The organism is Martinezella sp. CNPSo 3795 (assembly GCF_057784475.1).
The window spans coordinates 1-57,238 of sequence record NZ_JBXSOQ010000006.1; the positions used below are offsets into that span (position 1 = coordinate 1).

Consider the following 57,238-nt stretch of genomic DNA (forward strand, 5'->3'; position numbering starts at 1 on the left):
GTCCGTATTCCAGCCCCCCATCAGGAAGGCTTCCACGCCACCGAATTTGGCGTCGAGACGAGCCTTGATGGCACCCTCCTCGACGATGGAGTCATAGCCGCCGACAACCTTGATGCCCCAGTTGCCCGCCTTATAGCCGAGGCCGGCAACGACGTCGGGAGCATAGTGGTTGGATTTGTCATCCGTCCACCAGCCGGCACCGTAGGAGGCCTCACCGTCGGAGGTGGAATTGGAGTCTTCCAGCGAGATCATAGCCGAGAAGCCATTGTCCGGCTCGTATTTATAGGTCAGCTGATTAAGTTCATACGGGCCGTCATAGATCACGTCGTCGTTGATGACATCGCCAGCATAGCCGGCGTAAAGATTGAATTGCGAATCGAGCTTACCCACCGTGAAGCCGGCGAGGCTGATATTGGCAAACAGCAGCTTCGAGGATGTCGCGCCCCCATCGTTCCACTCCCAGCGGAAGATGGTGTTGGTCTTCAACGGCCCGTATTCGGTGTCGGTCGCCGTATCGACGTTGAGCTCCACACGCTCATGCCAGAGCGTGCCGACCTTGCTGCGCGGATTATAGGCGTCATACCACTCACCCTCCGTGCGAACCTTTCCGCCGATTTTCAGGCAGGTTTCAGTGCCGGGAATATAGAAATAGCCTGTGCCATATCCATCGCAGATGCGGACATATTCAAGCGGTTCGGGTTCCGCAGCGACAATGGCGTCGGCGGCATGGGCGGCGCTCGCCGCGGCGATGGCGGCGGCGGAGCCAAGAAGAAGGCTCTTGATGTTCATGGTGTCTCCATTCGACTATCCGTCAGAGATGGAGTCTCCCGGCAGACAACAGCGTGCCCCTCCATAGCCTGACTGTTCCCCTCAAACAGGGCGAAGCAATAAGCTTCGCCGTCAAACTGAACCCGTGAGCTTGCCCCAGCAAGTTAATAAGGCTGCCGAACTAATTCCCACAACGCAGAAGAGTGGCGGACGTGACAAAAATGTCACACACCTGTCGCAATGACAAAACGAACGCACCACACGCAGCCGACACATGCATCGGACAAGAGAATGCATACACCTGCAACACAATATGCTTTAAACGCAATCCCCAACACGTGCGACCCGGGGCGCGGGCAGTCTTATCGCACCTGATCGAGGAGACGCTTGCATTCCAGAAGATCGTAAAGCGTCTCCTGAAGCAAAGCGCGATCTTCCTTGCCGACGCTCGATTTGCCAATGGAGACGTCAGGCACGCCATCGTCACCGCTGACGAAATTGAAGAAACGGCGGCTGATCGGCGCCTTGGCGCGGCCGACGATCAGGTCTTCGTCGGAATTGGCGGAGGCGACGCGGGGCTCCATGGCGGCAGGCTCCTGGGCCGCCGCAAGCGCCTCCACACTGGCCAGATCACCATGCCCAACAGCGATGACGAACTTGTTGCCGTTGGTCTTCAGAAGCTTCTGAACACCCTTAATCGTATAGCCGTGATCGTAGAGGAGATGGCGGATACCATTCAGCAGGTCGACGTCCTCGGGGCGATAGTAGCGCCGGCCGCCACCCCGCTTCATCGGCTTTATCTGCGGAAACCGGGTCTCCCAGAACCGTAGGACATGCTGCGGCAGATCAAGGTCTTCCGCGACTTCGCTGATCGTGCGAAATGCATCCGGGCTCTTGTCCATCATCATACTCCCACACTGCACATGCAGCACCGTTTGGCCGGATCACGCAAAAGCGGATGTCGGCATTCGTATCGTTCCATGATACGACTCACCATATTTCAACGGTTTGGCGGTGGAAATTCAAGTCACATCTTCAGCCGCTGCACAGGCTGGCGACAAATCAACACAGAAGATGCATTAGAGCGACCGCACGACAAGGCATGCGGCCGAGCGAAAACAGAAATCATAAGGATGGATCAGGAGGCAGGATTTACCGGCTTGGCCTTCGCCTTGCGGCTCGCATGTGCTTTCAGAATACGGGTCTTGAGGACGTTCGACGCCTTGAAGGTCATGACACGCCGCGGAGAGATCGGCACTTCCTCGCCGGTTTTCGGATTGCGGCCAATGCGCTCATTCTTGTCACGCACCTGGAATGTCGCAAACGAGGAGAGCTTTACCGTTTCCCCGCGCACGATGGCGTTGCAAATTTCATCGATCACAGTCTCGACGAGCTCCGCCGACTCCGTTCTGGAGAGACCGACTTTCCGGAATACCGACTCCGCCAGGTCTGCGCGCGTCACTGTCTTGCCCGTCATAGCTCCCCGCCCATATTGCTGCGTAATCTTCTTCAAGTTTTGCGAGACTATTGCCGTTGCGCCGAACGGTCAAGCTCTTGTTCGGAACGGCTTTTAGAGATGTGACACTACCAGCGCAGCAGGACCGCGCCCCAGGTGAAGCCGCCACCCATAGCCTCCAGCATCACCAGGTCGCCCTTCTTGATTCGTCCATCACCGGCCGCAACGGCGAGCGCAAGCGGAATTGATGCAGCCGATGTGTTACCATGAAGGTCCACGGTGACCACAACCTTCTCGGGAGCAATTCCGAGCTTCTTGGCGGAGCCATCGATGATGCGGCGGTTGGCCTGATGCGGTACGAGCCAGTCGAGATCGTCGGGCGTGGTGCCCGTCGCATCGAATGCCGCCTGGATGACGTCGGTAATCATGCCGACGGCGTGCTTGAACACTTCGCGGCCCGCCATATGCAGGACACCAACCGTTCCCGTCGTGGACGGGCCGCCGTCGACATAAAGCTTTTCCTTATGGGAACCGTCGGAGCGCAGGCTTGCCGTCAGCACGCCGCGATCGCTATTGGCACCACTTCCCTCGCCAGCTTCCAGGATCAGCGCGCCGGCACCATCGCCGAAGAGAACGCATGTCGTGCGGTCGGTCCAATTGAGGATGCGGGAAAATGTCTCGGCGCCGATGACGAGTACGCGCTTGGCAAGGCCGCCGCGAATATAGGCGTCAGCCGTGGTCACCGCATAGACGAAGCCGGTGCAGACGGCCTGGACATCGAAGGCGAAGCCATGATGCATGCCGAGCCGGTTCTGGATATTCACCGCCGTTGCGGGAAAAGTATTGTCCGGCGTCGAGGTGGCAACGATGATGAGATCGAGATCATCCGGCGTCAAACCGGCATTGGCGAGAGCGGCGCGTGCCGCCTGCTCGCCCAGGGACGCCGTGGTTTCGCCTTCACTGGCGATGTAGCGCTGACGAATGCCCGAGCGTTGGACGATCCAGTCGTCGCTCGTGTCGACGATCTGCTCCATCTCGGCATTGGTCATGACGCGTTTGGGGAGCGCCGCCCCAAAACCGCGGACTATTGAACGGATCATTCTGCGTATACCCCGTCTCTCATGCCGCTTCCGGCCCGATAGGGGGCAGCCGTTTGGCATGATATCTCTTCAAATCGTTTTCGATTTTCTGCGTGAGCCCATTCTTGGCCATATCGTAGCCGACATCGATGGCAGCTGCGAAGGCTTCGACATTCGCACCGCCATGGCTCTTAATGACGATGCCGTTCAGGCCAAGGAAGACGCCGCCATTGACTTTGCTGGGATCGAGCTTTTCGCGCAGCAGGTCGAAGGCGCCCTTGGCAAAGACATAACCGATGCGTGCAAGCAGCGTGCGCGACATGGCGGCGCGCAGATAGGCGCCGATCTGCTTTGCCGTGCCTTCGGCCGCCTTCAGCGCGATATTGCCGGAGAAGCCTTCCGTGACGACGACGTCGACCGTGCCCTTGCCGATATCATCGCCCTCGACGAAACCGGAATATTCAAGCGATTCGAGATTGGCTTCGCGAATGAGGCGGCCGGCGTCCTTGACTTCCTCCTGCCCCTTGATTTCCTCGACGCCGACGTTCAGCAAGCCGACGGTGGGGCGCTCGATCTCGAAGAGCGCGCGTGCCATGGCGCCGCCCATCAGGGCAAAGTCGAGCAATTGCTGGGCATCGGCGCCGATCGTGGCGCCGACATCAAGCACGATGCTTTCGCCACGCAGCGTCGGCCAGATCGCCGCGATTGCCGGGCGTTCGATATTGGCCATGGTGCGGAGGCAAAATTTCGCCATCGCCATCAGCGCGCCGGTGTTACCCGCGGACACGACGACATCGGCGTCGCCGGCCTTTACCGCCTCGATCGAGCGCCACATGCTGGAGACGTAGCGGCCGCGGCGAAGCGCCTGGCTCGGCTTTTCATCCATGCTGATGGCAACCTCGCATTCGTGAAAGACCGATTTTTCGCGAAGCTTGGGATATTTGGCGAGGACCGCCTCGCAGCGTTCCTTCTGTCCGTACATGACGAATGTGATATCGGGATGCCTATCCAGCGCCTTGGCCGCGCCGGGAACAACAACCTCAGGGCCGAAGTCGCCACCCATTAGGTCAAGAGAAATTCTGATCACGCGTCCCTAGTCCTTTTTCTTCGCCGCGACGGGCGAATTTGGCGTCAAAATACCGTTTTCTCCCCCGGTTACAACTGAATTGTGCTCGAACGGCACCGGGGCCTATTCCTTTTTCCAGTCTTTCAGAACAGCGAAGGGCGACGGTTTTCTGTCATCTTCGCCCGTGTCTTCAATATGCGCTTCGAATTCGACGCCAGGCTTGCGCGGATAGGGATCAATGGCGAGAGCGGCAAATTCCGCAACGACCGCGCCGGCATCAATCGTGTCACCGGTAAAGGTCTCCGGAAGATCCGGACCATCGGGATCAAGTATCATTTCTCCGGCATCCACAGAGGGCGCACGCGCCAGTTTGGAATCCTCGGGCACGAAGATGTGCTCGAAGTCCTCGTCGATATCAGATTCGACCGGCTCGAGTGTGACAACGCAAGCCTGAACGATCTTTGCCTTCACATTGCCCTTGATGCGCACGCCGTCGCGCTTCCAGCGAGAAATCTTGAGGTCGGCTTCTAGCTTGCCGACCGAGAGAACATCCCAGAGAGCAGCGAGCCCGGCCAGTTCGCGATCGTCAGCCTCGAGGTGCACATCCACCGGATTGGCGGAGATATGCCCCACCTTCACCGGATAGGAGAACGGCGTTTCATCGGAGTCGTGTCTTTTCATTTTTATCTCCTAACCGGCCCGTTGGCCGACTTTATCTGGCACTGGCAGCGTCGCCGAGCCCGTAGCGATCTGATTTTCGGTTATGGTCGCCAAGTGCGCTTCTGCGATCATCATCCAATCGGCCAGCGAACGCATGGATGCCGCACTTTCATTCGCCTTGGGATAGATGTTGCGCTGTAGCGCCGCGGCAAGCGCGGTGCGATCATCGCTATCCATGGCACCCGCATAGCTTTCGAGCCGTCCATAAAACATGCCGGCCAGCTTCTTCATGCGCTTCGGCACGCTGTTGTCGCCTATACCGAGCTCGCGGATCGAATAATCGATATCCTCGAAGAAGGCATCCACGATTTCCTGCGCCAGCTCCTGGCCGCTTGTTGCCGAAGACCGCGTGCGGCGAAAGAACAGGATCATCATGACAGACAGCAATTCGAAGCGCCCCATCACCGTATCAGGCACCTCGTAGTCGGTATAGAAAACCGGCTGCCGCGCCATGGATGTCAGGATCTCATACTGCCTGACCACGATGATCTGATTGTGATTTCTTTTACGGAAGAGCCCAAAAATCATGAAAATTCCCGGAATTGGCTCCCTCAGAGCGCGCCGTTTTTGCTTGGCCTTGTTGCATCCACGCAAAAGCTGGTTTACCGAAGCAAGCGCGAATTGCAATGCCGTTTGTGCCCGCTTCGAGGCTCCAGCCCTTACCGTCGTCACGTTGTGCATGATCGGTGACGAAGAGTGCCGAACAACATGATTGTGCCTTTTGCCATCGCGGAAAGGCCACAATGATGTGCACAGCAAGGTCATATCGGCCGTCCGGCCATCGGATTGATTCATTAGGGGAGATGAGATGTCGTTGACCAGACGGTATTTCAAGTCTGACATTACTTTCAGCAGCGCTGCCGCCATCGCCCTGGTGATTGCGACCATGGGCCTTTCGGGATGCAAGACCAGCGAGGTCATGAACAACGGCTACATCTTCGACCCGCAGTCGCTGGCGCTCGCGCCGGTCGGTTCGAGCCGCGAACAGGTTCTATTGTCGCTCGGCACGCCTTCCACCACCGCAACCTTCGATGGCGAGGTCTTCTACTACATCTCCCAGAAGCGTACGCGCGCCGTCGCCTTCATGAAGCCGAAGCTGGTCGACCAGAACATTCTGGCGATCTATTTCGACAAGGACGGCGTGGTGAAGCAGGAAGCCAACTACACGCTGAAGGACGGCAAGGTCTTCGACATGATCAGCCGCACGACCCCGACCGGTGGTCGCGACATCACCTTCCTGCAGCAGATCCTCCAGGGCAGCGGCAGCGGCGTCAACGGCGCAAGGAACTTCCTCAACAACCTCAACCCGGGCCAATAAGACCGGGACGGTATCTCAACGAAAAACCCGCGGGGCACTGCGCCCCGCGGGTTTTCTTTTTGCGTTCGGTCTGCTTCGCTTACCCGGCGAGAATCGCAAGTAACAGCAGGGCGACGATATTGGTGATCTTGATCGCCGGATTGACGGCTGGACCCGCCGTATCCTTGTAGGGATCGCCGACGGTGTCGCCCGTCACCGATGCCTTGTGAGCTTCCGAGCCCTTCATGTGGCGCGTGCCGTCCTTGTCGACGAAACCGTCCTCGAAGCTCTTCTTGGCGTTATCCCAGGCGCCGCCGCCCGACGTCATCGAGATGGCGACGAAGAGGCCGTTGATGATCACGCCGAGCAGCGAGGCGCCGAGAGCGGCAAAGGCAGAGGCCTTGGAGCCGGACAGCAGCAGGACGCCGAAATAGACGACGACCGGCGCCAAAACCGGCAGCAGCGACGGGATGATCATTTCCCGAATGGCAGCCTTGGTCAACAAATCGACGGCGCGGCCATAGTCGGGACGCTCGGTGCCCTGCATGATGCCGGGCTTTTCACGAAACTGCCGGCGCACCTCTTCCACGATCGAACCGGCAGCACGACCGACGGCCGTCATGGCGATACCGCCGAAGAGATAGGGGATCAGACCGCCGAACAGCAGGCCGGCAACGACGTAGGGGTTTGAAAGCTCGAACGAAATCGTGCCTACATTGGCGAAATACGGGAACTTGTCGCCGTGCGCCGCGAAATATTGCAGGTCGTTCGAATAGGCGGCAAACAGCACGAGCGCACCGAGACCGGCCGAACCGATGGCATAACCCTTGGTGACGGCCTTGGTCGTGTTGCCAACCGCGTCCAGCGCATCGGTGGATTTGCGCACTTCCGGCGGAAGATGCGACATTTCCGCGATGCCGCCGGCATTGTCCGTCACCGGACCGAAGGCATCGAGCGCGACAATCATGCCGGCAAGGCCGAGCATGGCGGTAACAGCAATACCCGTGCCGAACAGGCCGCCGAGCTGGTAGGTGGCGATGATGCCGCCGACGATGACGATCGCCGGCAATGCCGTCGATTCCAGCGAGACGGCAAGGCCCTGAATGACGTTGGTGCCGTGACCGGTAACCGACGCCTGGGCGATGGAATTGACCGGCCGCTTGTTGGTGCCGGTGTAGTATTCGGTGATAACAACGATCAGCGCCGTGACGATGAGACCGACGATACCGCAGGTGAAGAGCTTCGTGCCGGTGATGTCGAAGCCGCCAACGGTGCCGATCGAACCCCAGCCTATGGTGAGCGAGGTGGCTGCGGCCAGACCGACGATCGACAGCACGCCGGTCGCGATGAGGCCCTTATAAAGAGCGCCCATGATCGAGCCATTGACACCGAGCTTGACGAAGAAGGTGCCGATGATCGAGGTGATGATGCAGGCGCCGCAAATCGCCAGCGGGTAGATCATGGCAGAACCGAGGATCGGGGAGCCGGCGAAGAAAATGGCGGCGAGAACCATGGTCGCAACGACGGACACCGCATAGGTCTCGAACAGGTCGGCTGCCATGCCGGCGCAATCGCCGACATTGTCGCCGACATTGTCGGCGATCGTGGCGGGATTGCGCGGATCGTCTTCCGGGATGCCGGCCTCGACCTTGCCGACGAGGTCGCCGCCGACATCGGCCCCCTTGGTGAAGATACCGCCGCCGAGACGGGCGAAGATCGAAATCAGCGAGGCGCCAAAACCAAGGGCGACGAGCGCATCGATCACGTCACGCGAACCCGCTTCGTGACCGAGGATGCCGGTAAGCACATAGAAGTAGATGGAGACGCCGAGCAGGGCGAGACCTGCAACCAGCATGCCGGTGATGGCACCGGACTTGAAGGCAATGTCGAGGCCTGCAGACAGGCTCTGCGACGAGGCTTGCGCGGTCCGAACATTGGCGCGCACGGAGACATGCATGCCGATGAAACCTGCGGCGCCTGAGAGGATTGCGCCGATCAGGAAGCCGAACGCGGCTTCGGCCGACAAGAGGAGCCAGGCCGCGATGAAAACAATGATCCCGACGATGGCGATGGTTCTATATTGGCGCGCCAGATAGGCTTGCGCTCCTTCACGAATATACCCGGCAATCTCCTGCATGCGGGCATTGCCCTGATCGGCAGCGAGCACCGACCGGGTTGCCCATACGGCATAGATGACCGAGAGCAGTCCGCATGCGATCACTCCTAAAAGAATCGACATTTCGCTTTTTCCCTCCAAAAAAGCCGGCGGTTTACTCCTCCCCCGGCCGCCTGCGACAACGATCGGTCCCCTCCTCCAGGAGATCGGCTGATGTGCAGTTGCGAGATTGATGGCGGGAAAACGTCGCGTCAAGACCGTCCGCAGGTAAAACACCCGCAGGAGGTTCAAAAGAATATTCGGAGATGAAATCAGGCGCGAACGAAGAAAACGAAAATGCGTTACATCGCGATCTGAACGTCCGGCGAAGCCTATTTCTTCGCTTCGCCGCGAACCTGCTTGGCGATTCGGTCGAGCACGGCATTCACGAGCTTCGGCTCGTCCTCCTCGAAGAAGGCATGCGCAATCTCGACATACTCGGTGACGATGACTGGGACCGGCACGTCCTTACGGTCGATAAGCTCGAAAGTGCCGGCGCGCAGGATAGCACGCACGGTGCTGTCGAGACGCGACAGCGCCCAGTCATCCTGAAGCGCGGAACCGATCAGCGGATCGAGCCGGGTCTGCTCACGCACGACGCCCGACACGATGGAGCGGAACCAGGATGCGTCGGCCTTCAGATAGGTCTCGCCATCCAGCTCCTGCCCGAGACGGTGGGCCTCATATTCAGCCACCACCTCCAGAACGCCGGTTCCGCCGATATCCATCTGATAGAGCGCCTGAACCGCCGCAAGACGTGCGGCACCCCGCTGGTTAGCGGGCTTGGCCGGTCGCTCGTTATCCTGATTGCTCATCTATTATGCACCCAACTTCTCTTTCAGCGCGATCATGGTCAGCGCCGCACGGGCGGCAAAACCGCCCTTGTCCTTGTCCGAACGGCGCGCACGCGCCCATGCCTGCTCATCGTTCTCGACGGTGAGGATACCATTGCCGATCGCAAGAGATTCGCTGACGGCCAGATCCATCAGTGCCCGCGAGGATTCATTGGCGACGATATCGAAATGATAGGTCTCGCCACGGATGACCATGCCGAGAGCGACGTAGCCGTCATAAACAACATTACCATTGTCGCCGCCATCGAGCGCCATGGCAATCGCTGCCGGGATCTCCAGTGCACCGGGCACGGTCACGATATCGTAAGTCGCGCCAGCCTCGTCGAGAGCGGCCTTAGCGCCGTCGAGCAGGGCATCGGCCATATCGTCATAGAAGCGAGCTTCGACGATAAGGATATGAGCGTTGGAAGAGCTGGTCATACATCACCTGCAATCTGAGAGGGCGCGGCACCTTGTTAGGCCCGGGTCAAATCACGGCGAGCCTCGCTTGGCAAGTGTTTTTCAATGGCGTGGGCCGATTCCGACCCTATTTGGAAATGATCGGCGCACCGCGGAAATTGTGGCTTTCGCACACGCAACCGCTTCGGTAATAATTTGCAGCCTGCGAGGGGGAGGTTCATGACAGAGAAATCCACACCCGCCATCAATGTCGGCGAGCTTGAACTGGAACATTGGCAGCAAGGCAGCTTCTTTGCCGGCAGCGACACGTCCTTCGGGGCGAAGCTCGGGCTGAAGCAGCTCGGCATCAGCTACAACGAGGTGCCCCCGGGCAAATCCGGCTGTCCATTTCACAATCATCATGTCGAGGAGGAGATGTTCGTCATTCTCGACGGCGAAGGCGAATACCGCTTCGGCGACCAGCGTATCACGGTCAGCAAGGGCGATGTTCTTGGAGCTCCGGCCGGCGGCCCGGAAACGGCACACCAGCTGATCAACATCGGCCCCAGCGTGCTCACCTATCTCGCCATTTCAACGAAGGCGCGGACCGAGATCGTGGAATATCCCGATTCCGGCAAGTTCCTGGCCAAGACCTATAGCGGCGGCAAGACGGCGTTCCGCGCCATCGGCCGCGCCGCTGCCACCAACCTCGACTACTGGGACGGCGAGCCCGGCGCCTCGGACGACTGACCATCACCAAAAACATTTTCGGCAAAGACCTGACCCGATGACCCACATTCCAACATTGACGACTGACCGGCTTCTGCTGCGCGGCCATACGCTTGATGATTTCGAAGAATTCCTCGAGCTCTGGAAGCACAAGGAGATTGTCCGCTTCATCGGCGGCGAGATGCCGACACGCGAGCAGGTTTGGGCCCGACTGTTACGCTATGCCGGCCTATGGCATCATCTCGGCTTCGGTTTCTTTGCCGTCGAGGAACGCCAAAGCGGCCGGTTGATCGGCGAAGTGGGCTTCCTCGACCTGCATCGCGACATGACGCCGATGACGGAAGGCACGCTGGAAGCCGGCTGGGGCATTACGCCGCCAATGCAGGGCAAGGGCTATGCTACGGAAGCCATGAATGCGGCGATTGCCTGGGCGGACAGACTGTTCGCAGGCCGTCGCATGACCTGCATCGTGGATTTCGAGAACCTGCCGTCGATACGGGTTGCCGAAAAAATCGGCTTCCGCCGTATCGGCGAACTCGTGCTCAAGGACAGGTCCAACGTCCTATTCGAACGTTAGGCGTTGCGGGGAGAACTATCATGCCGGCTCCGCAGGACAGGTTTTCCGTCAGACCTTACGAACCGGATGACGCCGAAGCCACGATCGATATTTTCCTGAAAGCCATTCGCGAGGTGGCGTCCAAGGACTACAACCCGGCCCAGATCGCTGCCTGGGCGAAGGTCGATGATGCAGAAAAATGGGCACAATATCGAGCGAGCCGGCCGACCTGGCTTGCGATGGACGGTTCGAAACCCATCGGCTTTACCGATCTGAAATCGGATGGTTGCCTGGATATGATGTTCGTTTCGCCCGATTATCAGGGAAAAGGCGTCGCCAGCCTGTTGCTTGCAACCGTCGAAAATGCGGCCCGTGAACAGGGCCTTCAACGGATCTTCACGGAAGCGAGCCTGACGGCCCGCCCCTTCTTCGAACGCAAGGGCTTTGTCGTCGTGACCGCGCAACAGGTAGAAAAGCGCGGCCAGATCTTCTCGAACTTCCTGATGGAAAAAATGCTCGCGTAAGTCGCCGAGGCGCGGCCGGCGCCCTGCCGCAGCGAGCCTGTAACACTCAGTCCTCACGGACGACAGGGAATTCCGCCAGACGAGCGGCGTAGCGGGCCATGGTGTCGACTTCGAAATTGACGAAATCGCCAGCCTTGCGCTCGCCCCAGGTGGTGACTTCCAGGGAGTGGCGGATCAGGAGCACATCGAATTCCGTACCCTCGACGGCATTGACCGTGAGCGAGGTGCCATCAAGCGCGACCGAGCCCTTCGGCGCCACGAATCTTGCGAGATGCTCCGGCGCGCGCAGGCGGAAGCGGGTGGCCTCGCCTTCTGATGTCACCGAGAGGATTTCCGCCTTGCCGTCGATATGGCCTGACACGATGTGGCCGCCAAGCTCGTCGCCGATCTTCAGGGAACGCTCGAGATTGATCTTAGCCCCGGCCTCCCAGCTGCCGATGGTCGTCATGCGGAGAGCCTCTTCCCAAGCCTCGACCTCGAACCAGCGTCCATTGCTGCCCTCTTCCGGCAATCCGGTCACTGTCAGGCAGACGCCTGCGTGCGAGATGGATGCGCCCATGTCGATCGTCGCCGGATCGTAATTGGTGGCAACGCGCAGCTTGATGCCTTCCTGCATCGGGGAAATGGATTCGACCGTGCCGACGTCGGTGACAATTCCGGTAAACATCAAAAACCTCTCTCGTATTCGTCGCAGAGATCGTCGCCGAAGCGGCTCTCGCCGACATGCATAAAATCAGCTGGGATATTGGACTTGAGGACCGGCGATTCAATACCGCCCTCGCCGATATCGGCCGGCCCCCGGAACAGCAGAATGCGATCGACGAGCCCGGCGTCGAGAAAGCGCTGCGCCGTCCTGGCGCCGCCTTCCACTAGCAGAGACGAGATGCCGCGCGTACCCAGCGCCTCCAGCAGCTCTCCCGGCTCGCTGGAATTGGATTGCAACACCTCGACGCCGGCAGCATCGAGCGCCGCGCGCCGTCCGAGGAATGCAGCATCGGTATGGTCATCGAAGGACGGCGGATGGCCGGCAACTGCGATCACCGGATACTGCCGGGCCGTCCGGACCAGCTTGCTGCCGAGAGGCAGCCGCAGTTCGCCATCGATGACGATACGGAGCGGCGAACGATCCTCCAGGCCGGGAAGCCGGCAAGTCAATTCTGGATCATCTGATATCGCCGTGCCTATGCCGACGAGAATGGCGTCGCTTTCGGCGCGCAGCATCTGGACCTGCGCGCGCGCGATATCGCCGGTAATGCGAACCTGTCCCGCGCCCGTCTTGCCGATCATGCCATCGGCGGAAACGGCAAGCTTGAGAGTCACATAGGGCCGGTTTCTCGTCTGGCGCATGAGATAGCCGGCGAGAGACCGCCTGCCTTCCGCCTCCAGAATGCCGGCGTCGACCTCGATGCCCGCATCGCGCAGCATGGCGATGCCACGCCCGGAAACGCGCTGGTCGGGATCAGTGACGCTGATGACGACGCGTGCCACGCCATAGGTAATCAGCGCCTCGGCGCAGGGCGGTGTCTTGCCGTAGTGAGAACAGGGTTCCAGCGTCACATAGGCGGTAGCGCCCCGCGCCGCCTCCCCCGCCTCGGCCAGCGCCTGAGGTTCGGCATGCGGCCGCCCGCCAAGCGCTGTCACAGCGCTGCCCAAGACTACGCCATCTTTGACGATGATGCAGCCGACGGACGGATTGGTGGAGGTCAGTCCCAGATGCCGGCGCGACAGGCGGATGGCCGCGGCCATGAAACGCTCGTCTTCAGGCCGCAACACCATGGTCAAGGGTCCAGCGGATCGCGGGCGATCTTGGCGTTGATCTCGTCGATCACGTGCTCGAAATCCTCCGCATGCGAAAAATCGCGGTAGACGGAGGCGTAGCGCACGAAGGCGACGTCATCGAGACTTTTCAACGCTTCCAGCACCTGCAGACCGATCTGCTCGGAGCTGATTTCGGTTTCGCCCGAGCTTTCGAGGCGGCGGACGATACCAGACACGGCACGCTCGATCCGGTCACGATCGACCGGACGCTTGCGTAGCGCGATCTCGAAGGAGCGCACCAGCTTGTCACGATCGAACGGCACCTTGCGGCCTGTCTTTTTGATAACCATGAGCTCGCGCAGCTGCACGCGCTCGAAGGTGGTGAAGCGGCCGCCGCAATCCGGACAAATGCGCCGACGGCGGATGGACGTATTGTCCTCCGCCGGGCGCGAGTCCTTGACCTGGGTATCTTCTGAGCCGCAGTAAGGGCAGCGCATGCGCTCTCCTTAGCCCATGTAGCCGTACATCGGGAAGCGGTCGGTGAGCTTGACCACCTTCTCACGCACGGCAGCCTCGACGGCAGCATTGCCTTCGTCGGAATTGGCAATCTTCAGGCCATCGAGCACTTCGATGATCAGATTGCCGATCTCGCGGAATTCGGCTTCCTTGAAGCCGCGCGTCGTGCCGGCCGGCGTGCCGAGGCGGACACCTGAGGTGACAAAAGGCTTTTCGGGGTCGAACGGAATGCCGTTCTTGTTGCAGGTGACGTAAGCGCGGCCAAGTGCGGCTTCCGCACGCTTTCCGGTGGCGTTCTTCTTACGCAGGTCGACCAGCATCAGGTGGTTGTCGGTGCCGCCAGAGACGACGTCGACGCCGCCGGAGATCAGCGTTTCAGCCAGAGCCTTGGCGTTCTTGACGATCTGGGCGGCATAGTCCTTGAAATCGGGCTGCAGCGCTTCGCCGAGGGCAACGGCCTTGGCGGCGATGACGTGCATCAGCGGGCCACCCTGGAGACCCGGGAAGACGGCCGAGTTGAACTTCTTTGCCAGATCCTCGTCATTGGTGAGGATCATGCCGCCGCGCGGGCCGCGGAGCGACTTGTGCGTGGTCGTGGTGGCGACATGGCAATGCGGGAACGGCGACGGATGCTGTCCGCCGGCGACGAGACCGGCAATGTGGGCCATGTCGACCATCAGATAGGCGCCGACGCTGTCGGCGATCTCGCGGAAGCGTTTCCAGTCCCATATACGGGAATAGGCTGTGCCGCCTGCAATGATGAGCTTCGGCTTGTGCTCTTCGGCCTTGCGCTGCACTTCATCCATGTCGAGCAGGTTATCGCCTTCGCGCACGCCGTAGGACACGACGTTGAACCACTTGCCGGACATGTTGACCGGCGAACCATGCGTCAGATGACCGCCCGAATTCAGGTCGAGGCCCATGAAGGTATCGCCCGGCTGCAGAAGCGCAAGGAAGACGGCCTGGTTCATCTGCGAACCGGAGTTCGGCTGAACGTTGGCGAAGTTGACGCCGAACAGCTTCTTGGCGCGCTCGATGGCGAGTTCTTCGGCGATATCGACGAACTGGCAGCCGCCGTAGTAGCGCTTGCCCGGATATCCCTCGGCATATTTGTTGGTCATGATCGAGCCCTGCGCTTCCAGAACGGCGCGCGAGACGATGTTTTCCGAGGCGATCAGTTCGATTTCGTGCCGCTGGCGACCGAGTTCCTTGCCGATCGCGCCAAAGATTTCCGGATCGGTGTCGGCAAGCGAGCGATTGAAGAAGGGTTCGGTGGACGCGTTGGTCATCGTGAAAGCTCCTGAACGGGCCGGAACGGCAATGCAGACGGTATTAGCGCCCGGGTCGCCGGAGAGCAATACGACCAGCGACATTTGCTGGGCAAACTACGATAGCTGACACCGACACACGAAAAAGCCGCGTCCGAAAACGCGGCTTCGATAAGAATTGCAATTGGAATGCCGATTATTGAACCGGCTGCTCCATGCCCTCAGTCGTATTGAGCGCCAACTGGGAATTGCCGTCGAGATTATAGATGTCGTCACGGAACTGGACGATGCCGTCGCGGGCGCTCCAGGCCGAAATATAAACGAAATAGACAGGCACTTCGGTCGCCAGCTTGATCGGCGTGTTGACGCGGGTGGAAATAACCTGCTCGATGTGCTGACGCGGCCAGCCTGGCGTTTCAGCCAGCAGCCAGGTTGCGAGGTCGCGTACGTTCTGGACGCGCACGCAGCCCGAGCTGTCGAAACGCATTAGCTTGTTGAAGAGGCCCTGCTCGGGCGTATCGTGCATGTATTCGTTATTGGGATTATAGAAGTTGATCTTCGTGGATGCCATGGCATTCGTCTTGCCCGGGTCCTGACGGAACATCAGGTCCGGCGCCTTGTCCGAATTCCAGTCGATCGTCTCGGGGGCCACTTCCTGGCCCTTGCCGTCGAGAAGGCGAATGTTGTTCTTCGTCAGGTAGGTCGGGTCCTTGCGCATCAAGGGCACGATGTCCTTGACGACGATGGAGCGCGGCGCCGTCCAGTACGGGTTGAGGATGACCTCATAGATCTTCGAATTGATGATGTGCGTCGGCCGCGATTCACGGCCCACGATCGCCTGGTGGCGCAACGCTACCTGGCCATCCTCGACGGCTTCGACACGTGTCGCCGGGATGTTGACCATGACGTGACGACGGCCGAGGTCGGACGGGAACGTCTGGAGGCGAACAAGATTGGTGTTGAGCTGCTGCAGGCGAACATTGGCGGGGATGTTCATCGCCTTCAGCGTGAAATCGCCCAGGACGCCATCTGCCGGCAGTCCGTGACGGGCCTGGAAACGCTTGACCGCACCGTCGACATAAGAGTCGAAGGCAGAGGAGATACCAGCCTCACGCGGCAGGTCGCCGGTGATCATCAAATGCTGGCGCAGCGACTGTACCGCCGGATCGGTCACACCGAGCTGCAGCGGCTGCTGGCTTGTCGGATTGATCTGCGGCCATCCGCCGTTGGCGGCAATACTCTGATATTGCGCGATCGCCTGCTGAATATTCGATACGGAATCTGGCCCGAGAATTGGCGTGTTCGACTGAACAGCAGCGGCGGTGCGCGCCGCAGCCTTGGCGTCGAACTGATCATCCCAATTGCCGCGAGAACGGTCGTTGATCAGCGCTTCCAGTGGGGTCGCGTTTTGCGCGAGAGCCGGAGCAGCCAGTGCGGCAGCGCCAAGAGTTGCAGCCGACCGCAGGAAAGCGCGGCGCGAAAAGGGTTCAATTCCGTTTTTCTTCGACATATCCTAACCATTCAACGCTGCGATCCAATCATGCGCAGCCTAGAGAGGAAGCAGTAAATAGCGCAAGCTTGCGCCAAGTAACGTGGCTCAGTATCAATCCGTTCCCTTAATGCACCACCAAAAACTTGGCCACGAACTATCACAATATCGCGAAGCCAAGATCTTCAGGTCGGAAGATCGTATTTCGAGAACGCTGCCTGCAGTCGATTTCCGCTGTCATAGCAATATGGCCAATTCGTGTCTCACGGCATGAAACTTGCTTTGCCGCGCGAGTGCGAAAGAAAAGCCAAACTGCATTTGCTAAAATACCACAGCTGCGCGTGGTTCATAGCGTGTCCTGATCTTGCGTCAATGGCTTAGCCGCCCGGGACGTTACATGTGACGGAAGGTGAAGCGCGGACGTGGCAAAAAACGCACAACGGCCGACCCGTTAACGCGTTCAAGCCGGACACGCAGGGAACGTGTCCAGCTTGCTTTGACTGGAAGGTCTTGGGATCTGTCCCTGCCCGCTACTTACAGGCGATAGAGGATCTGATCGTTCCAGAAGCGGTCCAGACGCTGCAGGAGCTTGTTCATCTGGGTGAACTCGTCCGTGCCGATGCCGCCGACCTTGTCGATCGAGCCGATATGGCGCTCATAGAGCTTGGCGACGGTTTCGGCGATATCCTGGCCGGTTTCCGTCAGGCTGATGCGGACCGAGCGACGGTCGATGCGCGAGCGCTGATGGTTGATGAAGCCCAGGTCGACCAGCTTCTTGACGTTATAGGAAACGTTGGAGCCGAGGTAGAAACCGCGGGAGCGCAGTTCGCCGGCCGTCAGCTCGGAATTACCGATATTGAAAAGGAGAAGTGCCTGTACGGCGTTGACATCGTCGCGACCCTGGCGGTCGAACTCGTCCTTGATAACATCAAGCAGGCGGCGGTGCAGACGCTCGACCAGGTGAAGGGATTCCATGTAGAGGGCCCGGATGTCATCAACCTGCTGATCCCGAGCGTTTGCAACTGCCTGCGGCTTGATTTTCGTGTTCATCATGACTTGGCCTCACTCTGTTTTGTTTGGCGGTGTCGTTTTCTTCCCGCCTTGAGTGAGACCCTATCGAATACACATAAAATTCTACTTAAACTGCAGACTTAACAGCACCTTACCAGGAAGTGTTGCTGTCTCAGGGTAAATCAACCATTACCTGCTGCCGACGACGCCGGCGTTTCTCCTGCCACAGCAGGACGCGGAAAGCGCAATAAATCACCGCGACACAGGCATGCAAGATCATGATCAGCGGATTGGATCCGAATATCTCCGGCCAGACGCCATACATCAGCCCCTGCCCGCCTGCAGCCAGCACCCACATGACCGGCCCCCAGGAAACTGTAAGCCATAATCCAAGGGCTGCGACCGGAAAAACCACGGCAAGCCCGGCACCCGCGACCTTCCAGGGCAGAGCGAGCAGATCGAAGCGGGCGTGACCATCCAGCGAATAGCCGACCAGCATCGCCCAGTATTGCAGGCCGAGCCAGAAGCAGGCGATCGCGATCAGCCGCAGGAACAGCACGAACAGGATGTCCGTCAGCGTATTCTTGGGTACGGTCGAAGAATCAGGTTCCATGCGCGAACAATACGTAGGAGGCACGTGCCTCGCCAGAATATAATGGCTGCGGCCTTTCGCCTTGTTTTGAATCCTGGGGACGGCGTGATAGGTACGCGCCCCATAGAGAATGCCATAAATAGACGAAGAAGGATGGCGGCATCATGGAGAACAAGACGCATCTCGTTGACGAGATCACCGGACATCGGCGCATGCGGCGTAACCGCAAGGCCGATTGGACGCGCCGTCTCGTGCAGGAAAACCGGCTGACGGTCGACGATCTGATCTGGCCGATCTTCGTGATTCCGGGCACCGGCATCGTCGAGCCGATCCCGGCCATGCCAGGCGTCAACCGGATGACCGTGGACAAGGCCGTGGAAGCGGCCAAAGAGGCAGCCGATCTCGGCATTCCCGCGCTCGCGACATTCCCGAACATCGAGATGGAACTGCGCGACGAGACCGGCTCCAACAGTCTCGAGAAGAATAATCTCATCAACCTCGCCACGGCCGCAGTCAAGAAGGCCGTGCCGAATATTGGTGTCATCACAGACGTCGCGCTCGACCCCTTCACCAGCCACGGCCATGACGGCATCCTGCGCGGTAACGAGATCGTCAATGACGAAACGGTCGAACAGGTGGCGCGTGCCGCAGTCTACCAGGCGGATGCCGGCGCAGATATCATCGCGCCTTCGGAAATGATGGATGGCCGTATCGGTGCGATCCGTCAGGCACTCGATGCAGCCGGCCACCAGAGCGTCGGCATCATGAGCTATGCGACGAAATTCAGCTCTGCCTTCTATGGCCCCTACCGCGAGGCGATCTCGACCGGTGGCCTGCTGAAGGGCGACAAGAAGACCTATTATATCGACCCGGCAAACGGCACCGAGGCCGTGCGCGACGCCACGCTGGATGTCGAGGAAGGAGCCGACATGCTGATGGTCAAGCCCGGCCTGCCCTATCTCGACATCTGCTGGCGGCTGAAGGAAGCCTTCGGCCTTCCGACCTTCGCCTATCAGGTCTCCGGCGAATACGCTATGATCAAAGCTGCCGCGGCCAACGGCTGGATCGACGGCGAGAAGGTAATGCTCGAAACCCTGCTCGCCTTCAAGCGCGCCGGCTGCGATGGCATCCTCACCTATTTCGCTGTCGAGGTGGCGAGACATCTGGCGAAGAAATAACGTCACGCCGCTCTCTTATTGTATTTGCTGAAGCCGATACCATATGTTCGGCAAATGTTTCCTCGCCGCGACTTTTGCGTGCCTACCGGTCGCACAAAAGTCGCAGAGGGATCTTTAACTGGCATTGGCCCCTTGCGGATCTGAAGAATTGACGGGGGCTAGTGCGAAGGAGCAAAACGATGAGCCTGAACCCCAGCCCGCTCTATGCAGCACCGGATGACTGGCGCGCCTATAGTGGCGTGCTGAGCCGGCGCATCTTCGCCTTCATCGTTGACTACATCATCGTCGCGCTGCTGTGCATTCCGGCGGCCGTACTGCTGTTCTTCATTTCGATCCTGACACTGGGGCTCGGCTTCTTCCTTTATCCGGTGCTGTTCGTTCTCGTTGCCGGCCTCTACTTCGGGTGGACGCTTGGCGGCCCCTATCAGGCGTCGCTCGGCATGCGCGCCATGGGCCTCACCATGGTTCGAGTCGACGGCCGGCGCATGGATTTCCTGACCGCGATCGTCCATCTGGCCCTGTTCTGGATCCTGAACTCCGTCCTGACGCCGCTTATCCTGCTGGTAGGTCTCTTCACCGACCGCAGCCGGCTTGTGCATGACCTGCTGCTCGGCACGGTCATCGCCCGGACGGCCTAAAACAACGCATAAGCATAGGGCACCCCACGATTTCCCACGGGCCATGGCGCGCGCGGGAGATATTTCTGTGCATGGTCAATTAGGAAACTTCGATCTTTAGCGAAGGACGTAGTTGACGTTTTCTAAACTTGGGCCATGCTTGTAGAAAACGGGTGCCGAGAGAAAGGTCAATCAACGGCAGATGAACACGCAGTCGACGCCATCTCCGCAGTTTTATCTGACGGCACCGGCTTCCTGCCCGTACCTGCCGCACGAAATGGAACGCAAGGTCTTTACGCACCTTGTTGGTCCGCGCGCCGCAGAGATGAACGATATCCTGACCCAGGGCGGCTTCAGGCGCTCGCAGAACATCGCCTATCGTCCCGCCTGCGAATCCTGCAGGGCCTGCATATCGGTACGCATCCTCGCCCAGGAATTCGAGCCCACCCGATCGATGAAACGGGTACTGACCGCCAACAACGATATCATCGCCACCGAATTTCCGGCGCAGCCGTCCAGCGAGCAATATTCGCTCTTCCGTCGCTATCTCGACTATCGTCATCAGCAAGGCGGCATGTCCGACATGACCGTCCTCGATTATGCGATCATGGTCGAGGACACGCATGTTAACACGCGCATCATCGAATATCGCCGCCGCGAGGAAGGATCGGGCCTGGAGCAGCGCCCGAAGGGCGAACTGCTGGCCGCCGCCCTGACCGACGTCATGAGCGACGGGCTGTCCATGGTCTATTCCTATTTCAATCCCGATCTCGATGCGCGGTCGCTCGGCACATTCATGATTCTGGACCACATCAAGCGGACGAAGGCCCTGGGGCTGCCGCACGTCTATCTCGGCTATTGGGTCAAAGGCTCGCGCAAGATGGACTACAAGACGCGCTTCCAGCCTCAGGAGCATCTCACCCCACGCGGATGGGAGCGCTTCGATCCGGCCGCCGACGGCGACAAAGAAACCGTCCGCTGAATGTTCTCCCAGCTTTCGGACCACAAGAAGGGCCTGCTGCTGACGACGCTCGGCGGCTTGGCGCTGTCGATGGATATACCGCTCATTCGCCTTTCCAGCGGCGAAGTCTGGTCGGTGCTGTCGGCACGCAGCCTTGCGACCATCGTCGTGGCGCTCGCAGCTCTTTTCGTCATCCGCCGGGTCACAGGCTCGTTGCAAGGCGTACTGCCGGGCTGGCTTGGAATTCCCGTTGGCTTCTTCTACGGGCTGACCACCATCACCTTCCTGCTTGCCGTCTATTATACGAAGGCGGCGAATGTGGTCTTCATCATCGCGCTCAACCCAATGTTCACCGCGCTGCTGTCTTGGATTTTCCTGAAAGAGCGACCTGCCGTGTCCACCTTCATCACCACGGCAGTGATGATCCTCGGTGTTGGCCTGATCGTCGGCGACGGCATGGAGGCTGGGCACCTGCTTGGCGATGCCCTTTCGGTGATCGCATCGCTTTCCATCGCCTGTGCGATCACGATCAGCCGCGCCTCGGGGCGGGATATGGGCTTTGCTTCCTTGCTGGCAGCGATCATCCCAGCCGCCGTCGGCCTCTATCACGTGGCTCTCTCCGGCTTTTCCATCGACCATCCCGGCTGGATCCTTTTCGATGGCGCCGTGCTGATGCCGCTTTCCTTCTGGTGCCTTGCGACAGGTACGCGCTTTCTCTCAGCGCCGGAAGTGGCGATGTTCTATCTTCTGGAAACGATCCTGGCACCGATCTGGGTCTGGATGATCTTCTCGGAGGCCCCGACCACTATGACGCTGGCCGGCGGCGCCATCCTGATCCTGGCGCTGGCCGCCCACTCGCTCTGGCAGGCGCGAGTCAAGGCTAGAGCAGCAATCACCGCGCAAAGCCTTGTGCATTGAAACAACAGTCGGCCAATGTTATAACTGAGTTATTACATTGGAGTTGAGACATGAATGTCACCATCCGCAAAATCGGCAATTCCGAAGGCGTGATTATTCCGAAGGAAGTCCTTCACAGACTCGGCTTGAAGAACGGCGATGCATTGGAAATACGCGAAGTAAACGGCAACATCGAGTTGGTTCCGGAGCGTGCCGATCTCGCCGAGCAACTGCGAGCTGCGCGGCTTGGCATGCAAAAATATCGCGCTGCTCTGCGTGAACTTGCAAAATGATCGAATACAAATGGCTCTCCCGCGAAGCCATCGAGATCATGCACGAGGAACAACTCGCCGAGCATGGTGGCTTACTGGGTTTAAAGGATGAAAATGCTTTGGAAGCGGCGTTGGCTCGTCCGCTCAACAAAGCTGTCTATGGCGAAAATGACCTATTCGCTTTGGCCGCCGCCTATCTTTACGGCCCGTTACGGAACCATCCTTTTTCCGACGGGAACAAAAGAACTGGTTACCTGGCGGCGTTCACATTTCTCTACATCCATGGCTATCTGATTGAAGCCGACGATGGGATGATCGTGACGTTTGTATTGGGTGTCGCGGCCGGGGAAATCGATGAAATAGGTGCGACTCAATTCCTGAAAGATTTCAGCGTTCCGCTGGCCGGGTGACGGGCTGCCGTATCCGTTATCCCCGGCCCTTCGCCAGCGCTCAGGGCGTTCGTCGCTGTAATCGACCCATGGGTCGATTGCTCGGACTTTGCCTGACCGCTCCTCACCCCGAAAACCTGCCGCTTCTGGGGAAGCCCTTCGGGACGGCACGGCCGGCGCCGGCGCGGTCGCCCAACCATTCCACCAACTCATCCTTGCTCTTGGTGAAGGTGCGGCCGGCGCTGTCTTCCCAGGTCAGGCCATCTGCGATCGCGAAGCATCTGATATCGGCGATGCCGCCATCCTTGTAGCGCTGCAGGCGCACGCCCTTGCCGCGCGACATTTCCGGCACCTGCGAAAGCGGGAAGATCACCATCTTGCGGTTCTCGCCAACCACGGCGACATGGTCGCCCGAAACCGGAACCAGAAGCTTGGTCTCGTCGGGATAAGAGACGTTCATGATCTGCTTGCCCTTGCGGGTGTTTGCGACCAGTTCCGCCTCGGCAACGATGAAGCCGTTACCTGCCGTCGATGCGATTATCTGCTTGCGCTGCGGATCATGGACGAAGGCGGTCAGCACATCCTGATCGTTTTCCATGTCGATCATGATGCGCAGCGGCTCGCCATGGCCGCGGCCGCCCGGCAGCTTGTCGCCTCCGAGCGTATAGGCCTTGCCGCCGGTCGTAATGATGAGGATCTTGTCCGTGGTCTGCGCCGGGAACGCAACCTTGAGACCGTCACCCTCCTTGAAGGTCAGCGACGAGGTATCGGAAATGTGGCCCTTGAGAGCACGAATCCAGCCCTTTTCCGAAACGACGACGGTAATCGGTTCCTTCTCGATCATCGCCTGCTGGATGGCCGCATCATCGGCTTCGGGCGCTTCGGCAAACTGCGTGCGGCGCCGACCGATGTCGGTGGCCTTGGCGAATTTCTTCTTCACCTCGCCGATTTCCCAGGCAACCGTCTGCCACTGCTTCTCGTCCGAAGCGAGCAACGCCTCGATGTCGGCCTTCTCCTTCGTCAGGCCGTCGAACTCCTTGCGGATTTCGAACTCCTCCAGCTTGCGCAAGGAGCGCAGCCGCATGTTGAGGATCGCCTCGACCTGATTGTCCGTGAGGCCGAAACGCTCCATCATCACGGGCTTCGGCTCATCCTCCTCGCGGATGATGGCGATGACCTCGTCGATATTGAGATAGGCGACCAGCAAGCCGCCGAGAATCTCGAGGCGCTTTTCGATGGCCGCCAGACGGAAGCGCGAACGACGCAGCAGGACTTCCCGGCGGTGATCCAGCCATTCCTTCAGCACTTCGTTCAGCGCCATGACCTTGGGAATGCGGCCCATGGACAGAACGTTCATGTTGAGCGGGAACCGGCTCTCAAGCTCGGTGAGCTTGAACATCGACTCCATCAGGATCGTCGCGTCGACTGTGCGGCTCTTCGGCACGAGAACGACGCGGATATCTTCGGCGGATTCGTCACGGATGTCCTCGAGCAGCGGTAGCTTGCGCGCCAGAAGCAGTTCGGCGATCTTTTCGATCAGCCGCGACTTCTGCACCTGGAACGGAATTTCCGTGATGACAATCTGGTAGCCGCCGCGACCGAGATCCTCGATCTCCCACTTGGACCGGACACGGAAACCGCCGCGGCCGGTCTTATAACTTTCTATGATGCTCTGCCGATCATCGATAATGATGCCGCCGGTCGGAAAGTCGGGACCTGGAATATACAGTTCCACCAGCTTCTCGACCGTCGCATCGCGATCCTTGATCAGATGCAGGGCGGCGTCGCAAAGCTCGTGAGCATTGTGCGGCGGGATAGAGGTCGCCATGCCGACGGCAATGCCAGAAGAGCCGTTGGCGAGCAGATTGGGAAAAGCCCCAGGCAGAACGATCGGCTCGGAATTCGACTCGTCATAGGTGTCACGGAAATCCACTGCATCCTGGTCGATACCCTCGAGCAGCAGCTCGGAAACCGCCGTCATCTTGGATTCGGTGTAGCGCATCGCGGCCGGGCTATCGCCGTCGATATTGCCGAAATTGCCCTGGCCGTTGACCAGCGTGTAGCGCTGCGAGAAATCCTGCGCCAGGCGCGCCAGCGCATCGTAGATCGATTGGTCGCCATGCGGGTGATAGTTACCCATCACCTCGCCGACAATCTTGGCGCATTTGCGGAAGGCGGCGTTCGGGCGGAGCCCCATCTCGCTCATCGCATAGACAATACGGCGATGCACCGGCTTCAGCCCGTCGCGGACGTCCGGAAGCGCGCGTTGCGTAATCGTCGACAAGGCATAGGCCAGGTAACGCTCTTCGAGCGCGGCCTTCAGATCGACCGGAAGGATGTTGTCGTCGCCGTCACCGGGCGGCGGTGTCAGATTTTTTCCCATGGCCCTTGACTATAAGAGATGACGATTCACAGCAAGAAATCAGCCGAAAGCACCTGTGGATGAAGGCGTTTCAGGCACATTGCAGGGTGGCTATCGATACATTTTTGCTGCACTCGCACTCTACATTCATTGTCGTTGGATTTTCACAGAAAGATCAATATAAGTCAGCGCAGTACACGCTCAATCTGTACGTCCCCGCCAATACCACCGGCTCAACGAGGAACGCCATCATGACTTTCTATCGGACCACGCGGCTGATGCTGTGCAGTGCCGCCACCCTGTCTTTCGCCAGCTCCGCCTTTGCGCTCGACGGCAACGATCTGCTGAAGAAGATCAACGACGTCTATAGCCAGCAGGGCGGTTCGATTGCCGCTAGCAGCATCGATGTCGACGGCAGCACAGTGACGCTGAAGGGTGCAAGCGTCAAGGCGGCCGGCATGGAAGACAGCATTCCGCTGGGCGATATCACCCTTGATGGCGTCGAGGAAAACAATGGCGGCTACACGATCGAAGAAATCGATTTTGCGGATGTCGATTTCAAAAAGGACGGTGCCTCCGTTTCCGCCACCGATCTCAAGCTGAGCGGCGTAGAGATCCCGGCCGACGCAAGCAAGGGCGACCTGAGCTCGCTGCTCTACTACAAGAGCGCTCATGCCGGCGCCGTGTCCGTAACGAAGGACGATACCGAGGTGTTCTCGATCGAGGGCGCCGACGCCAACATGAAGAGGCGTGACGACAAGTCGGGCCTCGACTTCGACGCCAAGATCAACGGCATCAAGGCCGATCTCAGCAAGGTCGACGATGCGAAGACAAAGGAAGCGATCGATGCGCTGAAGCTGCAGCAGATCGACGGTACCGTCTCCATGAAGGGCAGCTGGGAAATCGGCCCCGGCACGATCGACATCAGCGAATACTCCTTTGACTTCAGGGACATCGGCAAGCTGAACCTCGCCTTCAGCATTTCCGGCTATACGCCCGCCTTCGCCAAGTCGATGCAGGATGCGCTGAAGACGGTTCGCGCCAATCCGAACCAGCAGGAAGCGCAGCAGTCCGCCGGCCTCGCCATGCTCGGCCTGCTGCAGCAGCTCACCTTCAACAGCGCCCAGATCCGCTTCGACGACGCGTCGATTACGGCACGCGCGCTCGACTTCGCCGGCAAGCAGCAGGGCGTTACCGGCAAGCAGCTCGCCGACACGCTGAAGGCAATGACGCCGATCATGATGGCGCAGCTCAACGTTCCGGAGCTCCAGAATGCCGTCTCCGCAGCGGTCAGCGCCTATCTCGACAATCCGAAGAGCCTGACGGTCACGGCTGCTCCCGGCAAGCCGGTGCCTGTGCCGATGATCATCGGCGCTGCCATGGGCGCGCCGACGACGATCCCGCAGGTCATCGGCCTCAAGGTTTCCTCGAACGACTAATCGGTCATTTCCAAAACCATTCCGGAACCCGGCGATCTCGGTCGCCGGGTTTTTCTTTGCCTCGGCTCAGGCTTCCTGCCGCACTTGATAGGTTTTCAGTTCGTTGAGCGCATGAGACAAGAGGGCGAGCAATTCGTCCGTGGTTGCGCCGTCGCGGGCCTGAACGGACATGCCCTGCACGATCGCGCCCAGAAAACGCGCCAGCGACCGAGCGTCCGCGTCCGGCCGCATATCCCCCTCCGCAATCCCGCGCTCGATGCGGGCGGTGAAGATATCCAGCGTCTGCAGACGCATCGATGCGACATGATGGGCGATCGGCTCGTTCTCCTCTGCGCAATTCAGCACCGCGGTGGATATCATGCAGCCTTTCGGGTGTTCCGGCGCCGTGAAGATCTTGGCGGAGTTCGTCAGAAAGCGCTCGAAGGCAGTCACGGTATTCACCTTGTCCTGGAAGGGATTGCCGGGTTCCGGACGGGGCATGCGCCGATATTGATCCAGCGTCTCGCGATAGAGCTCGGCCTTCGAACCGAAGGCGGCATAAAGGCTTTGCGGCGTAATGCCCATGGCGGCCGTCAGGTCGGCAATGGAGGAACCGTCGTAGCCGTGCTTCCAGAAAGTATCCCGCGCTGCGGCAAGAACGGTTTCGCGATCGAAGGCGGGCGGGCGCCCACGCTTGCGTGGCGAAGAATTTTCCTTCTCTTCAATATTTTTCACAATGGTCACTCTAGAATTATTTCCCGACTTGGTTTATTCAGGAATGGTCATTGTGATTATATAAGGTTTTTCCCCATGAGTCTTCCACTGGAAAATTCCGTTCCTCTCAACGACGGCAGCCTTGCTGAAGGTGTCGATGCTGCAATCGATTCCGCGCTAGCGGACAAAAGGCTGGTCGGAACCGTCGTTCTGATCGCTCAGGACGGAGAATTGGTCTACGCCCGTGCCGCCGGCCTGGCGGATCGCGAAAACAAAGTCGCAATGCGGGAAGATACTATTTTCCGTCTTGCTTCCGTCACCAAACCGATCGTCACCATTGCCGCCATGCGGCTCGTCGAACAGGGCCGCGTCGGTCTCGACGATCCGATCACCAAATGGCTCCCGGATTTCCGGCCGCGTCTGCCCGATGGCGGCGAAGCCGTTATCCGTATTCGGCATCTTCTCACCCATACCTCCGGGTTGGGCTACACATTCGCCGAGGCGCAAGACGGCCCCTATCACAGGGCTGGCGTATCCGACGGGCTGGATACACCGGGTCGTTCGCTGGCAGACAATCTCCAGCGCCTCGCCAGCGCACCGCTTCTCTTCGCGCCGGGCCAAAACTGGCAGTATTCCCTGGCGATGGATGTCCTTGGCGGCATCATCGAGAAGGAAACCGGCGGCCCGCTCGGCGATGCGATTGCCGATCTTGTCATGAAGCCGCTCGGCCTTTCCGACACGGGCTTTTACGTGCGCGACCGCAGCCGCCTGGCAGCCGCCTATGTGAATAATGCTCCCGAGCCGCAACGGATGGGGGACGAGGCTCTCGTTCCGATTTTCGACGGCACGATCCGCTTTTCACCCGACAGGATATTCGACCCCGCTTCCTACCACTCCGGCGGCGCCGGCATGGCCGGAACGGCAAGCGATATCCTTACCATTCTGGACACGATCAGAAAGGGTGGAGCACCGCTGCTGTCGGCCGATACGGTGAAGACCATGATGACAGATCAGGCAGGCGGCCACATGCAGGCCCAGCAGGCCGGCTTCGGCTTCGGTTACGGCTGGTCCGTCGTCCTCGATCCCGTGGTCGCTCAGGTCCCCTTCTCGGCTGGCACGATCAAATGGGGCGGTGTCTATGGGCACAGCTGGTTCGTCGATGCCCAAAAGGGCCTGACGGTGGTCGCGCTGACGAATACAGCGCTCGAAGGCATGTGGGGGCAATTCACGATCGACCTGGCGAAAGCGGTCTATGCCGCAATCTAACTGATATCAGCAGACAAGCAAAAACCCGGCGATTGCGGTCGCCGGGTTTTTGTATTTCATGAAATTGAGCAACGCGAACATATGTCGCCGCCACAAATGCAACCAATGTTTGCATTTCAATAAAATGTATCCTATTGCTTGCAATGATAAGCAATTTATTGTTTCAGATGTACACTTTTAATCCGGGACACTCCATCATGATTTTCTATCGGGCAAGGTGGCGGGCGGCGATCAGTGTCGGGCTTCTATTCTCAGCGAGTTCTGCTTTCGCGCTCGACGGTGCCGACGTCCTCAAGAAGCTAAACAACGCCATGGTCGCGCAAATAGGCGACTCAGTCGAAGCCGGAAGCGTCGATGTTAACGGTTCAACCGTCGTTCTGAAAAACGTGAGATATATGCCGCGAGGAAGAACCGCCATTAGCCTCGGAGATGTCGTCATGACCGACGTGACCGAACGGACGGGCGGTTATGCAATCAAGAAGGTGCTCATTCCCGATATTACAATAGAACAAAAGGACTTCAGTGCGAATGCAACGGGGCTAAGGGTGGAAGATCTCGAAATTCCCGCAAATGCGACGTTGAGTGATATCGACTCAGTATTCACTTATCACGCACATGCTGGCCCGGTGTCTGCCCTCAAAGTCGGTGAAAAGTTTTTCTCCATATCCGCTGCCGATTCCGTCGCAACGAAACGTCCAGACGGAAAAGGCGTCGATTCCAGTTTCACAATTGATGGAATTGTTGCCGATCTCTCCCTAGCTCAAATGCCGGTAAGCCCTGAAGCAATTCGATATTTTGGGCTGCAAAATCTGCGCGCGACATTTTCCATGAAAAGCAGCTGGGAGCTTTCGACCGGCAAGTATGATCTGACGGACTACACGATTGATCTGGAGAATATGGGGAAACTGAATGTACAGCTCAGTTTCTCGGGCATCACCCCGGGGCTCTACAGCACCACGGATGCACTTTACTCCTCCTTGACCGGCGCCGCGGACGATGAAAATACCAAGAATGCTAAATATTTGCTGCTTCTCGCGTTCGTTCAGCAGTTGACGTTGAATAGCGCGCAGATTCGCTTTGACGATGCGTCAATCACCAACCGCGCATTCGACTACGTGAGTAAATGGGACCATGTGACGCGCGCGCAATCTGCGAACCGCTTCGCTAAAGAAATGCTGGAGTTAACAGCTGCGCTTGATATTCCCGACCTCCAGCGGATGCTTTCAAGAGCGATTATTGAATACTTCAACAATCCAAGAAGCCTGATGTTTAGCGCCACCCCTGCCCAACCCATTCCGATGTCAGCCGTCCTCGAAGCAGCGAGGAACGCAAAAGAGTCGATCCCGAAGATGATCGACCTGAAAATCACATCAAACGATTAGGTTGGTCGTCTAATCAAGCGCAAAAAACCCGGCGATTTCGGTCGCCGGGTTTTGCATTTTGACAAGCTCTCGAAGGACTTAGTCCTTCTTGACCGGCGGCACCGGGCGGATCGCCAGTTCGCGCAGCTGCGTCGGCGTTGCGGCCGAAGGAGCGCCCATCAGCAGATCCTGTGCCTGCTGGTTCATCGGGAAGAGCGAGATCTCGCGCAGGTTCTTGGCACCGACCAGCAGCATGACGATACGGTCGATGCCGAAGGCAGCACCACCGTGCGGAGGCGCACCGTACTGGAAGGCACGATAAAGGCCGCCGAAGCGCTCTTCGACGTCCGTCTGGCTAAGGCCGACCTTTTCGAAGGCGGCGACCATGGTTTCCGGCGACTGGTTACGGATCGAGCCCGACGCGATTTCGAAGCCGTTGCAGACGGCGTCGTACTGGAACGCCTTGATCGTCAGGGGATCCTGGTTCTGCAGCGCCTCGAGACCGCCCTGCGGCATCGAGAACGGGTTGTGAGCGAAGTCGATCTTCTTTTCTTCCTCGCTCCATTCGAAGAACGGGAAGTCGACGATCCAGCACAGCTCGAAGCGATCGCGATCGATCAGGTTCAGTTCGTCGGCGGCACGGTTACGGGCTTCACCGGCAAACTTGTAGAACTTGGATGGATCGCCGGCGACGAAGAAGCAGGCGTCGCCGTCATCGAGGCCGAGCTGGGTGCGGATCGCATCCGTGCGTTCTTCGCCGATGTTCTTGGCAAGCGGGCCGGCACCTTCGAGCTTTTCGCCTTCCTTGCGCCAGAAGATATAGCCGAGGCCCGGCTGGCCCTGGCTCTGTGCCCAGGCGTTCATGCGGTCGCAGAATGCGCGCGAACCGCCGGTCTTGGCCGGGATGGCCCAGACTTCGACCTTCGGGTTGGAAGCGATCATATTGGCGAAGACCTTGAAGCCGGAGCCGGCAAAATGCTCGGTAACGGCTTCCATGACGATCGGGTTGCGCAGGTCCGGCTTGTCGGAGCCATACTTGCGGATGGCGACGTCATAGGGGATGCGCGGCCATTCCTTGGTGACCGGCTTGCCGTCTGCAAACTCTTCGAAGACCTGGGTCATCAGCGGACCCATCGTGTTCCAGACGTCTTCCTGCGTTACGAAGCTCATTTCGAGATCGAGCTGATAGAATTCGCCAGGCAGACGGTCGGCACGCGGGTCTTCGTCGCGGAAGCACGGCGCGATCTGGAAGTAGCGGTCGAAGCCGGCAACCATCAAAAGCTGCTTGTACTGCTGCGGCGCCTGCGGCAGCGCGTAGAAGGTGCCGGGGTGGATACGGCTCGGCACCAGGAAGTCGCGTGCGCCTTCCGGCGACGAGGCCGTGAGGATCGGGGTCGTATATTCGGTAAAGCCCACTTCGCCCATGTGGCGGCGCATGGAGGAGATGATCTGCGTGCGCTTGACGATGTTCTTGTGCAGCGTTTCGCGGCGAAGATCGAGGAAGCGATACTTCAGGCGTACGTCTTCCGGATAGTCCGGCTCGCCGAAAACAGGCAGCGGCAGCTCCTTGGCGGCGGAGAGCACTTCGATCTCCTGAGCATAAAGCTCGATCTCGCCGGTCGGCATGTTCTTGTTGACAGTGTCTTCCGTACGGGCTTTGACCAGGCCGTCGATGCGGATGACCCACTCGCCACGAACGGTTTCGGCGAGCTTGAATGCCGGAGAATCAGGGTCGGCAACGACCTGGGTGATGCCGTAGTGATCGCGCAGGTCGATGAACAGCACGCCGCCATGATCTCGGACGCGATGAACCCAGCCGGCAATGCGGACGGTCGAACCGACGTCGGACTTGCGCAGGGCGGCGCATGTGTGGCTGCGATAGCGATGCATAGTATATATCCTGGGCTTGGCGGGCGGTGGCGCAAGGACATGCAAACCCCTCGCCCGCCGACGAGAAAATCGGGCGGAAAAGCGCATGGTGCGCCCGATTTGTCAAGGCTCGAACGCATGGCTTATCTCGCCCCCGGCGGGCGAGAAAGCAAAAACTTAGGCTTAGATGAGGGCTCGTCCCTCTTCTAAGTCTTAGTTTTTGCAAGAGAGGGGGTAGGTAGGGATGCACCCAATCTTTGAATTATACGAGCGAGAAGAGGACCACCGCTCTTGCAATTTCAATGACTTAGAAATTGCGCTGCGCTTTGGAAAGCGTCGCAGCTCCCAGTTCGCAATTCCTAAACCATTGAAATTGCTTTCTCGCCCGCCAGGAGCGAGATAGACCTGCACTCCGCTATTTTTCAGCTCTGCCAGAATCGTCAGGCAGACTCCCTCAAGATTTGTTGTGACCTCATGGTTCCAGACTCGCATTGTACGAAAGCCCTGCTTCGAGAAATGTGCGTCTCTCGCTAGATCCCCGATGCTTTCGGCGTGTTGGGCACCGTCGACCTCGACAATGAGCCGCGCCTCGAAACATACGAAATCGAGAATGTAACCATTGATCGGAACCTGTCGCTTAAATCTGAATCCCTCAAGCTGGCTTCGACGCAAGGCCTGCCAAAGCATGTTTTCAGCCTTGGTGGCATCACTGCGCATTGTTTTCGCGAATTGGCGCAATCGAGCCGGTACGTCGGCGGCGCATGCGCCCTCCTGTTTTGGCGATTGCGTCCAGGAAAGAATACGGCTCTATCGAGATCCAGCATGACGATAAACATATCGACAGCCGCAAGTAGCTGCTGCGGCAGTTTGGCTACCTCGATGCTATTGCTGAACATCACGGTCAACTTTAAACAGACATCCATATATCTTCGCCCCCGGAGCCCGATATGCCGATCCTTACCCGCCGCAATCTTTTGAAAGCTTCAGCCGTTGCGGGCGCTTATGGCGTCGGTATCGGGATCGCCGGGAAGTTTGCGGGCAAGGCGGCGGCCGCCGAGCCACTCACGCTGAAGACGGCCAAGATCGAGGCAAACCTTACCGACGGCGGCAAAACCAAGAACGTGCTCACCTATGGGGACGCCGGCATTCCGCCGGTCGTGCGCATGAAGAAGGGGGAATCCTTCGCCGCGCGACTGATCAACGGCATAGACGAGCCGACGACCATTCACTGGCACGGCATTCGTCTGCCCAACAATATGGACGGCGTGCCCTTCCTCACCCAGCCCTACATCTATACCGGTGATCATTTCGATTACGCCTTCACGCCGCCGGACGCCGGCACCTTCTGGTATCATCCACATTGCAATACGCTGGAGCAGATGGGCCACGGCATGACCGGCGTCATCGTGGTCGAGAACCCCAAGGATCCCGCCTTCGATTCGGAAGTAGTGCTCAATCTGCGCGATTGGCGGCTCGGCAGCGACGGACAGTTCATCGCCCAGTTCCGGCCGCGCGATGCGGCCAAATCCGGCACCTATGGCACGGTGCGGACCGCCAATTGGCAGCCGGAGCCGCGATATGACGCGCCTTCCGGCGGGCTGGTGCGGCTGCGCATTGCCATCACCGACGTCACGCGCATCTATTCCTTCCGCATGGACGGCGCCGAGGCGACTGTGATCGCGATCGACGGCAATCCCGTGCCGCAGCGCTTTCCGCTCGATCTTTTGCAGCTCGGACCGGGACAGCGGCTGGAGCTTGCGGTGCGCATGCCCGACAGCGAAGGCGCGGTCGTCAAGCTCGAGGACATCAAAGGGACCAATCCGAAGGTGCTGGCGACGCTACGCGCCGTGGGCGCATCATTGAAGCGAGACATGCGCGATCTGGCGCCGCTCGAAGACAATCCCGTGCAGAAGGCAGACCTCGGTTCCGCCACCCATATTCCGCTGATCCTGAGCTCGACGGCGGAGAACACCGCCGACAACAGCATTTGCGGCTCGCTCGGCTACAGCTTCTGGGCAATCAACAAGGTGCCGTGGCCGGGCGATACGCCCGATCCGACCGCGCCGCTTGCCGAACTCAAGCTCGGCAAGAGCTATATCATAGACATGGAAAACGTCACGCCGCACAGCCATCCGATCCACTTGCACGGAATGAGCTTTACCGTCATCTCCTCTTCGACGCGGCAGGTGCAGCCCTTCGTCTCCGATACCTATCTGATCCAGCCGGATGAAAAGGTGCAGCTTGCCTTCGTCGCCGACAATCCCGGCGACTGGCTACTGCATTGCCATATCATCGAACACCAGAAGACGGGCATGACGAGTTACGTGCGGGTGGCCTAGCCGGTCGCGAGCCTCTTCAATTTCCAGTGGCCTTGGTCAAAGCCATCACTGTTTTCGGCAATTTCAGCGAAAAGCGAAATGCGGCAAGGGCTTTGTCCGCGAAAGTATTGACATATCCGGCTGAAAGGAGAAGGAAGTTAAGAAAGTATTTTACCATTGAATGTGTTGATATGATCGAAACTACCGCCCAATTGGAGGCGGCCTGCCAAGAGCTGGCCAAGTCGGAATTCATCACCATCGATACGGAATTCCTGCGAGAAACGACCTTCTGGCCGGAGCTGTGTTTGATACAGATGGCAAGCCCCACCACCGAAGTGCTGGTGGACCCGCTGGCCAAGGGGCTGGATCTGGCACCCTTCTTCGAACTGATGGCCAACCCATCGGTTTTGAAGGTGTTTCATGCTGCGCGCCAGGATATCGAAATCATCTTCCATCGCGGCAATCTCATTCCGCATCCGATCTTCGATACCCAAGTTGCGGCGATGGTCTGCGGCTTCGGCGATTCGGTTTCCTACGATCAGCTCGTCAGCCGCATCAAGAATGTCCATATCGACAAATCCTCGCGCTTTACCGACTGGAGCCGGCGCCCGCTCTCGGAAAAGCAGCTCGACTATGCACTCGCCGACGTGACGCATCTGCGCGACGTCTATCTCTCGCTCAAGGAGCAATTGCAGCGCGAAGGGCGCGCCTCCTGGCTGCAGGAGGAGATGGCGATCCTGGAGGCGCGCGAGACCTACGACCTCCATCCGGACGACGCATGGCAGCGGCTGAAGATGCGGCTGCGCAAGCCGCAAGAACTGGCCGTCCTTAAATTCGTGGCCGCCTGGCGCGAACGCGAGGCCCGCGCCCGCAACGTCCCACGCGCCCGCGTGCTGAAGGATGACGCGATCTATGAGATTGCGCAGCAGCAGCCGAAGGACACCGAGGCGCTGGCGCGGCTGCGCACCATCCCGAAGGGTTGGGAGCGCTCTGCCGCCGGCACGGCGGTGCTTGAAGCGATCAACGCGGCGCTGGCGCTGCCGAAGGCAGAAATGCCACATCCGCCGCGCCACCAGCAGGCTCCCGAGGGCACGGCAGCGGCTTCCGAACTGTTGAAGGTCCTTTTGAAGCTGATTGCGGAAAAGCATGGCGTTGCGCCGAAGGTCATCGCCAACAGCGACGATCTCGACAAGATCGCCGCCGAGGGCGAGAAGGCCGATGTTGCGGCTCTGACCGGCTGGCGTCGAGATCTTTTCGGCGAGACTGCCCTGCAGCTGATCCAGGGTCAGGTGGCCCTGCGCTTCGTCGGCAAGCGGATCGAGACCATCGCCCTCTAGCAGCGACATTCTCCTTTTCCGCCGTCTTACGATTGCGTATGTTTCGTGTATCGAGATGCCGGCTGTCATCACGATTGCGCCGCAAATCTCGTGAAATGAACGTCTTGTGTAATCGTTCTATTCGATGACGTTCCAGTTTGCCGGCGCAATCCCGCGTCGATGACAGGCGTCGCTTCTCGGCGGAAAAGTGAATGGGCATCTTCCATTCGATGCGCAACTGGATCCTGACATCGCTATTCGTCGCTTCGACGGGCGTCATCTACGGCAAGCTATTCTTCCCACAGGCGCCGATGTATATCGGTGCCGTCTTTGCGCTGTTCTGCGGCATGCCGCTGCTGGTCTTCGAACGCCGCATGATCCTGCCGCGGCTGAACGACTGGATGCATCGGCTGCCGACGCCGGCTTTCATCCTTTCGGCCCTGGTCGTCGATTTCCTGCTGATGAGCGCCGGCTACGCCATGGCGGGCAGTATCATGAAGCTTCTGGGGCTGGTCGATGGCTCCTGGGAAGATCTTACGCTGCTGAAGATAGACGTCTATCTTTATGCTGTCGTCGTCACCGCCATTGTCATTTTCATCGGCCGCGTGCGGGAATTGCTTGGGCGCGACGTCTTCTCCAGCCTGTTGACTGGCCGCTACCGCAATCCGGTGCAGGAGGAGCGCGTCTTTCTGTTCATCGATCTCGTCGGCTCGACTGCTTTTGCCGAGGAACATGGCGACCTGAAAACGCAGGAATTCCTCGGTGCGGTATTCGGTTCCATGGCCGAGCCGGTACGGCGGCATAAGGGCGCGATCGACGACTATATCGGCGATGCCGCCATCATCACCTGGCCGCTCCAACGGGGCGTCAAAAATGCCAATTGCGTGCGCTGCGTCTTCAATATTCTCGACGCTATCGAAAAAAACGCCGAAACATGGCTGAAATCCTATGGCAGGGTACCGCGTTTGCGGGCCGCTCTCCACGGCGGCAGCATCGTGACGGCGGAAATCGGCGTCGACCACCACAAGATCGCCTATTTTGGCGACACGGTGAACACGACCGCAAGGCTGGAGTCTCTCTGCAAAACGCTGGAGCGTCAGGTGCTGATTTCAAGCGACCTTGCCAGAAGGATGGAGCTTCCCGAAGGGATCATCAAGGAAGAGCTCGGCGAGCATGCCGTTCGCGGCCGCGATCAGCACCTTGGCGTCATCGCCCTTCACGCGCAGGACCAGCAGGCGCTGAAGACCATTCGCAATATATCGTGAGCAATACACATCGCTAGCTGCAGTCCGATATTGATGCACGCCAGGGCTTCACAGCCTATGGGTTGTCCACAGTCACCAAATCTTCACCTGAGCGTTAATTCACCGACATGGCTCCCCTGTTAAGCGGGATTGTTTTCACCACTTCTCGCCAACAAGGTGACATGATGACCCGAATCCTTTCCGCTTCCACGGCACTTTTCATTCTGCTTGCCGCCTCGGCGCAGGCAGACGAGCAGCAATTCAAGGCAAAGCTCGTCGGCCAGGCGATCCTGCCGGCCAACACCATCACTGCCGCCCCAGCCGATGCGGCAGATTTCTTGAAAACGTCAGGCAAATTCACCACGCCGGATCGCAAGCGCACCGACGCTCTCGGCACCGTGCCGGGCAAGGATGGCGCCCGCGTCACCGACCTGAAGCTGCCCTTCGCCGGCCAGCCGATTCAGGGCTTCTCCGGCATCAAGACCATGCCCGACGGTACCTTCTGGACGCTCTCCGACAACGGCTTCGGCTCCAAACAGAACTCTTCCGACGCGATGCTTTTCCTGCATCAGCTGAAATTCGACTGGGACGGCGGCAAGGTCGAGGTCGTCAAGAATCTGTTCCTGTCCGACCCGAACAAGAAGGCCCCCTTCCCGATCGTTATGGAAGGCGCCGACAAGCGTTACCTGACAGGCGCCGACTTCGACATCGAATCGATCCAACCTGTTGCCGATGGCTTCTGGATCGGCGATGAATTCGGCCCTTACCTGCTGAAATTCGACACGAACGGCCAGCTGACCGACGTCTTCGCAACGACGCTCGACGGCAAGCCGGTCCTGTCTCCTGACAATCCGCTGATCCAGCTGCCCGGCAACCCCACGCAGAAGATGCCGGCCTTCAACCTGAAGCGCTCCGGCGGCTTCGAGGGCCTCGCCATGTCGAAGGACGGCTCCAAGCTCTACGGTCTGCTGGAAGGCCCGATCTACAAGGATGATGGTCAGATGGAGAGCGTCGACGGCAAGACGGCCATCCGTGTCATCGAATTCGATGTTGCGTCGAAGAGCTGGACCGGCCGCAGCTGGCTCTATCCCTTCGCGGACAAGGGTGTGTCGATCGGCGATTTCAACATGCTCGACGAGACGACGGCCCTGGTCATCGAACGCGACAACGGCGCCGGCACGAAGGACAAGGCCTGCGCCGATCCCAAGCAGCCGAAGCCGGATTGCTTCGAGGCTCCGGCCGAGCTGAAGCGCGTCTATAAGATCGAGTTCAGCGACGCCAATGTCGGCAAGTCCGTTCGCAAGATCGGCTATATCGATCTGCTGCGCATCGAAGATCCCGATCACAAGCGTCGCCAGGGCGGCGGCGAAGGCTTTTACGACATGCCCTTCGTCACCATCGAGAATGTCGACCGCGTCGATGCCACACATATCGTCATCGGCAATGACAACAATCTGCCCTTCTCGGCAGGCCGTGCCGTCGATAAGGCTGACGACAACGAGTTCAGCCTTCTTGAAGTGGGCGATTTCCTGAACGCGAAATAAGTCGCGGCGAAACGGCCTCTCCCTGGTTTGCGGGGAGAGGCTTCAAAAAACCTATTCGAAGCGGAAGGCCAAGCGGCGGTTCGTAAGCTTGCCGAGCTGCTGCAGGCGCCCATCCAGTCGCTCGCCCGCAAAATCGTGATACTCGGCGGGGACGACGAATTCGAGGTCTAGATCCGGATTTGTCGAACGGCGGAACGACAGGTTGCGGACAATACCGGGCATTGACGCCGAGAAGAGATAGACGACACGCAACAGGCCGCCGAGCAGCTTGGCCCGCTCGATGTAGAGCGGCGTCGCGATCGTTGCCAGCGGCTCGGTCGCTCCATCGTCGTTCAAACCCTCGAAGCGATAGTAGTTGGCAAGTGCGATGAAGGCGCGGCCGGCATGGGTGATGCCGACGAAGGAGGTGTGGGCGATGATGTTCAGCGCCTGCAGGCCGCGATAATCGGGATGGGCGCGCCAGCTGATGTCGGCAAGCAGGCAGGCTGCCTGGCGATAGCGGCTCTCTTCTTCGGTCTCGGTGATACCGAAAAAGGGCATCATCCGCCCCGTCCAATCGGCAAGCTCGCGGGCATGTTCCGGCGAACGCGCACGCAGGATGGCAAGCTCGCCGGCTGCGGTGAGCAACGGATCGCTGTTGCGCTCCGCCTCCGTCAGCAGCGAATAGAGATAACCTTCACGAACGCCCTGAGCGGAGAAGGAGATGACGGACGGCTTCATAGCGGTCAGTACTTCGCGCATGGCGACCGCGCCGAAAGGCAGCAGCGAACGACGATGCTTGGAAACCGCCTGCAGAGCGGGGTCCTTCGAATCCTTCGATTCGACGATCTGATCCAGAAAGCGGATCATCTCATCGAGCGGCACTTCATAGCCCTGCATCATGTGCAGCGGATATTTGCGGATTTCCATGTGCAGCTTGGCCACGCTTCGCCATGTGCCGCCGACCGCATAAAAGGTGCGGCCCTCGCCCTTGTTCAATAGCTTCGCCGTCTTGACATGCTTGCGCGCGAAGCTGCGCGCCTTCTCAATCGAGCCGCCAGCATATTCGGAGAGGCGCAGGCCGCCAAGCGGCAGCGTGATGCCCTTGCCGATTTCCCGATCCTTGATGTCGATCAGCTCCAGCGAGCCGCCACCAAGATCTCCGGCAATGCCATCGGGATGGTAAAAGCCGCTGATAATGCCAAGCGCGGAAAAGCGTGCCTCTTCTTCGCCCGAAAGCACCCGCACCTTGCGCTGGAGGATGGCTTCTGCCTGATGGATGAACTGCGGACCATTGCTGGCCTCACGCGCTGCGGCTGTCGCCAGCACGTAGATGGTGGATGCGCGCGCCTGATCGGAAAGCGCCTTGAAGCGATGCAGCGCAGCAAGCGCCCGCGCCACGCTTTCCTCATCCATCTTCCCCGTCAGCGCTATGCCCTTGCCGAGGCCGCACAGCACTTTTTCGTTGAAGAGGATGGTTGGCGACCGCGAATGGCCTTCATAAACGACAAGGCGGACCGAGTTCGACCCGATATCGACAACGGAGACAGGGGCGATGCCCGGAAGACGCCCCTGGGCTTCTGATTCAACCATGCAGGTCCAATTTATTTGTTGCGGCCCGACAGCAGCCCAGCGATGAGTTTCGGTGCGCTGGATTTCAAGGCTTCACCACGGCCGGACAGGCTGGGATTGGTCATGAAATACTGCTGTGCATTGAATGGCTCTTTTCCCTGACGCACTTCCATGCGCCGTGAAGTCCCGTCCGGCAATATCTCGTAGCTTTGCTGATTGTCAATGATATTGCCCAGCATGATCTGTGAAAGCACCTGTTCATGCACGGTCTTGTTGGTGAGCGGCACGAGCGTTTCGACGCGGCGGTCGAGGTTTCTCGGCATCATGTCGGCCGAGCCGATATAGACCAGCGCCTTGTCCGACGGCAGGCCGTGGCCATCGCCGAAGCAGAAGATGCGGCTGTGCTCGAGGAAACGGCCGACGATGGACTTGACGCGGATCCTTTCCGAAAGCCCGGGAATCTGCGGGCGCAGGCAGCAAATGCCGCGCACGACAAGCTCGATATCGACGCCGGCGTTGCTGGCGCGATACAGAGCGTCGATGATCTCGGGATCGACGAGCGAATTCATCTTCATCCAGATCGCTGCCGGATGGCCGTTCCTGGCATGTTCGATCTCGCCTTCGATATGCTGAAGGATGCGCGGGCGCAGCGTATAGGGCGAAACGGCGATCTTCATGCCCTGTTCCGGCTCACCGTAACCGGTAATGAAGTTGAAGATGTTCGCCATGTCATGGGCGATCGTCGGATCACAGGTGAAGTAGGAAAGATCGGTGTAAATCTTGGCGGTAACCGGATGATAGTTGCCGGTGCCGAGATGGCAGTAGGTGCGCAGCTTGCCATCTTCGCGGCGCACGACCATGGACATCTTCGAATGGGTCTTGAGCTCGATGAAGCCGAAGACGACCTGCACGCCGGCGCGCTCGAGATCGCGCGCCCAGCGGATGTTGGCTTCTTCGTCAAATCGAGCCTTCAGTTCCACCAGCGCCGTAACCGATTTGCCGAGATCGGCTGCATCGATCAGCGCGCGGACGATGGGACTGTCATTCGACGTGCGGTAAAGCGTCTGCTTTATCGCCAGAACATCAGGATCCCTAGCAGCCTGGAGGAGAAACTGGACCACCACGTCGAAGGATTCATAGGGGTGGTGGACGACCATGTCCTTTTCACGGATCGCGGCGAAGCAATCGCCGGCATGTTCGCGGACGCGCTCAGGAAATCGGGCATTGTAGGGCTCGAAACGCAGATCGTCGCGCGGCGCCTTGCAAATTTCGGAGAGCGTGTTGAGCGCGAGAAGGCCGGGCAGAACCGCGATGCGGTTTCCCGGAACGTTCAGCGACTCCACCACGAACTGGCGAAGCTCGAGCGGCATTTCGGAGTCCGTCTCGATGCGGATCACGGAACCGCGGCGGCGACGCTTCAGCGCGGTTTCGAAGAAGCGCACCAGATCTTCGGCCTCTTCCTCGACTTCGATATCGCTGTCTCGAATAATGCGGAAGGTACCGGAGCCCTGCACTTCGTAACCCGGATAAAGCCGGTGGATGAAGATGTTCACCACATCTTCGAGCGTGATGTAGCGGATGACGTTGCTGGCGTCAGGCAGGCGCACGAAACGATCGAGCGCCGGCGGCAGGCGCAACAGCGCCGTCATCGGCTCGCGGCCATTCATGCTCTTCAGCTGCAGCGCGATCGAGAAGCCGAGGTTCGGAATGAACGGGAACGGATGGGCCGGATCGATGGAGAGCGGCGTCAGGACCGGGAAGATCGCCTGTTCGAATTCGGTATGGAGCCACTGTCGGTCGGCATCGGAAAGGGCGGCCGGGCGTACGATCAGAATATCTTCCTTGGCGAGATATTGCTGCAGGACGGCGAGCGAAGCCTGCTGCTCCATCTGCAGATTGTCGATCTCGCGCAGGATATCATCGAGCTGTTCGGCAGGCGTCTTGCCATCTGGGGTGCGCACGAGAATCTTCTGGCGGACCTGGCCCTCAAGACCGGCAACGCGCACCATGAAGAACTCATCGAGGTTCGCGGCGGAAATCGAAAGGAAGCGGACGCGTTCCAGCAGCGGATGGGCGGTGTTCAGCGTCTCTTCAAGGACGCGGCGGTTGAACTGCAGCCAGGAGAATTCGCGGTTGATGAAGCGCTCGGGGCTGGTCAGCAATTCGCTGACCGCAGGTGCGGTCTCTGGATTTTCCTGGTTGGCGTCCTGATGTTCCGTGAGTGCCGAGTCCATGTTCCACCTACCCTCTTTCCAATCCTGTGCCACGTATATCAGTTTGACGACGGAACTGTGACAGTCGATGTCAGCTCAATCCGGCTGACCGGAGCCACCCAGTTCGTTCAAGACCTCGGCTGCCAACAGGCGCGTGATCCTTGTTCCTCGCGCCAATGCCAGCCGGTCCAGCCTGTCGACGATCAGCTGCGCTGCGTTCAGGGAACGCTCCATGCGATTGACGATATAGAGGACGAGTTTGTCATCGATATAAAGCTGGCGATCGGCGAATAGCTTGACGATCACCTGCGACAGCAATTCCTCGTCCGGCTCACCGATCTCGACCACCGTCGCCGCCTTCAGGCGCGAGCGCAGGTCGGGCAGCGTCACCGGCCACGACATCGGCCAGAGCCGGCTCGTCATCAGAAGACTGGTGCCGTTTTCGCGCACACTGTTGATGACATGAAAAAGCTCGGTATCGTCAAAACCGAGGCGATCCACGTCTTCGAAAATGACGGGGCCGTTCGCCGCTGCAACTGCCGCAGCGGAGCCGGCCACCGGGTGAATGTGGACTGCCCCACATCGCTCTGCCCAGATGCTGGCAAGATGCGATTTGCCCGACCCGACAGGACCGGCCAGGATCACCACCGGCGACGGCCAGTGCGGCCAGGAATCGACGATCTTCACCGCCGCGCTCAAGGGATCGGCGACGAGCAGATCGTCGCGCCCGTTTGCGGGATCATGCGTAAAGGCCAAGGGCAGCTGCTCGGCGGCCTTGCGCCTTAGATCAGCGTTCTTTGCGTCGGTCATGTCTAGCTATTCTCGGTCTTGCCGGCCTTGGCTCTGCGCGCCTTGCCCGCTTCCGAGCGTCCATAATAGAGATCGCTCTGAAGGTAGCGCGAAAGGGCGAAGCGGACAAGAACGCCGCAGGCGGCAGCGGCCGGGACCGCTATCAGCAGCCCGACAAAGCCGAAAAGCGCACCAAAGGCAAAAAGGGCGAACATCAGCCAGACCGGATGGAGGCCCACGCTTTCGCCGACAAGCTTCGGCTGCAGCACATTGCCTTCCAGAAACTGGCCGGTGAAGAAGACGACGAGCGTCAGGCCGACCCAGAGATAATCCGGCCAGAACTGAACCAGTGCGACGCCGACGGCCAGAACGAGGCCGACCATCGAGCCGACATAGGGAATGAAGCTGATCATGCCGGCGAAGAGGCCGATCAGCAGACCGAAATTCAGGCCAACCAGCGAGAGACCGACGCCGTAATAGACGCCGAGAATAATGCAGAGCGAACCCTGCCCTCGAATGAAGCCGGCGATTGCCTGGTCGATCTCGCGAGCGATCTGGCGAACGGTGGCGACATGATCGCGCGGGATCCAGTCGTCCACCTTGGCGACCATCCGATCCCAGTCGAGCAGCATATAGAAGGCGACGACGGGTGTGACGACTATCAGCGAGATGATGTTGACCAGCGCCTTGCCAGAGCTCCAGAGCTGCGCGAACAGGCCGCCGACGAAGCTCAAACCTTCGGACATGATGCTGGAGAAATTGTCCTTGATCGCGCCGAGCTGGTTGCGGATCCAATCCGGCAGCACCATCGTCTGCGCCTTGGCGATCAGCTGCTGGATCTGCTGCACATAGGTCGGAATGTGCTGGATGAAATCGTTGAACTGATTAACGATAATCGGGATGAAGATCGTCAGCGCCAGCGCGAAGATCAGTATGAAGGAGACCAGGATTACCACCGTCGCCATCAGGCGGCTGAGGCCGATCCGCTCCAGCCGATCGGCGACCGGATCGAGAAAATAGGCTACCGCCATGCCAGCGATAAACGGCAGCAGGATCGTGCTGAAGATATAGATAAAGGCGATGAAGACGACGAGCACGATCACCCAGAAGGTGACTTGACGCTTGAGGCTCGCCCCGCTGACCTTTTGCTCCATCGTCTTCCCCGTTGTTTCGCGCCCGTTTGCCGTGTGCTTAGGACATAGGATGATGCCGCAATTATGGTCAAGCCTGCGGCCGGAAATCTGCCTTGAGCAATGGGAAGCGGGGAAAATCGAAGGGTTTGCGGCGCTTGCGCCTTGCATAAAGGCCCCTATCATGCAATGGCGAGCCGATCAAAGCCCTGTCATAATGGACGGGCGGCCATCGGAGGCGGAAGCATGAGCCAGTCTGGAAAAAACGGTCTGACCTATAGCGACGCGGGCGTCGATATCGATGCCGGCAACCTGCTGGTCGAAAAGATCAAGCCTGCCGTCCGTTCGACGCGCCGGCCGGGTGCCGATGGTGAAATCGGCGGCTTCGGCGGCCTGTTCGATCTCAAGGCCGCCGGCTTTATCGATCCGGTGCTGGTGGCTGCCAATGACGGCGTCGGAACCAAGCTGAAAATCGCGATCGATGCCAACTATCACGACACTGTCGGCATCGATCTCGTTGCCATGTGCGTGAACGATCTGGTCGTCCAGGGCGCTGAGCCGCTCTTTTTCCTAGATTACTTTGCCACCGGCAAGCTCGACCCGGATCAAGGTGCGGCGATCGTGGGCGGCATCGCGGCCGGCTGCCGTGATGCAGGCTGTGCGCTGATCGGCGGCGAGACCGCGGAAATGCCAGGCATGTATTCCCATGGCGATTACGATCTGGCGGGCTTTGCCGTCGGTGCGGCCGAGCGCGGCCAGCTGCTGCCCTCGGGCGACATTGCCGAAGGCGACATCATTCTCGGCCTCGCTTCGTCAGGCGTTCATTCCAACGGCTTCTCGCTGGTGCGCAAGATCGTCGAGCTTTCCGGTCTTGGCTGGGATGCACCGGCTCCCTTCGCCGAAGGCAAGGCGCTGGGCGAAGCGCTGCTGACACCGACGCGCATCTATGTGAAGCCGCTGCTCAACGCCATCCGCGAAACCCACGCCCTGAAGGCACTTGCACACATCACCGGCGGCGGCTTTCCGGAGAATATTCCGCGCGTACTGCCGAAGCATCTGGCTGCTGAAATCGATCTTGCCGCGGTGAAGGTGCCGCCGGTCTTCTCCTGGCTTGCCAAGACGGGCGGCGTCGAAGCGAAGGAAATGCTGCGCACCTTCAACTGCGGCATCGGCATGATCGTGGTCGTTGCTGCCGAGAACGTTGAGCCCGTGAAGGCCGTGCTTGAGGCAGAAGGCGAAGCCGTCGTTACGCTCGGCCGCATGGTCGCTCGCGAAGAAGGCGCTCCCGGCACCGTCTACAAGGGCACGCTCGCTCTATGACCACGCCGCGCAAACGCGTCGTCGTCTTCATCTCGGGCGGCGGCTCCAACATGCTGGCCCTTCTGAAGGCCACGAAGGCAGCGGACTACCCGGCAGAGATCGTCGGTGTCATCTCCGACAAGGCGGATGCCGGTGGTCTCGCGAAGGCTGCGGCGGAAGGCATTGCGACCTTCGCTTTCGTCCGCAAGGAATTTCCCAGCAAGGAAGCCCATGAAGAGGCGATCCTTTCGCAGCTGGAAGCCCTCTCGCCCGATATCATCTGCCTTGCCGGCTATATGCGGCTGCTCTCCGGCCGCTTCATCCAGGCCTACAAGGGCCGGATCATCAACATCCATCCCTCTCTGCTGCCGCTTTTCCCAGGCCTGCATACGCATCAGCGCGCCATTGACGCGGGCATGCGCATTGCCGGCTGCACCGTGCATTTCGTCACCGAAGGCATGGACGAAGGTCCTGTCGTCGGCCAGGCTGCCGTGCCCGTCTTAACCGACGATACCGCCGGCAGCCTTGCCGCCCGCGTGCTCACGGTCGAGCATCAGCTCTATCCGCAATCGCTGCGGCTGCTGGCGGAAGGCAAGGTCAGGATGGAAGATGGCAAGGCCGTGAGCTTTGGCAAGGCGACTGCTGTCGATGAGCGGCAGATTTTGTCACTGCTTGGAGACGCGGAATAATTACGCAACTCTGGCTTCGAACAGCCCCTCATCCGCCCTTCGGGCACCTTCTCCCCAAGGGGAGAAGGTGGAAGTGCTTCGGATGCTGCCTTTTCAATAACGAAGCTAATCTCGTCCGGGACTGTGTAACTCCATTAGAAGGTGGAAACGTCACCCTCTTAGCGAGATACTTTTGTCGAGCTGGTGCGTCTAGCAAAAACCCCTTCTCCCCTCGGAGAGAAGGTGCCCAAAGGGCGGATGAGGGGGATGCCAGATGCCTCCCTCAAGCCGCCATTGCCATCAGCGGATGCAGCGTGCCGTCGCTATAGACGATGCGGCCGCCGCGGAAGGTGGCGCGGATGCGGTGAACCGAGCCGGGCTCGACGGCGACCAGATCGGCAAGCTGGCCGACAGCGATTTCGCCGCGATCCGTCAGGCCGGCGGAACGGGCGGCGTTGGCGGTTGCCGTCGCAACGGCCGCCGGCAGACCGCCAGCGACAACATCAGCAATCTTGAAAATAGCCGGCACGAAGGCGGCCGGGTGATAATCGGCCGCGATGATGCCGAGTAGACCGGATCGCGCCGCATCCAGCGCGCTGAGATTGCCGGACATGGACTGGCCGCGCAGCGCGTTTGGTGCGCCCATTAGTGTCCAGAGACCGCGGCGGCAGGCTTCCTCCGCCGCCGGTCCGGTCACCGGAAATTCGCTGATCGTCACGCCGAGATCGTGCATCGCCGCCACCTTCTCGGGGCTGTCGTCATCATGCGAGGCGAGCGACAGCTTGTGCTTCAGCGCAAGGTCGACCACTTCATGGAGCTTGCGCTCGATCTCAGGATCCTCGCGCTGCGCAATGCGCTTTGCCACGACCTCCTCGGCCGCCTCACGCGACATGGACCGGCGCTCGGACATGCTGCGGATGTAGCTTTCGATGTCGTTGTACTGCCCCTGCCCCGGTGTATGGTCGGTGAGCGAAACCATATCGACGGAGCCCTCTTCCAGGAGCCGCTCCAGGGTCGGAGCCGCGCCGAGATTGGTGATTTCGTAGCGTGCGTGGACACGATGGTCGATCAGAAGCTCGTCCCGCAGGCTGCCGATGCCACGGATCACTGCCGAAGTGGTTTCGAGCGAACGGACGTGGCCGTAGACGCTTTCGGTCGCAAAGGAGAGCGCCGCGAAAGCGGTGGTGACGCCAGCGGCCGCCAGCTTCTTGTCCAGCTCGTGAATGCCGAAATCGATCGGCATCATCGCATTCGGCCGCGGCGCGATTTCGCGCTCCACCATGTCGCAATGCAGATCGACGAAGCCTGGCATCAGCAAGCGGCCGCCGCCATCAAACGTCGGCTGCTCCACCGGCTCCGAGCGGATTTCGGCAATCACGCCGTCTTCGATGCGCACGGCGCCTCTCTCGACGACTTCATTGGGAAGAACGAGCGTGAAATTGCTGAGCCACATCGGCTTTCTCCTGAAACAGCGTCCATGATCGAAGGAGGCTCGGAAACATTCGAATGTTTCCGGCCAGCACGCCCCGGTAAGCTCGATTCGTGACATTGTGATGAATGGCGAGCAGAGTTTTTACAAAGCTCCCGCTCACCCGTTAGTCTATCTCAAGCTGGCGACATTCAAAGCCGCCCATTGCAGTAGCATGATCGTCTTGGCGTCATAGATATCGCCCTTCTCGATCATCGCCATTGCATCGGACAGGCGAACTTCCAGCCCCTCGATATCCTCATGCTCCTCCGCAAGGCCGCCACCATCGGCTACACGGTCGGACGTATCGATCACCGCGGCGAAGAAATGGATAACCTCGGTCGAGGAACCGGGCGACGTCATCGATTTGAAGAGGAAGCGGACGTCGCGCACGCGAAAGCCGGTCTCTTCCATGGCTTCGCGGCGGATCGCGGCCTCCGGATCGTCACCATCGAGCAGGCCGGCGGGCACCTCGATCATCCGGTCGGGAAGACCGACAAGATGGGACGGAAGACGGTATTGCCGGACGAGTATCACCGTTTCGCGCTTTGGATCATAAAGCAGGATGCAGGCCGCCGGCGTGCGGTGATAGACCTCGCGCTTCAGGCGATGCTTTTCGCCCTGCGAATCCGTGTAGTCGACCTCAAATGTGCTCAGCCGCGTCCATTGATCCGCCAGCGTCCTTTCGCTGACGATTTCGGCTTTCGCCTTTTCGAATTCACTCATGCCATATCCTTGCGGAGCCATACCTTGTTGTCGTGGACAGCCGCGCCGCCATATGGCGCGACCGGATCGGCGCCGGTGAGCACATTGATGCCCTCACCATCGACGTGAGCCTTGTTCGGCCAGAGGCCCTCGGCGATCAGCACGCCCGGCTTCACTTCCGCTGTCACGCGCGCATGCAGGCGGATATTGCCGCGTGTATTGCCGATGCGAACCAGCTCGCCATGAACAATATCAAGCCGTTCGGCATCGGCCGGGTTGACCATCACCTCGGGACGCCCTTCCTTCTGGCGCGACGTCTTCGTTTCCGCGAAACTGGAATTCAGGAAGTTGCGCGATGGCGAGGTCGCGAGCCGGAACGGATGCTCGGGATCGGCCACCTCGATCACATCGACCTGATCCGGAAACTCCGGCAGCTCGACATGCGGCCCGAGCAATCCGACCGATGCTGGCGGACGGTTCGGCGCCGGCTGGTTGGTCCAATCGGGGCGAAAGCGGAACTTGCCGTCGGGATGGGCAAAACCCTTGATAAAATGGGCCTCCTCGAAATCCGGCTGGCGATCGAACCATTTGTGTTCGAGGAAATAATCATAGTCCGGCAGACCGCTTCTGGACAGAACCCGGTCGATCATCTCGCGAGCGGAGAAGCCGAAGCCGGGGCAATCCGCAACGCCGAGGCGTTTGGCGAGCTCCTCGATTACAAAGAGATTGCTGCGCACGGTTGGCGGCGGCTCGACAAGCTTCGGCCCGAGAAGGATGTGGTTCTGGCCACCGGCGCGATAGATGTCGTCATGCTCGACGAACATGGTGGCGGGGATGACGATATCGGCCATGTCAGCCGTATCGGTCATGAACTGCTCGTGCACAGCGACGAAGAGATCGGAACGGGCGAAGCCGCGTTTCACCAGCCGCTGCTCTGGCGCGATATTCACCGGATTGGTGTTCTGGATCAGCATGGCGGTCACGGGACCGCGATGACGCAGCGCCACGGCATCACCGGTCAAGGCGCGGCCGATCTGCGACTGGTCGATCATGCGGATATCCATATCCTTCATGGCGCGGCCGGTCAGCTCGCTCGCATCCATGCGGAAGATATCGCTGTTCGAATGGAAGGCGCCGCCGCCCTCATATTGCCAAGAGCCGAGCACCGTCGCGATCGACGCTGCCGCGTGCATGGCGATCGCGCCATTGCGCTGACGGGTAAAGCCGTAGCCGAGCCGGAAATAGGTCTTCTTCGTCGTCCCCACGAGTTTGGCGAAGGCTTCGATCTCATCGACCGAGAGGCCGGTTATGGCCGCGGCCCATGCCGGGGTTTTCGATTTCAGGTGTTCTTCCAGGCCGGCGGGATCGTCGGCATATTTGGCCATGTAATCGCGGTCGGCATAGCCGTCACGGAAGGCGATGTGCATGACGGCGCAGGCAAGCGCCGCATCCGTGCCCGGCTTGACGATCAGAGCCATGTCGGCCTGCTTCATCGTCGGATTGTCATAGATATCGACGACGACGATCTTGGCGCCGCGTTCCTTGCGGGATTTCACCGCATGGGTCATGACGTTGACTTGGGTGGCAACCGCATTGGTGCCCCAGATGACGACGCAATCAGTACGGCCCATCTCGCGCGGATCGGGGCCACGCAACACGCCCGTCGCCATGGTGAAGCCGGTCCAGGCCGGATTGGTGCAGATCGATGAGAAGAAACCGGAATAGCGCTTGGCATGGCGCAGCCGCTCGATGGAATCGCGCTGCACCCAGCCCATCGTACCGGCATAGAAATAGGGCCAGATCGCCTCGCTGCCGTCCTTCGCTTCAGCCTTGATGAAGGCTTCGGCGATTTCGTCCAGCGCATCGTCCCAGGAGAGCTCCTGCCAGCGCCCCTTACCCTTGGCGCCGGCACGGCGGAGCGGTTTCATCAGACGATCGGGGTGATAAAGCCGTTCGGCATAGCGGGCGACCTTGGCGCAGATGACGCCGGCGGTATAGGAATGATCGTTGGCGCCGCGAACCCGGCCGATTCTGCCGTCTTCAGTCAGATCGACCTCCAGCGCGCAGGTGGAGGGACAGTCATGCGGACAGGCTGTGTGCCCGATGCGCGATTTGGCTTGGATAGGGGTCGCAATGTTCATGAGGTTTGTATATTTCAAGCGGAGACCGGCCACTAGAGACAATCCGGCCCATCTCAACAATTCATGCGGACTTCACCGACAATGAACTATCGGCACATCTACCACGCGGGCAATTTTGCCGATGTCTTGAAACACGCAATCCTCGCCCGCCTCGTCCGCTACATGCAGAACAAGGACAAGGCCTTTCGCGTTCTCGATACCCATGCCGGCATCGGGCTTTACGATCTCTCCTCCGAAGAAGCGCAGAAGACCGGCGAATGGCGAGATGGTATCGGCAAGGTGCTGGAGGCGGAATTGGTGCCGCAAGTGGCGGACCTGCTGGAGCCCTATCTTGCCACCATCCGCGAGCTGAACCCCGAGGGCGGCGTCAGGCTCTATCCCGGCTCGCCGAAGCTTGCCCGCATGCTGTTTCGCCCGCAAGACCGGCTTTCGGCGATGGAACTGCATCCGGATGATTTCCAGCGGCTACACCGCCTCTTCGAAGGCGATCACCATGCCCGCGTTACCGAGCTGGACGGCTGGCTGGCGCTCGGCGCTCATCTGCCGCCAAAGGAGAAGCGCGGCATCGTGCTCGTCGACCCGCCTTTCGAAGAGGAAGGCGAATATGAGCGGCTGATCGAAGGCTTGGCCAAAGCCTGGCGCCGCTTTCCCGGCGGCACCTATTGCCTTTGGTATCCGATCAAGAAGGATGCGCCGATCAAGCCGTTTCACGAGGCACTGCAGGCGCTCGAAATTCCGAAGATGCTCTGCGCGGAGTTGATCGTCAAAAGCGATCGCAGTTTCACCGGGCTCACAGGCTCCGGTCTCATCATCGTCAATCCGCCTTTCACGCTGAAGGACGAGTTGCATGCGCTGCTGCCGGCCCTGAAGGATATTCTGGCGCAGGACCGCTTCGCCTCGCAGCGGGCCTTCTGGCTGCGTGGCGAACATTGAGACTATTCACATCCATATCCCGCAGGTGATTTCATGAGACTTCTTTGCTCGTCCACCTCCCCCTTTTCCAGCAAGGTGCGCATGGCGGCACGCCATCTCGGCATCAAGCTGGAAGAAATTCATGTCGACACAAATGCCGGGCCGACTCTGCTGATCGACAACAATCCGCTCGGCAAGATCCCGACATTGCTGACCGGCGACGGCGAGGCGATTTTCGACAGCCGCGCCATCATGCATTATTTCGATCGTCACGAGGGCGGGCTCTATCCATCGAAGAAGGGCAAGCGCACCGAAATCGAAGTTCTGGAGGCGCTGATCGACGGCACCAACGAGTGCCTGCTGTCGATCGTCTACGAGCGCCGCCTTCGCGAGCCCGAGAAGCAGCATCAGCCCTGGATCGACCGGCAGTGGACGAAGGTCAGCCGCGCCCTCACCCATCTCGACGCCGAGCCGCCGAAGATCGGCAAGAAGCTGCATGCGGGTCATTTCGCGCTTGCCTCCCTTGTCGGCTATCTGCAGCTCCGCTTCGAAGGGCAGTGGGAAGCGGACCATGCGGGATTGATAGACTGGGCGCGCAAATTCGAGAAGCATTTCCCCGATTTTCCAGCGATGAAGCCGCAGGTCTAACGCTGTTCGGCTCAGCTCTGGCGAGCAGTCTCGGCCTTTACAAAATCGATAAAGGCGCGCAAAGCCGTCGGCAGCTGCCGGCGGCTCGGATAATAGAGGAAGAAGCCGGGATAATAGGGGCACCAGTCCTCCAGCACGCGGATCAGCCGGCCATCCCGCAAAGCCGGCAGCGCGTGATCCTCGAACAAGAAGGCTAGACCGGAACCATTGATAGCGGCATCCAGCATGATGTCGAGATCGCAAAGCGTCAGCGGCCCCTGCACATCGATCTCCAGCTCGATGCCTCCTCGCTCGAACTCCCAGCGATAATAGGTGCCGCTCGCAAAACGGTAGCGGATACAGGGGTGGTCCTTCAGATCATGAGGTGTGACCGGTTTAGGGAAACGCTGAAAATATTCCGGCGAGCCGACGATCGCCGTGCGCTGACGAGGGCCAATAGGAATAGCGATCATGTCGGCCGCGATGCTTTCTCCGAACCGTATGCCGGCATCGAAACCGGCGGAAACCGTGTCCACGAGCGCATCGTCCACGACGATTTCCATTTCGATGGCCGGATAAGCCCTCAAGAACCGTGACACGATTGGCAGCAGCACCATCCTGGCGGCGGGGCGCGGGGCGTTGATGCGCAGCTTGCCGTAGGGCTGGCCGCGGAATTTATCGAGATCTTCGAGAGCATCGTCGATATCGAGGAAAGCGGGGCGGATGCGATCGAACAGGCGCTCTCCGGCCTCCGTCAACCCGACACCGCGCGTGGTGCGATTAACCAGCCGCACATCCAACCTCTCCTCGATCGCGCGCAACGAATGGCTGAGCGCTGAAGGCGTCACGCCGAGCTCCACCGCCGCCTTGCGAAAACTGCGGTGTTGGGCAATCGCCAGGAAGATAGCCAGATCGGTCGAACGGATACGCCGCATTGATGAGAATTTCTCAGCACTTTATGGAAGAGAAAGTAGATTATCTCAACGATGCCATCAAGCTACCTTTCTCCTGCAAGCGAATTCCACCCCTGGAATTGCCAACCCACGAAGGAGAAAATCATGCGTGTTTGGTTCATCACGGGCGCATCCCGCGGCTTTGGCGCCCTCATCGCCCAAGAAGCCCTCGCCGCCGGCGACGCCGTTGTCGCTACGGCCCGCAATCCCGCCGGTCTGGCAGAGAAGTTCGGCAACCATCCGAGCCTCCTGCCCGTCGCCCTCGACGTCTCGAACGAAGCGCAGGCTCATGAGGCCGCCGCGGCCGCCGTCAAGCGCTTCGGAAAGATCGATATCCTTGTCAACAATGCCGGTTACGGGCTGCTCGGCGCCGTGGAAGAAGCAACGGCCGAGGAGATCGAGAAGCTCTATGCCACCAACGTCTTTGGCCTGCTGAAGGTGACGCGCGCCATCCTGCCGCATATGCGCCGGCAGCGCTCGGGCCATGTCATCAACATGTCCTCGGTCGGAGGCTATCAGAGCCATGCCGGCTGGGGCGTCTACTGCTCGACAAAGTTCGCGGTCGAAGGCCTATCGGAGGCAATGGCGGCGGAACTCAAGCCGCTTGGCATCAAGGTCACGGTTGTCGAACCCGGCTTCTTCCGCACCGACTTCCTTGATGAGAGCTCGCTTGCCGTCAGCCCGAGCTCGATTGCCGACTACAGGGACACGCCGGCCGGCGTCATGCGCGATTTCGCCGCCGGTCACAATCACGCCCAGCCCGGCGATCCCAACCGCCTTGCAAAATCGATGATCACGCTTGCCCATTCGGCGAACCCACCGCTGCGCATGCCCTTCGGCTCGGATACAATTGGCGCGATCGAGGCCAAGAACGAGTATGTCGCCAAGGAACTGGCCGACTGGCGCGAACTGGCCGTCTCGACTGACTTCCCGACGGATGCCGCCTAAATATTCAGAGGCATAACGCAAAAAAGCCGGGGCAAAACCCCGGCTTTTTCTTCAGGCTTAAGCCTTTGGGTAATCAGAACTTGACGCCGATACCGACCTTGACGCTCTGTTCGTCGTAGCCGCGAGAGAACCGACCGGAGTCGAGGTCGAAGTTCTTCTTGCCGTAGTCCGTGTAACGGTACTCGAGGCGAGCCGTGATGTTGTTGGTGATGAAGGTTTCAGCACCTGCACCGACCGTGTAACCAACAGCCGTCTTGCTGTCAGACGAGGTGTCGTCGGAGAGCTTGTTCTGGCCGAGTGCCAGACCGGCCGTGCCGTACAGCATGAACGGGTTGAAGTCGTAACCGAGGCGACCGCGAACCGAGCCGTTGACACCGTTCTTGGCGGTCAGGCCGTTGCGGGTGCTGTCGGCGCCGGAGTAGCCGAGGTCAGCTTCGATACCATATACGATCTGGCCCTGCTGCCAGTTGTAGCCGGTGAAGGCCTGGCCGCCCCAGGCGTAAGCGTCGCCGTTGCGGTTGAAGTGACCGGCGTTCCAGTCGCCAGCGCCACCGATGTAGAAGCCGGACCAGTTGTTGACGGCCGGAGCTGCTTCCTGGGCGACGGGCGGCTGCGGAATCTGCTCAACAGCGTCAGCAGCCTGAGCTGCGGTGTAGCCGCCGAGAGCGAAAGCGGAGACCATGAGGGTCGTGATAAGAGTACGCATACTTTTCTCCTTTCAGTCCGGTGTGCCCCGCTTACTGTCCTTGACTTCGAAGCGCCACGAGCAATTAAAACATATCCCTCCCGGATCGAGGTTGAAATTGGAATGCAAATGAGGAATTGGAAGAGCCAAAATATGATATCATTGTGGCACAGACGTGGCTGAATTTCGATGTTGCTTCATCGCAACAGAGGAATTGTTAACCCTAATCATCGGTTAAACTGTGTATACTTATTTTAAACTAAATATATCTCAAGTTTTACATAAGAAACCCCAAAGCGCATCATTCGCTCATGCATCTTTTCATATGGTGTATCGACGCCCTATATGAGCATCGATTGGGTAACGACGAGCAAAAGGCGATCTCTTGAGCCAGGAAAAACTACGTACGGCGCTGATAACCGGCGCTTCCAAAAGAATAGGCCTGGCAATTGCCGAGGATTTGTCGGCTAATGGCTTCGCCGTGGCATTGCATGCCAATCAGTCCCTCGCCGAGGCCGAGGAAATTGCGGCGAAACTGCGGCAAATGGGCCGGAGAGCCATTGCGATCAAGGCGGATCTGCAGAATTTGGGCGAGACTTCAACCCTTGTCGAAAGGGTTGCGGATTCTCTCGGTCCGCTCGATCTTCTGGTGAATAATGCCTCAGCCTTCCTCGGCGATTCCGCCGATCATTTTGACGAAGAAGCCTTCGAGGCGCATTTCGCAATCCATGTGCGGGCGCCGTCGATTCTGGCTGCCGATTTCGTCCGGCAGCTTCCCGAACCGCATCCGGGCCTGATCGTCAACATGGTCGATCAGCGGGTCTGGGCACTCAATCCGCGCTTCTATTCCTATACACTGTCGAAAGCCGCCCTCTGGACGGCGACTCAGACGATGGCGCAGAGCTTTGCGCCGCGTATCCGCGTCAACGCGATCGGCCCAGGCCCGACGGTGCGCAGCGTGCGGCAGACCGAAGAGGACTTTCAAGCGCAGATCGACGGCCTCATATTAAAGGCGGCGCCCGGGCTCGAAGAATTCGGCCGGACCATCCGCTTTCTTTTTGACACGCCCTCGATCACGGGCCAAATGATAGCGCTCGATGGCGGCCAGCACCTTGCCTGGGAAACGCCAGACGTGTCGGAGAGTGCAGAATGAATGGAAGAAAGCTGCCTGACGGCGGCGTTCTCTATGACGAATCAGAGGATATCGAAGACGACATCGAGGTGGAAGGCGATGCCGCAGCCTCCCCTATTGCGCCTGTCGACTGGAACGAAGGCGGAAAGAACGAGACGGGACTGCGCGGCGCCGAGCTGATCGCCGAATTCGTCAAGCGGCTGCCCAACAATCCCGGCGTCTACCGCATGTTCAACGAGGCCGGCGACGTGCTTTACGTCGGCAAGGCCAGGAACCTGAAGAAGCGCGTTTCCAACTATGCCTTGGGCAAGGTGCACTCCAACCGCATCGCCCGCATGGTGCGCGAAACCGCCAATATGGAATTCGTGACCACGCGGACGGAGACGGAAGCGCTGCTGCTGGAAGCGAATCTCATCAAGCGCTTGCGTCCGCGCTTTAACGTTCTGCTGCGCGACGACAAATCCTTTCCCTATATTCTGATTACGGGCGATCATCGCGCGCCGGCGATCTTCAAGCATCGCGGCGCCCGCGCCCGCAAGGGCGACTATTTCGGCCCCTTCGCTTCGGCGGGCGCCGTCGGGCGCACCATCAATTCGCTGCAGCGCGCGTTCCTGATCCGCACCTGCACCGATAGCGTCTTCGAGACGCGCACGCGGCCCTGTCTGCTCTATCAGATCAAGCGCTGTTCCGGCCCCTGCACGCATGAGATCAGCGATGCAGGCTATGCTGAACTGGTACAGGAGGCGAAGGACTTCCTTTCCGGCAAGAGCCAGAACGTCAAGGCGCATATGGCCGAGGCGATGAATGCTGCCGCCGAAGATCTGGATTTCGAACGCGCCGCCATTTTCCGCGACCGTCTGGCGGCGCTCTCGCATGTGCAGAGCCATCAGGGCATCAACCCGGCCGGCGTCGAGGAAGCCGATGTCTTCGCCATCCACCACGAGGGCGGCATTTCCTGCATCCAGGTCTTCTTCTTCCGAACCGGACAGAACTGGGGCAACCGTGCCTATTTCCCGAAGGCCGATCCATCGCTCTCGGGTGCTGAAGTGCTGAACGCTTTCCTCGCGCAATTCTATGACGACAAGCCTGTACCGCGGCAGATCCTGCTGTCGGAGACCATCGAGGAAATCGAACTGCTGGCAGCGGCCCTCAGCGAGAAGGCCGGTCATAAGGTTACGATCCTCGTGCCGCAACGCGGCGAGAAGCGCGATCTGGTCGAACATGTCATTGCCAATGCGCGTGAGGCGCATGGCCGCAAGCTGGCGGAAACCGCCTCGCAATCGCGGCTGCTCGAAGGCTTCAAGGAAACGTTCAAGCTTCCCTACACGCCGCAGCGCATCGAGATTTACGACAACTCTCACATCATGGGCACGAATGCGGTCGGCGGCATGGTCGTGGCCGGGCCGGAAGGCTTCGTCAAAAACCAGTACCGCAAGTTCAACATCAAATCGACCGACATCACGCCGGGCGACGACTTCGGCATGATGCGCGAAGTCATGACCCGCCGTTTCTCTCGTCTCCTGAAGGAGGAAGGCAAGCCCGACCGCAGCGGCGAGACCGACGCCAGCGTCGATGCCGCCGATCGCGCCTTCCCCGCCTGGCCCGATGTCATCCTCATCGACGGCGGCCAAGGGCAAATGACGGCCGTGCGCGCCATTCTCGATGAGCTCGGGATCACCGACAGTGTCATCGCCATCGGCGTCGCCAAGGGCGTCGACCGCGAAGCCGGGCGTGAGCGTTTCTTCGCCCCTTCGCGCGAAAGCTTCTCGCTCCCGCCGCGCGATCCCGTGCTCTATTTCATCCAGCGCATGCGCGACGAGGCGCACCGCTTCGCAATCGGCTCGCATCGCGCCCGGCGCAAGAAGGAGATGGTGAAGAACCCGCTCGACGAGATCGGTGGCATCGGCCCTTCGCGCAAGCGCGCGCTTCTCCAGCATTTCGGCACCGCGAAGGCCGTGTCACGCGCCGCGCTTTCCGACCTGATGGCAGTCGAGGGCATTTCCGAAGCGGTGGCGCGTCAGGTCTATAACCATTTCCACGAGGACGCCGCGAAATAGGGAAAGCTCGTCGCAAAT

The 57,238-nt window shown here is 59.6% G+C and carries 54 protein-coding genes; 24 read left to right on the top strand and 30 right to left on the bottom strand.

The window, feature by feature from the left end; all coding sequences use genetic code 11:
* The 7 genes from AC13QY_RS17940 to AC13QY_RS17970 all read right to left on the bottom strand — a co-directional run.
* On the bottom strand, positions 1–789 hold a 789-nt coding region (locus AC13QY_RS17940), incomplete at its 3' end, for a porin (protein WP_488493770.1).
* Positions 790–1,130: 341 nt separating this feature from the next.
* On the bottom strand, positions 1,131–1,676 hold the full coding sequence (locus tag AC13QY_RS17945; protein WP_488493771.1) for a MerR family transcriptional regulator: 546 nt from the start codon (positions 1,674–1,676) through the stop codon (positions 1,131–1,133).
* Between the two features lie 230 nt (positions 1,677–1,906).
* A complete protein-coding gene (locus tag AC13QY_RS17950) occupies positions 1,907–2,245 on the bottom strand; it encodes an integration host factor subunit alpha (RefSeq protein ID WP_069616254.1) in 339 nt (112 codons plus the stop codon).
* Between the two features lie 107 nt (positions 2,246–2,352).
* Positions 2,353–3,324 carry a beta-ketoacyl-ACP synthase III gene (locus tag AC13QY_RS17955; RefSeq protein WP_113354714.1) on the bottom strand — a complete coding sequence of 324 codons (972 nt, stop codon included), beginning with the start codon at positions 3,322–3,324 and terminating at the stop codon, positions 2,353–2,355.
* Between the two features lie 19 nt (positions 3,325–3,343).
* Complete coding sequence (gene plsX, locus AC13QY_RS17960) at positions 3,344–4,390, bottom strand: phosphate acyltransferase PlsX (RefSeq protein ID WP_113354713.1); 1,047 nt, start codon at positions 4,388–4,390, stop codon at positions 3,344–3,346.
* A 102-nt stretch (positions 4,391–4,492) separates the two neighbouring features.
* Entirely contained in the window at positions 4,493–5,050 is a 558-nt protein-coding gene (locus tag AC13QY_RS17965; RefSeq protein ID WP_095434461.1) for a YceD family protein, read from the bottom strand.
* A 9-nt stretch (positions 5,051–5,059) separates the two neighbouring features.
* Positions 5,060–5,617, bottom strand: coding sequence for a ubiquinol-cytochrome C chaperone family protein (locus tag AC13QY_RS17970; protein WP_488493808.1), 558 nt, complete (start codon positions 5,615–5,617; stop codon positions 5,060–5,062).
* A gap of 280 nt (positions 5,618–5,897) precedes the next feature.
* Here AC13QY_RS17970 and AC13QY_RS17975 point away from each other — a divergent pair, with 280 nt between their 5' ends.
* Positions 5,898–6,407 (top strand): outer membrane protein assembly factor BamE, encoded by a 510-nt coding sequence (locus tag AC13QY_RS17975; protein ID WP_069616250.1) that lies wholly within the window; start codon positions 5,898–5,900, stop codon positions 6,405–6,407.
* 79 nt (positions 6,408–6,486) lie between these two features.
* On the opposite strand, the gene AC13QY_RS17980 is transcribed toward AC13QY_RS17975, so the two are convergent.
* The 3 genes from AC13QY_RS17980 to AC13QY_RS17990 form a co-directional block, all read right to left on the bottom strand.
* Complete coding sequence (locus AC13QY_RS17980) at positions 6,487–8,625, bottom strand: sodium-translocating pyrophosphatase (RefSeq protein WP_145320477.1); 2,139 nt, start codon at positions 8,623–8,625, stop codon at positions 6,487–6,489.
* A gap of 248 nt (positions 8,626–8,873) precedes the next feature.
* The gene (gene nusB, locus AC13QY_RS17985) at positions 8,874–9,356 is read right to left on the bottom strand and encodes a transcription antitermination factor NusB (RefSeq protein WP_047627120.1); all 483 of its coding nucleotides are present in this window, start codon (positions 9,354–9,356) and stop codon (positions 8,874–8,876) included.
* A gap of 3 nt (positions 9,357–9,359) precedes the next feature.
* Positions 9,360–9,815: a 6,7-dimethyl-8-ribityllumazine synthase gene (locus AC13QY_RS17990; RefSeq protein WP_075852228.1), complete on the bottom strand. Its 456-nt coding sequence runs from the start codon at positions 9,813–9,815 to the stop codon at positions 9,360–9,362.
* Between the two features lie 198 nt (positions 9,816–10,013).
* Here AC13QY_RS17990 and AC13QY_RS17995 point away from each other — a divergent pair, with 198 nt between their 5' ends.
* From AC13QY_RS17995 to AC13QY_RS18005, 3 genes are read left to right on the top strand one after another with little or no spacing between them, the layout of a single operon-like run.
* On the top strand, positions 10,014–10,523 hold the full coding sequence (locus tag AC13QY_RS17995; protein ID WP_152096039.1) for a cupin domain-containing protein: 510 nt from the start codon (positions 10,014–10,016) through the stop codon (positions 10,521–10,523).
* 37 nt (positions 10,524–10,560) lie between these two features.
* Positions 10,561–11,079 carry a GNAT family N-acetyltransferase gene (locus AC13QY_RS18000; RefSeq protein ID WP_152093459.1) on the top strand — a complete coding sequence of 173 codons (519 nt, stop codon included), beginning with the start codon at positions 10,561–10,563 and terminating at the stop codon, positions 11,077–11,079.
* A 20-nt stretch (positions 11,080–11,099) separates the two neighbouring features.
* Positions 11,100–11,582: a GNAT family N-acetyltransferase gene (locus AC13QY_RS18005; protein WP_113354711.1), complete on the top strand. Its 483-nt coding sequence runs from the start codon at positions 11,100–11,102 to the stop codon at positions 11,580–11,582.
* 46 nt (positions 11,583–11,628) lie between these two features.
* On the opposite strand, the gene AC13QY_RS18010 is transcribed toward AC13QY_RS18005, so the two are convergent.
* From AC13QY_RS18010 to AC13QY_RS18040, 7 genes are all read right to left on the bottom strand, one after another.
* Positions 11,629–12,249, bottom strand: a complete 621-nt coding sequence (locus AC13QY_RS18010) for a riboflavin synthase (RefSeq protein ID WP_488493772.1) — start codon at positions 12,247–12,249, stop codon at positions 11,629–11,631.
* Complete coding sequence (ribD, locus tag AC13QY_RS18015) at positions 12,249–13,358, bottom strand: bifunctional diaminohydroxyphosphoribosylaminopyrimidine deaminase/5-amino-6-(5-phosphoribosylamino)uracil reductase RibD (RefSeq protein WP_113354710.1); 1,110 nt, start codon at positions 13,356–13,358, stop codon at positions 12,249–12,251. Before ribD ends, AC13QY_RS18010 begins: the two co-directional genes overlap by 1 nt.
* Positions 13,359–13,360: 2 nt before the next feature.
* Positions 13,361–13,837, bottom strand: coding sequence for a transcriptional regulator NrdR (nrdR, locus tag AC13QY_RS18020; RefSeq protein WP_015339425.1), 477 nt, complete (start codon positions 13,835–13,837; stop codon positions 13,361–13,363).
* A 9-nt stretch (positions 13,838–13,846) separates the two neighbouring features.
* Positions 13,847–15,145 carry a serine hydroxymethyltransferase gene (glyA, locus tag AC13QY_RS18025; protein ID WP_113329135.1) on the bottom strand — a complete coding sequence of 433 codons (1,299 nt, stop codon included), beginning with the start codon at positions 15,143–15,145 and terminating at the stop codon, positions 13,847–13,849.
* A 175-nt stretch (positions 15,146–15,320) separates the two neighbouring features.
* Positions 15,321–16,634, bottom strand: a complete 1,314-nt coding sequence (locus AC13QY_RS18030) for a L,D-transpeptidase family protein (protein WP_113329034.1) — start codon at positions 16,632–16,634, stop codon at positions 15,321–15,323.
* A gap of 513 nt (positions 16,635–17,147) precedes the next feature.
* Positions 17,148–17,663, bottom strand: coding sequence for a transcriptional regulator LdtR (gene ldtR / locus AC13QY_RS18035; protein ID WP_069616333.1), 516 nt, complete (start codon positions 17,661–17,663; stop codon positions 17,148–17,150).
* Positions 17,664–17,796: 133 nt separating this feature from the next.
* A complete protein-coding gene (locus tag AC13QY_RS18040; RefSeq protein WP_069616240.1) occupies positions 17,797–18,237 on the bottom strand; it encodes a DUF6163 family protein in 441 nt (146 codons plus the stop codon).
* 143 nt (positions 18,238–18,380) lie between these two features.
* On the opposite strand from AC13QY_RS18040, the gene hemB reads away from it, so the two are divergent.
* The 6 genes from hemB to AC13QY_RS18070 all read left to right on the top strand — a co-directional run bounded on the left by hemB (position 18,381) and on the right by AC13QY_RS18070 (position 22,551).
* Positions 18,381–19,394: a porphobilinogen synthase gene (gene hemB / locus AC13QY_RS18045; RefSeq protein ID WP_113354709.1), complete on the top strand. Its 1,014-nt coding sequence runs from the start codon at positions 18,381–18,383 to the stop codon at positions 19,392–19,394.
* Positions 19,395–19,573: 179 nt separating this feature from the next.
* On the top strand, positions 19,574–20,032 hold the full coding sequence (locus AC13QY_RS18050) for an RDD family protein (RefSeq protein WP_113354708.1): 459 nt from the start codon (positions 19,574–19,576) through the stop codon (positions 20,030–20,032).
* A gap of 181 nt (positions 20,033–20,213) precedes the next feature.
* A complete protein-coding gene (locus AC13QY_RS18055) occupies positions 20,214–20,993 on the top strand; it encodes an arginyltransferase (RefSeq protein ID WP_069616237.1) in 780 nt (259 codons plus the stop codon).
* Positions 20,994–21,890, top strand: a complete 897-nt coding sequence (locus AC13QY_RS18060; RefSeq protein ID WP_488487115.1) for a DMT family transporter — start codon at positions 20,994–20,996, stop codon at positions 21,888–21,890.
* Positions 21,891–21,940: 50 nt separating this feature from the next.
* Positions 21,941–22,162, top strand: coding sequence for an AbrB/MazE/SpoVT family DNA-binding domain-containing protein (locus AC13QY_RS18065; protein ID WP_113329039.1), 222 nt, complete (start codon positions 21,941–21,943; stop codon positions 22,160–22,162).
* The gene (locus tag AC13QY_RS18070; protein ID WP_113354706.1) at positions 22,159–22,551 is read left to right on the top strand and encodes a type II toxin-antitoxin system death-on-curing family toxin; all 393 of its coding nucleotides are present in this window, start codon (positions 22,159–22,161) and stop codon (positions 22,549–22,551) included. Before AC13QY_RS18065 ends, AC13QY_RS18070 begins: the two co-directional genes overlap by 4 nt.
* Positions 22,552–22,654: 103 nt before the next feature.
* Here the strand turns inward: AC13QY_RS18070 and parC are convergent, their stop codons facing one another.
* On the bottom strand, positions 22,655–24,913 hold the full coding sequence (gene parC, locus AC13QY_RS18075) for a DNA topoisomerase IV subunit A (protein ID WP_069616234.1): 2,259 nt from the start codon (positions 24,911–24,913) through the stop codon (positions 22,655–22,657).
* 230 nt (positions 24,914–25,143) lie between these two features.
* Here parC and AC13QY_RS18080 point away from each other — a divergent pair, with 230 nt between their 5' ends.
* Positions 25,144–26,331: a hypothetical protein gene (locus tag AC13QY_RS18080; RefSeq protein ID WP_145320490.1), complete on the top strand. Its 1,188-nt coding sequence runs from the start codon at positions 25,144–25,146 to the stop codon at positions 26,329–26,331.
* Between the two features lie 66 nt (positions 26,332–26,397).
* On the opposite strand, the gene AC13QY_RS18085 is transcribed toward AC13QY_RS18080, so the two are convergent.
* Positions 26,398–27,054, bottom strand: a complete 657-nt coding sequence (locus AC13QY_RS18085; RefSeq protein WP_173002488.1) for a TetR/AcrR family transcriptional regulator — start codon at positions 27,052–27,054, stop codon at positions 26,398–26,400.
* A gap of 66 nt (positions 27,055–27,120) precedes the next feature.
* Between AC13QY_RS18085 and AC13QY_RS18090 the strand changes: the two genes are divergently transcribed.
* Positions 27,121–28,290, top strand: a complete 1,170-nt coding sequence (locus AC13QY_RS18090; RefSeq protein WP_488487116.1) for a serine hydrolase domain-containing protein — start codon at positions 27,121–27,123, stop codon at positions 28,288–28,290.
* A 197-nt stretch (positions 28,291–28,487) separates the two neighbouring features.
* On the top strand, positions 28,488–29,672 hold the full coding sequence (locus AC13QY_RS18095; RefSeq protein WP_152096033.1) for a hypothetical protein: 1,185 nt from the start codon (positions 28,488–28,490) through the stop codon (positions 29,670–29,672).
* Between the two features lie 78 nt (positions 29,673–29,750).
* Here the strand turns inward: AC13QY_RS18095 and aspS are convergent, their stop codons facing one another.
* Both aspS and AC13QY_RS18105 read right to left on the bottom strand, forming a co-directional pair.
* Positions 29,751–31,541: an aspartate--tRNA ligase gene (gene aspS / locus AC13QY_RS18100; protein WP_113329044.1), complete on the bottom strand. Its 1,791-nt coding sequence runs from the start codon at positions 31,539–31,541 to the stop codon at positions 29,751–29,753.
* A 192-nt stretch (positions 31,542–31,733) separates the two neighbouring features.
* Positions 31,734–32,258: an endonuclease domain-containing protein gene (locus AC13QY_RS18105; protein ID WP_308936582.1), complete on the bottom strand. Its 525-nt coding sequence runs from the start codon at positions 32,256–32,258 to the stop codon at positions 31,734–31,736.
* 209 nt (positions 32,259–32,467) lie between these two features.
* Here AC13QY_RS18105 and AC13QY_RS18110 point away from each other — a divergent pair, with 209 nt between their 5' ends.
* The 4 genes from AC13QY_RS18110 to AC13QY_RS18125 all read left to right on the top strand — a co-directional run bounded on the left by AC13QY_RS18110 (position 32,468) and on the right by AC13QY_RS18125 (position 37,942).
* Positions 32,468–33,859, top strand: a complete 1,392-nt coding sequence (locus tag AC13QY_RS18110; RefSeq protein ID WP_113354702.1) for a multicopper oxidase family protein — start codon at positions 32,468–32,470, stop codon at positions 33,857–33,859.
* A gap of 170 nt (positions 33,860–34,029) precedes the next feature.
* The gene (gene rnd / locus AC13QY_RS18115; protein ID WP_113354701.1) at positions 34,030–35,175 is read left to right on the top strand and encodes a ribonuclease D; all 1,146 of its coding nucleotides are present in this window, start codon (positions 34,030–34,032) and stop codon (positions 35,173–35,175) included.
* A 191-nt stretch (positions 35,176–35,366) separates the two neighbouring features.
* Entirely contained in the window at positions 35,367–36,419 is a 1,053-nt protein-coding gene (locus tag AC13QY_RS18120; protein WP_113354700.1) for an adenylate/guanylate cyclase domain-containing protein, read from the top strand.
* Positions 36,420–36,583: 164 nt separating this feature from the next.
* The gene (locus tag AC13QY_RS18125; protein WP_113354734.1) at positions 36,584–37,942 is read left to right on the top strand and encodes an esterase-like activity of phytase family protein; all 1,359 of its coding nucleotides are present in this window, start codon (positions 36,584–36,586) and stop codon (positions 37,940–37,942) included.
* Between the two features lie 51 nt (positions 37,943–37,993).
* Here AC13QY_RS18125 and ppx read toward each other — a convergent pair whose 3' ends face one another.
* From ppx to AC13QY_RS18145, 4 genes are all read right to left on the bottom strand, one after another.
* Complete coding sequence (gene ppx / locus AC13QY_RS18130) at positions 37,994–39,514, bottom strand: exopolyphosphatase (protein WP_113354699.1); 1,521 nt, start codon at positions 39,512–39,514, stop codon at positions 37,994–37,996.
* Positions 39,515–39,525: 11 nt separating this feature from the next.
* On the bottom strand, positions 39,526–41,727 hold the full coding sequence (locus AC13QY_RS18135) for an RNA degradosome polyphosphate kinase (RefSeq protein WP_113329050.1): 2,202 nt from the start codon (positions 41,725–41,727) through the stop codon (positions 39,526–39,528).
* Positions 41,728–41,802: 75 nt separating this feature from the next.
* Entirely contained in the window at positions 41,803–42,516 is a 714-nt protein-coding gene (gene hdaA, locus AC13QY_RS18140) for a DnaA regulatory inactivator HdaA (RefSeq protein ID WP_113329051.1), read from the bottom strand.
* Positions 42,517–42,518: 2 nt separating this feature from the next.
* Entirely contained in the window at positions 42,519–43,649 is a 1,131-nt protein-coding gene (locus AC13QY_RS18145; protein ID WP_488487117.1) for an AI-2E family transporter, read from the bottom strand.
* Positions 43,650–43,871: 222 nt separating this feature from the next.
* On the opposite strand from AC13QY_RS18145, the gene purM reads away from it, so the two are divergent.
* Positions 43,872–44,945 (top strand): phosphoribosylformylglycinamidine cyclo-ligase, encoded by a 1,074-nt coding sequence (gene purM / locus AC13QY_RS18150; protein WP_145631643.1) that lies wholly within the window; start codon positions 43,872–43,874, stop codon positions 44,943–44,945.
* Positions 44,942–45,613, top strand: coding sequence for a phosphoribosylglycinamide formyltransferase (gene purN, locus AC13QY_RS18155; RefSeq protein ID WP_113354697.1), 672 nt, complete (start codon positions 44,942–44,944; stop codon positions 45,611–45,613). Before purM ends, purN begins: the two co-directional genes overlap by 4 nt.
* A gap of 262 nt (positions 45,614–45,875) precedes the next feature.
* Here the strand turns inward: purN and AC13QY_RS18160 are convergent, their stop codons facing one another.
* The 3 genes from AC13QY_RS18160 to AC13QY_RS18170 all read right to left on the bottom strand — a co-directional run bounded on the left by AC13QY_RS18160 (position 45,876) and on the right by AC13QY_RS18170 (position 49,906).
* A complete protein-coding gene (locus AC13QY_RS18160; protein ID WP_145631645.1) occupies positions 45,876–47,045 on the bottom strand; it encodes an alpha-D-ribose 1-methylphosphonate 5-triphosphate diphosphatase in 1,170 nt (389 codons plus the stop codon).
* A 147-nt stretch (positions 47,046–47,192) separates the two neighbouring features.
* Entirely contained in the window at positions 47,193–47,786 is a 594-nt protein-coding gene (locus AC13QY_RS18165; RefSeq protein ID WP_145631647.1) for an NUDIX domain-containing protein, read from the bottom strand.
* Entirely contained in the window at positions 47,783–49,906 is a 2,124-nt protein-coding gene (locus AC13QY_RS18170) for a molybdopterin-containing oxidoreductase family protein (RefSeq protein WP_488493773.1), read from the bottom strand. Before AC13QY_RS18170 ends, AC13QY_RS18165 begins: the two co-directional genes overlap by 4 nt.
* A gap of 81 nt (positions 49,907–49,987) precedes the next feature.
* On the opposite strand from AC13QY_RS18170, the gene AC13QY_RS18175 reads away from it, so the two are divergent.
* Both AC13QY_RS18175 and AC13QY_RS18180 read left to right on the top strand, forming a co-directional pair.
* Positions 49,988–50,839, top strand: a complete 852-nt coding sequence (locus AC13QY_RS18175; protein ID WP_145631652.1) for a 23S rRNA (adenine(2030)-N(6))-methyltransferase RlmJ — start codon at positions 49,988–49,990, stop codon at positions 50,837–50,839.
* 33 nt (positions 50,840–50,872) lie between these two features.
* Positions 50,873–51,466 (top strand): glutathione S-transferase, encoded by a 594-nt coding sequence (locus AC13QY_RS18180; RefSeq protein ID WP_145631654.1) that lies wholly within the window; start codon positions 50,873–50,875, stop codon positions 51,464–51,466.
* Positions 51,467–51,477: 11 nt separating this feature from the next.
* Here AC13QY_RS18180 and AC13QY_RS18185 read toward each other — a convergent pair whose 3' ends face one another.
* Entirely contained in the window at positions 51,478–52,380 is a 903-nt protein-coding gene (locus AC13QY_RS18185) for a LysR family transcriptional regulator (RefSeq protein WP_113329060.1), read from the bottom strand.
* A 123-nt stretch (positions 52,381–52,503) separates the two neighbouring features.
* Here AC13QY_RS18185 and AC13QY_RS18190 point away from each other — a divergent pair, with 123 nt between their 5' ends.
* The gene (locus tag AC13QY_RS18190; RefSeq protein ID WP_113329061.1) at positions 52,504–53,346 is read left to right on the top strand and encodes an oxidoreductase; all 843 of its coding nucleotides are present in this window, start codon (positions 52,504–52,506) and stop codon (positions 53,344–53,346) included.
* A 73-nt stretch (positions 53,347–53,419) separates the two neighbouring features.
* Here AC13QY_RS18190 and AC13QY_RS18195 read toward each other — a convergent pair whose 3' ends face one another.
* Positions 53,420–54,052, bottom strand: a complete 633-nt coding sequence (locus AC13QY_RS18195) for an outer membrane protein (RefSeq protein WP_113329062.1) — start codon at positions 54,050–54,052, stop codon at positions 53,420–53,422.
* A 364-nt stretch (positions 54,053–54,416) separates the two neighbouring features.
* Between AC13QY_RS18195 and AC13QY_RS18200 the strand changes: the two genes are divergently transcribed.
* Both AC13QY_RS18200 and uvrC read left to right on the top strand, forming a co-directional pair.
* The gene (locus tag AC13QY_RS18200) at positions 54,417–55,184 is read left to right on the top strand and encodes an SDR family oxidoreductase (protein WP_113354690.1); all 768 of its coding nucleotides are present in this window, start codon (positions 54,417–54,419) and stop codon (positions 55,182–55,184) included.
* Positions 55,181–57,220, top strand: a complete 2,040-nt coding sequence (gene uvrC, locus AC13QY_RS18205) for an excinuclease ABC subunit UvrC (RefSeq protein ID WP_113329064.1) — start codon at positions 55,181–55,183, stop codon at positions 57,218–57,220. The genes AC13QY_RS18200 and uvrC overlap by 4 nt, the downstream gene beginning before the upstream one ends.
* The last annotated feature ends 18 nt before the right edge of the window (positions 57,221–57,238 follow it).

Coding starts and splice junctions, on each gene's coding strand:
- AC13QY_RS17945 (WP_488493771.1), bottom strand. CDS start 1,676: ATGATGATGGACAAGAGCCCGGATGCATTTCGCACGATCAGCGAAGTC.
- AC13QY_RS17950 (WP_069616254.1), bottom strand. CDS start 2,245: ATGACGGGCAAGACAGTGACGCGCGCAGACCTGGCGGAGTCGGTATTC.
- AC13QY_RS17955 (WP_113354714.1), bottom strand. CDS start 3,324: ATGATCCGTTCAATAGTCCGCGGTTTTGGGGCGGCGCTCCCCAAACGC.
- AC13QY_RS17965 (WP_095434461.1), bottom strand. CDS start 5,050: ATGAAAAGACACGACTCCGATGAAACGCCGTTCTCCTATCCGGTGAAG.
- AC13QY_RS17970 (WP_488493808.1), bottom strand. CDS start 5,617: ATGATTTTTGGGCTCTTCCGTAAAAGAAATCACAATCAGATCATCGTG.
- AC13QY_RS17975 (WP_069616250.1), top strand. CDS start 5,898: ATGTCGTTGACCAGACGGTATTTCAAGTCTGACATTACTTTCAGCAGC.
- AC13QY_RS17980 (WP_145320477.1), bottom strand. CDS start 8,625: ATGTCGATTCTTTTAGGAGTGATCGCATGCGGACTGCTCTCGGTCATC.
- nusB (WP_047627120.1), bottom strand. CDS start 9,356: ATGAGCAATCAGGATAACGAGCGACCGGCCAAGCCCGCTAACCAGCGG.
- AC13QY_RS17990 (WP_075852228.1), bottom strand. CDS start 9,815: ATGACCAGCTCTTCCAACGCTCATATCCTTATCGTCGAAGCTCGCTTC.
- AC13QY_RS17995 (WP_152096039.1), top strand. CDS start 10,014: ATGACAGAGAAATCCACACCCGCCATCAATGTCGGCGAGCTTGAACTG.
- AC13QY_RS18000 (WP_152093459.1), top strand. CDS start 10,561: ATGACCCACATTCCAACATTGACGACTGACCGGCTTCTGCTGCGCGGC.
- AC13QY_RS18005 (WP_113354711.1), top strand. CDS start 11,100: ATGCCGGCTCCGCAGGACAGGTTTTCCGTCAGACCTTACGAACCGGAT.
- AC13QY_RS18010 (WP_488493772.1), bottom strand. CDS start 12,249: ATGTTTACCGGAATTGTCACCGACGTCGGCACGGTCGAATCCATTTCC.
- ribD (WP_113354710.1), bottom strand. CDS start 13,358: ATGGTGTTGCGGCCTGAAGACGAGCGTTTCATGGCCGCGGCCATCCGC.
- nrdR (WP_015339425.1), bottom strand. CDS start 13,837: ATGCGCTGCCCTTACTGCGGCTCAGAAGATACCCAGGTCAAGGACTCG.
- glyA (WP_113329135.1), bottom strand. CDS start 15,145: ATGACCAACGCGTCCACCGAACCCTTCTTCAATCGCTCGCTTGCCGAC.
- AC13QY_RS18030 (WP_113329034.1), bottom strand. CDS start 16,634: ATGTCGAAGAAAAACGGAATTGAACCCTTTTCGCGCCGCGCTTTCCTG.
- ldtR (WP_069616333.1), bottom strand. CDS start 17,663: ATGAACACGAAAATCAAGCCGCAGGCAGTTGCAAACGCTCGGGATCAG.
- AC13QY_RS18040 (WP_069616240.1), bottom strand. CDS start 18,237: ATGGAACCTGATTCTTCGACCGTACCCAAGAATACGCTGACGGACATC.
- hemB (WP_113354709.1), top strand. CDS start 18,381: ATGGAGAACAAGACGCATCTCGTTGACGAGATCACCGGACATCGGCGC.
- AC13QY_RS18050 (WP_113354708.1), top strand. CDS start 19,574: ATGAGCCTGAACCCCAGCCCGCTCTATGCAGCACCGGATGACTGGCGC.
- AC13QY_RS18055 (WP_069616237.1), top strand. CDS start 20,214: ATGAACACGCAGTCGACGCCATCTCCGCAGTTTTATCTGACGGCACCG.
- AC13QY_RS18060 (WP_488487115.1), top strand. CDS start 20,994: ATGTTCTCCCAGCTTTCGGACCACAAGAAGGGCCTGCTGCTGACGACG.
- AC13QY_RS18065 (WP_113329039.1), top strand. CDS start 21,941: ATGAATGTCACCATCCGCAAAATCGGCAATTCCGAAGGCGTGATTATT.
- AC13QY_RS18070 (WP_113354706.1), top strand. CDS start 22,159: ATGATCGAATACAAATGGCTCTCCCGCGAAGCCATCGAGATCATGCAC.
- parC (WP_069616234.1), bottom strand. CDS start 24,913: ATGGGAAAAAATCTGACACCGCCGCCCGGTGACGGCGACGACAACATC.
- AC13QY_RS18080 (WP_145320490.1), top strand. CDS start 25,144: ATGACTTTCTATCGGACCACGCGGCTGATGCTGTGCAGTGCCGCCACC.
- AC13QY_RS18090 (WP_488487116.1), top strand. CDS start 27,121: ATGAGTCTTCCACTGGAAAATTCCGTTCCTCTCAACGACGGCAGCCTT.
- AC13QY_RS18095 (WP_152096033.1), top strand. CDS start 28,488: ATGATTTTCTATCGGGCAAGGTGGCGGGCGGCGATCAGTGTCGGGCTT.
- aspS (WP_113329044.1), bottom strand. CDS start 31,541: ATGCATCGCTATCGCAGCCACACATGCGCCGCCCTGCGCAAGTCCGAC.
- AC13QY_RS18110 (WP_113354702.1), top strand. CDS start 32,468: ATGCCGATCCTTACCCGCCGCAATCTTTTGAAAGCTTCAGCCGTTGCG.
- rnd (WP_113354701.1), top strand. CDS start 34,030: ATGATCGAAACTACCGCCCAATTGGAGGCGGCCTGCCAAGAGCTGGCC.
- AC13QY_RS18120 (WP_113354700.1), top strand. CDS start 35,367: ATGGGCATCTTCCATTCGATGCGCAACTGGATCCTGACATCGCTATTC.
- AC13QY_RS18125 (WP_113354734.1), top strand. CDS start 36,584: ATGACCCGAATCCTTTCCGCTTCCACGGCACTTTTCATTCTGCTTGCC.
- ppx (WP_113354699.1), bottom strand. CDS start 39,514: ATGGTTGAATCAGAAGCCCAGGGGCGTCTTCCGGGCATCGCCCCTGTC.
- AC13QY_RS18135 (WP_113329050.1), bottom strand. CDS start 41,727: ATGGACTCGGCACTCACGGAACATCAGGACGCCAACCAGGAAAATCCA.
- hdaA (WP_113329051.1), bottom strand. CDS start 42,516: ATGACCGACGCAAAGAACGCTGATCTAAGGCGCAAGGCCGCCGAGCAG.
- AC13QY_RS18145 (WP_488487117.1), bottom strand. CDS start 43,649: ATGGAGCAAAAGGTCAGCGGGGCGAGCCTCAAGCGTCAAGTCACCTTC.
- purM (WP_145631643.1), top strand. CDS start 43,872: ATGAGCCAGTCTGGAAAAAACGGTCTGACCTATAGCGACGCGGGCGTC.
- purN (WP_113354697.1), top strand. CDS start 44,942: ATGACCACGCCGCGCAAACGCGTCGTCGTCTTCATCTCGGGCGGCGGC.
- AC13QY_RS18160 (WP_145631645.1), bottom strand. CDS start 47,045: ATGTGGCTCAGCAATTTCACGCTCGTTCTTCCCAATGAAGTCGTCGAG.
- AC13QY_RS18165 (WP_145631647.1), bottom strand. CDS start 47,786: ATGAGTGAATTCGAAAAGGCGAAAGCCGAAATCGTCAGCGAAAGGACG.
- AC13QY_RS18170 (WP_488493773.1), bottom strand. CDS start 49,906: ATGAACATTGCGACCCCTATCCAAGCCAAATCGCGCATCGGGCACACA.
- AC13QY_RS18175 (WP_145631652.1), top strand. CDS start 49,988: ATGAACTATCGGCACATCTACCACGCGGGCAATTTTGCCGATGTCTTG.
- AC13QY_RS18180 (WP_145631654.1), top strand. CDS start 50,873: ATGAGACTTCTTTGCTCGTCCACCTCCCCCTTTTCCAGCAAGGTGCGC.
- AC13QY_RS18185 (WP_113329060.1), bottom strand. CDS start 52,380: ATGCGGCGTATCCGTTCGACCGATCTGGCTATCTTCCTGGCGATTGCC.
- AC13QY_RS18190 (WP_113329061.1), top strand. CDS start 52,504: ATGCGTGTTTGGTTCATCACGGGCGCATCCCGCGGCTTTGGCGCCCTC.
- AC13QY_RS18195 (WP_113329062.1), bottom strand. CDS start 54,052: ATGCGTACTCTTATCACGACCCTCATGGTCTCCGCTTTCGCTCTCGGC.
- uvrC (WP_113329064.1), top strand. CDS start 55,181: ATGAATGGAAGAAAGCTGCCTGACGGCGGCGTTCTCTATGACGAATCA.